The organism is Xanthomonas sp. NCPPB 1062 (assembly GCF_041481705.2).
Lineage (GTDB): Bacteria > Pseudomonadota > Gammaproteobacteria > Xanthomonadales > Xanthomonadaceae > Xanthomonas > Xanthomonas euvesicatoria.
Window position 1 is genome coordinate 2,621,299 of the sequence record NZ_CM192987.1, and the last position, 57,238, is coordinate 2,678,536.

Annotated in this window: 49 protein-coding genes and 1 tRNA gene (2 of these 50 running past the window's edge); 23 read left to right on the forward strand and 27 right to left on the reverse strand. The window is 65.5% G+C overall.

Annotated elements, in window-relative coordinates; genetic code table 11:
- Positions 1-335, forward strand: the 3' portion of a protein-coding gene (locus tag ACCQ16_RS11555) for a GNAT family N-acetyltransferase (RefSeq protein ID WP_071117386.1). 205 nt of this gene lie to the left of the window's left edge; 335 of the gene's 540 nt are visible here — the last part of the coding sequence; its start codon lies off the left edge, out of view; the stop codon is at positions 333-335.
- Positions 316-1,548: a TraB/GumN family protein gene (locus ACCQ16_RS11560; RefSeq protein WP_372379962.1), complete on the forward strand. Its 1,233-nt coding sequence runs from the start codon at positions 316-318 to the stop codon at positions 1,546-1,548. Before ACCQ16_RS11555 ends, ACCQ16_RS11560 begins: the two co-directional genes overlap by 20 nt.
- Positions 1,549-1,771: 223 nt before the next feature.
- On the opposite strand, the gene ACCQ16_RS11565 is transcribed toward ACCQ16_RS11560, so the two are convergent.
- From ACCQ16_RS11565 to ACCQ16_RS11610, 10 genes are all read right to left on the reverse strand, one after another.
- Complete coding sequence (locus ACCQ16_RS11565) at positions 1,772-2,668, reverse strand: endonuclease/exonuclease/phosphatase family protein (protein WP_031422945.1); 897 nt, start codon at positions 2,666-2,668, stop codon at positions 1,772-1,774.
- Between the two features lie 59 nt (positions 2,669-2,727).
- Positions 2,728-5,865 (reverse strand): discoidin domain-containing protein, encoded by a 3,138-nt coding sequence (locus ACCQ16_RS11570; RefSeq protein ID WP_277572726.1) that lies wholly within the window; start codon positions 5,863-5,865, stop codon positions 2,728-2,730.
- A 26-nt stretch (positions 5,866-5,891) separates the two neighbouring features.
- Positions 5,892-6,728, reverse strand: a complete 837-nt coding sequence (locus ACCQ16_RS11575; protein WP_011347671.1) for a carbohydrate ABC transporter permease — start codon at positions 6,726-6,728, stop codon at positions 5,892-5,894.
- Complete coding sequence (locus tag ACCQ16_RS11580) at positions 6,725-7,609, reverse strand: carbohydrate ABC transporter permease (protein ID WP_011347672.1); 885 nt, start codon at positions 7,607-7,609, stop codon at positions 6,725-6,727. Before ACCQ16_RS11580 ends, ACCQ16_RS11575 begins: the two co-directional genes overlap by 4 nt.
- Entirely contained in the window at positions 7,606-8,976 is a 1,371-nt protein-coding gene (locus ACCQ16_RS11585; protein WP_031422949.1) for a sugar ABC transporter substrate-binding protein, read from the reverse strand. Before ACCQ16_RS11585 ends, ACCQ16_RS11580 begins: the two co-directional genes overlap by 4 nt.
- Positions 8,977-8,979: 3 nt before the next feature.
- The gene (locus tag ACCQ16_RS11590; protein ID WP_041469659.1) at positions 8,980-10,599 is read right to left on the reverse strand and encodes a glucoamylase family protein; all 1,620 of its coding nucleotides are present in this window, start codon (positions 10,597-10,599) and stop codon (positions 8,980-8,982) included.
- A 103-nt stretch (positions 10,600-10,702) separates the two neighbouring features.
- The gene (locus tag ACCQ16_RS11595; RefSeq protein WP_372379964.1) at positions 10,703-13,681 is read right to left on the reverse strand and encodes a TonB-dependent receptor; all 2,979 of its coding nucleotides are present in this window, start codon (positions 13,679-13,681) and stop codon (positions 10,703-10,705) included.
- Positions 13,682-13,814: 133 nt separating this feature from the next.
- Positions 13,815-14,837, reverse strand: a complete 1,023-nt coding sequence (locus ACCQ16_RS11600; protein WP_014090320.1) for a LacI family DNA-binding transcriptional regulator — start codon at positions 14,835-14,837, stop codon at positions 13,815-13,817.
- 377 nt (positions 14,838-15,214) lie between these two features.
- Entirely contained in the window at positions 15,215-15,484 is a 270-nt protein-coding gene (locus ACCQ16_RS11605; RefSeq protein WP_008571805.1) for a BolA family protein, read from the reverse strand.
- Positions 15,481-15,780 carry a YciI family protein gene (locus ACCQ16_RS11610; RefSeq protein ID WP_029819551.1) on the reverse strand — a complete coding sequence of 100 codons (300 nt, stop codon included), beginning with the start codon at positions 15,778-15,780 and terminating at the stop codon, positions 15,481-15,483. The genes ACCQ16_RS11605 and ACCQ16_RS11610 overlap by 4 nt, the downstream gene beginning before the upstream one ends.
- 228 nt (positions 15,781-16,008) lie before the next feature.
- Between ACCQ16_RS11610 and ACCQ16_RS11615 the strand changes: the two genes are divergently transcribed.
- The 3 genes from ACCQ16_RS11615 to ACCQ16_RS11625 are packed head-to-tail and all read left to right on the forward strand — an operon-like array spanning position 16,009 to position 19,823.
- Entirely contained in the window at positions 16,009-17,037 is a 1,029-nt protein-coding gene (locus ACCQ16_RS11615; protein WP_184420162.1) for a segregation and condensation protein A, read from the forward strand.
- Positions 17,038-17,050: 13 nt separating this feature from the next.
- Entirely contained in the window at positions 17,051-18,187 is a 1,137-nt protein-coding gene (gene scpB / locus ACCQ16_RS11620; RefSeq protein WP_277569276.1) for an SMC-Scp complex subunit ScpB, read from the forward strand.
- Complete coding sequence (locus ACCQ16_RS11625) at positions 18,180-19,823, forward strand: pseudouridine synthase (protein WP_029819554.1); 1,644 nt, start codon at positions 18,180-18,182, stop codon at positions 19,821-19,823. Before scpB ends, ACCQ16_RS11625 begins: the two co-directional genes overlap by 8 nt.
- Before the next feature lie 340 nt (positions 19,824-20,163).
- Here the strand turns inward: ACCQ16_RS11625 and ACCQ16_RS11630 are convergent, their stop codons facing one another.
- Positions 20,164-20,601, reverse strand: coding sequence for a hypothetical protein (locus ACCQ16_RS11630; protein ID WP_003487019.1), 438 nt, complete (start codon positions 20,599-20,601; stop codon positions 20,164-20,166).
- 163 nt (positions 20,602-20,764) lie between these two features.
- Between ACCQ16_RS11630 and ACCQ16_RS11635 the strand changes: the two genes are divergently transcribed.
- Complete coding sequence (locus tag ACCQ16_RS11635) at positions 20,765-21,535, forward strand: glutaminyl-peptide cyclotransferase (protein ID WP_014090325.1); 771 nt, start codon at positions 20,765-20,767, stop codon at positions 21,533-21,535.
- A gap of 86 nt (positions 21,536-21,621) precedes the next feature.
- Here ACCQ16_RS11635 and ACCQ16_RS11640 read toward each other — a convergent pair whose 3' ends face one another.
- Both ACCQ16_RS11640 and ACCQ16_RS11645 read right to left on the reverse strand, forming a co-directional pair.
- Complete coding sequence (locus ACCQ16_RS11640; protein WP_277572725.1) at positions 21,622-22,422, reverse strand: amidohydrolase; 801 nt, start codon at positions 22,420-22,422, stop codon at positions 21,622-21,624.
- Positions 22,423-22,577: 155 nt separating this feature from the next.
- On the reverse strand, positions 22,578-23,726 hold the full coding sequence (locus ACCQ16_RS11645) for a pyridoxal phosphate-dependent aminotransferase (protein WP_029819558.1): 1,149 nt from the start codon (positions 23,724-23,726) through the stop codon (positions 22,578-22,580).
- A gap of 226 nt (positions 23,727-23,952) precedes the next feature.
- On the opposite strand from ACCQ16_RS11645, the gene ccmA reads away from it, so the two are divergent.
- From ccmA to ACCQ16_RS11700, 11 genes are all read left to right on the forward strand, one after another.
- A complete protein-coding gene (gene ccmA, locus ACCQ16_RS11650) occupies positions 23,953-24,597 on the forward strand; it encodes a heme ABC exporter ATP-binding protein CcmA (protein ID WP_008573812.1) in 645 nt (214 codons plus the stop codon).
- Positions 24,594-25,289, forward strand: a complete 696-nt coding sequence (gene ccmB, locus ACCQ16_RS11655; protein WP_008573811.1) for a heme exporter protein CcmB — start codon at positions 24,594-24,596, stop codon at positions 25,287-25,289. The genes ccmA and ccmB overlap by 4 nt, the downstream gene beginning before the upstream one ends.
- Before the next feature lie 94 nt (positions 25,290-25,383).
- On the forward strand, positions 25,384-26,136 hold the full coding sequence (gene ccmC / locus ACCQ16_RS11660; RefSeq protein WP_008573810.1) for a heme ABC transporter permease CcmC: 753 nt from the start codon (positions 25,384-25,386) through the stop codon (positions 26,134-26,136).
- Positions 26,133-26,303 carry a heme exporter protein CcmD gene (locus tag ACCQ16_RS11665; RefSeq protein ID WP_277572724.1) on the forward strand — a complete coding sequence of 57 codons (171 nt, stop codon included), beginning with the start codon at positions 26,133-26,135 and terminating at the stop codon, positions 26,301-26,303. The genes ccmC and ACCQ16_RS11665 overlap by 4 nt, the downstream gene beginning before the upstream one ends.
- The gene (gene ccmE, locus ACCQ16_RS11670) at positions 26,300-26,770 is read left to right on the forward strand and encodes a cytochrome c maturation protein CcmE (protein ID WP_011347685.1); all 471 of its coding nucleotides are present in this window, start codon (positions 26,300-26,302) and stop codon (positions 26,768-26,770) included. The genes ACCQ16_RS11665 and ccmE overlap by 4 nt, the downstream gene beginning before the upstream one ends.
- Positions 26,771-26,941: 171 nt before the next feature.
- Positions 26,942-28,879 (forward strand): heme lyase CcmF/NrfE family subunit, encoded by a 1,938-nt coding sequence (locus ACCQ16_RS11675; protein ID WP_277572723.1) that lies wholly within the window; start codon positions 26,942-26,944, stop codon positions 28,877-28,879.
- Positions 28,872-29,474, forward strand: coding sequence for a DsbE family thiol:disulfide interchange protein (locus ACCQ16_RS11680; RefSeq protein ID WP_008573806.1), 603 nt, complete (start codon positions 28,872-28,874; stop codon positions 29,472-29,474). The genes ACCQ16_RS11675 and ACCQ16_RS11680 overlap by 8 nt, the downstream gene beginning before the upstream one ends.
- A complete protein-coding gene (locus ACCQ16_RS11685) occupies positions 29,471-29,902 on the forward strand; it encodes a cytochrome c-type biogenesis protein (protein WP_277569273.1) in 432 nt (143 codons plus the stop codon). The genes ACCQ16_RS11680 and ACCQ16_RS11685 overlap by 4 nt, the downstream gene beginning before the upstream one ends.
- Positions 29,902-30,915, forward strand: a complete 1,014-nt coding sequence (locus tag ACCQ16_RS11690; RefSeq protein ID WP_277572722.1) for a tetratricopeptide repeat protein — start codon at positions 29,902-29,904, stop codon at positions 30,913-30,915. Before ACCQ16_RS11685 ends, ACCQ16_RS11690 begins: the two co-directional genes overlap by 1 nt.
- A 302-nt stretch (positions 30,916-31,217) precedes the next feature.
- Positions 31,218-32,420 carry a homoserine O-acetyltransferase MetX gene (metX, locus tag ACCQ16_RS11695; RefSeq protein WP_372379965.1) on the forward strand — a complete coding sequence of 401 codons (1,203 nt, stop codon included), beginning with the start codon at positions 31,218-31,220 and terminating at the stop codon, positions 32,418-32,420.
- A gap of 151 nt (positions 32,421-32,571) precedes the next feature.
- Complete coding sequence (locus tag ACCQ16_RS11700) at positions 32,572-33,186, forward strand: DUF1294 domain-containing protein (protein WP_008573802.1); 615 nt, start codon at positions 32,572-32,574, stop codon at positions 33,184-33,186.
- A 72-nt stretch (positions 33,187-33,258) separates the two neighbouring features.
- On the opposite strand, the gene cydC is transcribed toward ACCQ16_RS11700, so the two are convergent.
- Both cydC and cydD read right to left on the reverse strand, forming a co-directional pair.
- The gene (gene cydC, locus ACCQ16_RS11705) at positions 33,259-34,944 is read right to left on the reverse strand and encodes a thiol reductant ABC exporter subunit CydC (protein WP_122272975.1); all 1,686 of its coding nucleotides are present in this window, start codon (positions 34,942-34,944) and stop codon (positions 33,259-33,261) included.
- Entirely contained in the window at positions 34,941-36,677 is a 1,737-nt protein-coding gene (cydD, locus tag ACCQ16_RS11710) for a thiol reductant ABC exporter subunit CydD (protein ID WP_031422989.1), read from the reverse strand. Before cydD ends, cydC begins: the two co-directional genes overlap by 4 nt.
- Before the next feature lie 151 nt (positions 36,678-36,828).
- On the opposite strand from cydD, the gene ACCQ16_RS11715 reads away from it, so the two are divergent.
- From ACCQ16_RS11715 to ACCQ16_RS11735, 5 genes are all read left to right on the forward strand, one after another.
- Positions 36,829-38,451, forward strand: a complete 1,623-nt coding sequence (locus ACCQ16_RS11715; RefSeq protein WP_014090334.1) for a cytochrome ubiquinol oxidase subunit I — start codon at positions 36,829-36,831, stop codon at positions 38,449-38,451.
- Between the two features lie 16 nt (positions 38,452-38,467).
- Positions 38,468-39,619, forward strand: coding sequence for a cytochrome d ubiquinol oxidase subunit II (gene cydB / locus ACCQ16_RS11720; protein ID WP_122272978.1), 1,152 nt, complete (start codon positions 38,468-38,470; stop codon positions 39,617-39,619).
- An 88-nt stretch (positions 39,620-39,707) separates the two neighbouring features.
- Positions 39,708-39,818, forward strand: coding sequence for a cytochrome bd-I oxidase subunit CydX (cydX, locus tag ACCQ16_RS11725; protein ID WP_008573380.1), 111 nt, complete (start codon positions 39,708-39,710; stop codon positions 39,816-39,818).
- A gap of 59 nt (positions 39,819-39,877) precedes the next feature.
- Positions 39,878-39,954: transfer RNA gene (locus ACCQ16_RS11730), tRNA-Pro, on the forward strand.
- 83 nt (positions 39,955-40,037) lie between these two features.
- Entirely contained in the window at positions 40,038-41,303 is a 1,266-nt protein-coding gene (locus ACCQ16_RS11735) for a CynX/NimT family MFS transporter (protein ID WP_080721124.1), read from the forward strand.
- Here the strand turns inward: ACCQ16_RS11735 and ACCQ16_RS11740 are convergent.
- Positions 41,284-43,197, reverse strand: a complete 1,914-nt coding sequence (locus tag ACCQ16_RS11740; RefSeq protein WP_277572793.1) for a CocE/NonD family hydrolase — start codon at positions 43,195-43,197, stop codon at positions 41,284-41,286. The two genes, ACCQ16_RS11735 and ACCQ16_RS11740, sit on opposite strands and share 20 nt — an antisense overlap.
- Before the next feature lie 324 nt (positions 43,198-43,521).
- Here ACCQ16_RS11740 and ACCQ16_RS11745 point away from each other — a divergent pair, with 324 nt between their 5' ends.
- Positions 43,522-45,933, forward strand: coding sequence for a glycoside hydrolase family 95 protein (locus tag ACCQ16_RS11745; RefSeq protein WP_277572721.1), 2,412 nt, complete (start codon positions 43,522-43,524; stop codon positions 45,931-45,933).
- A gap of 100 nt (positions 45,934-46,033) precedes the next feature.
- On the opposite strand, the gene ACCQ16_RS11750 is transcribed toward ACCQ16_RS11745, so the two are convergent.
- From ACCQ16_RS11750 to ACCQ16_RS11800, 11 genes are all read right to left on the reverse strand, one after another.
- Entirely contained in the window at positions 46,034-47,278 is a 1,245-nt protein-coding gene (locus tag ACCQ16_RS11750; RefSeq protein WP_031423002.1) for a glutamate-5-semialdehyde dehydrogenase, read from the reverse strand.
- Positions 47,279-47,437: 159 nt separating this feature from the next.
- Positions 47,438-48,592, reverse strand: coding sequence for a glutamate 5-kinase (gene proB / locus ACCQ16_RS11755; RefSeq protein ID WP_031423004.1), 1,155 nt, complete (start codon positions 48,590-48,592; stop codon positions 47,438-47,440).
- A gap of 13 nt (positions 48,593-48,605) precedes the next feature.
- Complete coding sequence (locus tag ACCQ16_RS11760) at positions 48,606-48,866, reverse strand: YciI family protein (protein ID WP_011347701.1); 261 nt, start codon at positions 48,864-48,866, stop codon at positions 48,606-48,608.
- Complete coding sequence (locus tag ACCQ16_RS11765; protein WP_011347702.1) at positions 48,863-50,161, reverse strand: argininosuccinate lyase; 1,299 nt, start codon at positions 50,159-50,161, stop codon at positions 48,863-48,865. Before ACCQ16_RS11765 ends, ACCQ16_RS11760 begins: the two co-directional genes overlap by 4 nt.
- Positions 50,162-50,334: 173 nt before the next feature.
- The gene (gene argC, locus ACCQ16_RS11770; RefSeq protein ID WP_014090340.1) at positions 50,335-51,285 is read right to left on the reverse strand and encodes an N-acetyl-gamma-glutamyl-phosphate reductase; all 951 of its coding nucleotides are present in this window, start codon (positions 51,283-51,285) and stop codon (positions 50,335-50,337) included.
- Positions 51,282-51,893 (reverse strand): GNAT family N-acetyltransferase, encoded by a 612-nt coding sequence (locus tag ACCQ16_RS11775; RefSeq protein WP_011347703.1) that lies wholly within the window; start codon positions 51,891-51,893, stop codon positions 51,282-51,284. The genes argC and ACCQ16_RS11775 overlap by 4 nt, the downstream gene beginning before the upstream one ends.
- 5 nt (positions 51,894-51,898) lie before the next feature.
- Positions 51,899-53,242 (reverse strand): acetylglutamate kinase, encoded by a 1,344-nt coding sequence (locus tag ACCQ16_RS11780; protein ID WP_136732625.1) that lies wholly within the window; start codon positions 53,240-53,242, stop codon positions 51,899-51,901.
- Positions 53,243-53,286: 44 nt separating this feature from the next.
- The gene (locus tag ACCQ16_RS11785) at positions 53,287-54,387 is read right to left on the reverse strand and encodes an acetylornithine deacetylase (RefSeq protein WP_029819577.1); all 1,101 of its coding nucleotides are present in this window, start codon (positions 54,385-54,387) and stop codon (positions 53,287-53,289) included.
- 5 nt (positions 54,388-54,392) lie between these two features.
- Entirely contained in the window at positions 54,393-54,845 is a 453-nt protein-coding gene (locus tag ACCQ16_RS11790) for a GNAT family N-acetyltransferase (protein ID WP_029819578.1), read from the reverse strand.
- A gap of 243 nt (positions 54,846-55,088) precedes the next feature.
- Positions 55,089-56,327 carry an argininosuccinate synthase gene (locus ACCQ16_RS11795; protein WP_031423013.1) on the reverse strand — a complete coding sequence of 413 codons (1,239 nt, stop codon included), beginning with the start codon at positions 56,325-56,327 and terminating at the stop codon, positions 55,089-55,091.
- A 51-nt stretch (positions 56,328-56,378) separates the two neighbouring features.
- Positions 56,379-57,238: the 3' portion of an N-acetylornithine carbamoyltransferase gene (locus ACCQ16_RS11800; RefSeq protein ID WP_008573404.1), read on the reverse strand. 172 nt of this gene lie beyond the right edge of the window; only the last 860 of its 1,032 coding nucleotides appear in the window; the start codon falls outside the window, past its right edge; its stop codon occupies positions 56,379-56,381.

Sequence of the window (57,238 nt, forward strand, 5' to 3'; positions counted from 1 at the left end):
CCAGCGCATTTCGCGCGCGCGCCGGATATCGCTGGACGGTGGAGAACTCGATCTACCTGGCCAGCGCGATGCAGGGCCGCGGCATCGGCAAAGCCCTGCTGGGCGAGCTGATCGCGGTGTGCGAGCAGCGCGGCTTCCGCCAGATGATCGCGGTGATTGGCGATGCCGGCAATCTGGCATCGCGACACTTGCATGAACGTTTTGGATTTCGCACGGTCGGAGTCTTCAACGGAATTGGCCGCAAACACGGTCGCTGGCTGGACGGCGTGCAGATGCAACGCGCGCTCGGCTCCGGCGACACCGCCCCTCCTTCTGATGAAAAGCCCCATGACTGAGCAGCCCCCCCACGTTCTGGACGATGCGCTGTCCGGCCAGCCGCATCGCATCGTCGAACGCGACGGCGTGCGCTATACCTTGCTCGGCACCGCGCACGTGTCGCTGGCGAGCGTTGCCGCCGTGCAACGGGCGATCGGCAGCGGGCGTTACGACGCGGTAGCGGTGGAACTGGACGCGCAGCGCCTGCAGGCGCTCAGCGATCCCGACGCCCTCGCCCGCCTGGATCTAGTGCAGGTGATCCGCAAGGGCCGTGTGGCCTTGTTCGCCGCGAATCTGGCGCTTGCCGCGTACCAACGCCGCCTGGCCAAACAACTGGGCATCGAACCGGGCGCGGAATTGAAGGAGGCGGTGAACCTGGCACGCGCGCAGGGCTTGCCGGTGCATCTGATCGATCGCGAGGTTGGCCTGACCTTCAAACGTGCGTCCGGGCGGCTGGGGTTTTTCGGCAAGATAAAACTGGCCGGGGGATTGCTCGGCGGCCTGTTCGCTGCCGATGAGGTGGGCGAAGAAGAAATCGAAAAGCTCAAGCAAGGCGACATGCTCGAGGCAAGCTTCGGCGACTTCGCCAGCGAAAGTCCGGAGCTGTACGAGACGGTGATTGCCGAGCGCGACCAATACATGGCCACGCGTCTGCGCGAAGAAATCGGCGCAGAGCAGCGCGAGATCTTGGCGGTGGTTGGCGCTGGACATCTGGCCGGACTTGCGCGCCATCTGGAACAGGACACCGCCGCGCCCGGCCCGCTGCGCGAATCGCTGGAATACGTGCAGCAGCGCAAGCGTATTCCGTGGATCACGCTGGGCATCCTGGCGGTCATCATCACCGGCATCGGCATCGGGTTCTGGCGTGGCGGCCTGAGCATGGGCGCGGACCTGTTGATGCAGTGGGCCATGTATACCGGCGGCATGGCCGCGCTCGGCTGCTTGCTGGCCGGTAGCCACCCGTTGAGCATTCTCACCGCCGCGGTCGTCGCGCCGTTCAAGCCATTTCGCCTGAGCGTGCCGACCGGTGCATTCGCCGCGTTGGTCGAAGTGCATATGCGAAAGCCGGCCTACGGCGACTTTCTGTCATTGCGCGACGACGCGCAGACGCTGCGCGGCTGGTACTGCAACCGCGTCTCGCGGGTGGTGCTGACATTTCTGCTGACCAATTTCGGCAGCATGGCCGGTGTGTGGCTGGCCGGGGTGCAAATCTTCAACCGTCTGCACGGGTGAGTACAGCGGCACTGAAGCCGCCAGCTCCAGACCGTTCGTCGGAGCGCACCCGGGCCAATAGGCCTTACGGTAAATCCCCGTCGCGCCCGGGTGCGCTCCTACGGCATACGGGGGGGGTGGTGGATGCTCCGGCGCTGGCTGCAGGCGTACCCGGAGCCATGTAGAAACGCCCTGGGCGCGATGAGGCCTTCCCGGTAAATTACTGTCGCGCGCGGGTGCGCTCCTACGGCATCCGGTTGCTTGCCGGATGCTCCGGCGCAAGCTGCAGGCGTACCCACACACCATAGTGATCCGATGCCCAGCGGCCTTCGGCATAAGGCGCCTCGAACAGGATGCGGGCTTCGCGGGCCAGCAGGCGGTTCTGCTGGAAAAACACATGGTCGATGCGTGCAGGCCTGTCGAAGATGTGCATGTTCAAGGTGCTGACCGTGGCGTCGCTATTGCGATGCACGCTGCCGTAGCTGTCGCCGTAGCCCTTTCGTAGCGCTTGCAGATCGAGCGTATCGGCGGCGGTATTGAAATCGCCGGCGATCACCACCGGCGCCTGCGCGCTGTTGGAGGCGATGAAGTCCAGCAGATCGGCCACCTGGCGCGTGCGTATGCCGGCACCGCGTGCGTCGGCGCGTTCGTTGAGATGGGTGACGTAGATGTTGACCGGCTGGCCATCGACATCCACCTGCAGATGCGCGGCGACACGGTAATCGTCCAGCGGCTGCAGCAGGCGCTGGTGGGTGGCCAGCACTTTGCGGCGACTCAGCAACGCATTGCCGTAGCGTTTGGGTGCGCCGACCGGATCGACCGAGGCGAAGGTGTAGTCGTAACCGAGCTTGCGCGCGAGCCAGGCGGCCTGGTTTTCCACGCTGCCGCGGCGCTCGATCACTTCCTGCAACGCAATCACGTCCGGCGCCAGTCGCTTGAGTTCCCTGGCGATATAAGCGCGTCGTGCCGGCCAGTCTTCGCGATCGTGGTGCAGGTTGAGCGTGACCAGGGTCATTTCACGCGACGCTGTGGCGGATGACTGCACGGTGTTCGCTACTTGCTCACGATTGCCGCGCTGCACGGAGGGAACGCCCTGCCCGGCCTGCACGCCAGTGGAGAACAGCAGCAGTGCAACCCACATGAGCAGCCCTTCGGAACCTCGCCGTGCTGGCGCTGCCCGGGACGGCCGCCACGCCTGCCTCATTGCGTGGCGCGCTCGGCCCGCCGCACCGCGCTGGGCACATCGATTTGCACGTTGGCCGGCAGTTGCTGGATGCGCAGCTCGCCGTTTTGCCATTCAGCCGATTCGCCGTTGATCGTGGCCTTGCCCGGGGTGCCCTGATACGGCCACGGCAGCACCACACCGCCCGGCGGCAGGATCAGCCCGGGCTGCAGCTGCAGCACCAATTGCTTGTCGGTGCGTTGCAAAGTGTAGTTGAGGCGCCCGTACGGTGTACGCAGTTCGGCGATACCGATTCCCTTGCCTTCGAACCAGCGCGTCGGCGTGCCGGCCGCGATGACCAGGCTGGCATCGGATTCGCGGCCGTAGGCGAACATGTCCAGCACCGAGCGTACGAAGTCCGAGGCGACCCAGGCATGCGGCAGGTCGCCGACGAAGAACGGCGTGCGTGGCGTGCGCGAGACCACTTCGGCCCACTGGTTCCAGGGCTGTGGCGCGCGGTCCTTGAAGAAGAACGCGGTCGCGTCCCAGGCGCGGTCGCGCCAGCCCAGGCGCACGAATGCGGCCACGTTGCGCCACTCGTAGGGCGTGTAGTCCTTCCATTCGCGCTTGCCGTCGCGGCGGTCGGAGAATTCCTTCCAGTAACGCTCGAAGGTCTTGGTCAGCAGATCCTGCGGCAGGCGTTGCTGCTCGCCGCCTGGCGTCAACGCGATGGTGGTCGAGGTCGCATCGAAGTCGCCCAGTTCCGCCGAGCCCGGCAGGAAATCCAGGTTGTGCTGACGCACGGCCGCGCCCAGCGATGCCACCAGATCGCCACTGAATTGATCGCGTGCGGCGCTGAAGCGTGCCGCTTCCTCTGGCTTGTCCAGCGCCCCGGCCAGCATCGCCGCGTCCTTGTAACCGCGCAGTGCCCAGAAATTATCCCAGTACGAATGCACCGGCTTGGCCGAATAGCCTTCGTGGCTGATCGACACCGGCATCATTCCGTAGAAAGCCGGGTTGCGCATGAAGTTTTCTTCGGTACGCTCGCTGGCGCGCAGCGTTTCCATGTAGTCGTAGGCGCCGGTGACATGCGGCCACATCTTTTCCAGGAAGGCCTTGTCGCCGGTATAGCGGTAGTACTCGGCGATGTTGTAGATCAGCTCGCCGTGGCTGTCGTTCTCCGGCACCGGGTCGCTGCCGCGGTCGTCCACGCAGCACGGCACCATGCCATCGGCAAACTGGTATGGCGCGAACCAATCCACGTAGTCGCGCACCACGTCTTCGCGACCCAGCCGCAACAGTCCTTCGGAAATCATTGCGCCGTCGCGGATCCAGCTGCGCGAATACGAGCGTGTGCCCGGCTGCAGGCGTGGACCGATGCGTGAGATCAGCATATGCGCCAGCGCGGTGCGCAAGGTATCGACCACCGGCTTGCCTTCGGCCGGCACGCTGATGCGCACCCGATCGAGCTTGCTGCGCCATTGCTGCGCCACCTGCTGCTGCGCCTTGTCGGCATCGAAGCCAGCCGGCAGCTGCGCGGCGCCGGTTTGCGGAATGACCAGGGCCACTTCGCGGCGTTGGCCGGGCTCCAGCTTCCAGCGATACAGCAGTACACCCGATGCCAGGCCAGTTTCGTCCTTGACCTGGGTCACCGTCGGCGGCGTGGCCGCGGTGAGATGGCTGACGTCCATGCCGCTGTCGAAGGCGCTTGCAAAGCCGGCATCCGGCCGCTGTGCAGCGAACACCCGCGGCTTGCCGTTGACGCTGACCTGGCCACCATCCACTGCGAGTTGGTCGATGCGGCTGACGCCACCCAAGGTGTTGAGAAACTGCGCCGGCGGGTTGACCTGGAATGGCCGGACTGCCAGCGCCAGGGTGAACTCGCGCGCATCCTTGCCGGTGTTGTGCAGTTGGTAACGCGCGACCAGTTGCGCCTGATCGGGGGTGCCCTGCACGAAGGCGGTGACGCGCAGATTCATCAGGTCGTGGTGCCAATCCACGCTGGGAATCGGCAGGTAATCGTCCTGCAGGCTTTGCTCGCTGCTGACATCGGACCAGTGCAGCACCTTGCCGCCGGTAACCACGAACGGCTCGATGCTGAAACCGCCCTTGCCCACTTCCACCGCACCGTCCTCGCCGATCAGACCCTGTTCGGTGCCGCCATCCAGGCCCAGGATGGTCCAGTACGGCTGCTCGCCGGAGAAGCCGCGCGGATAGCTGCCGCGCGGCAGTTGCGCGGCCAGCGACTTGATGAAGTCATTGGGCGTTGCGGCGAATGCCAGCGGCTGCAGCTGCACTTCCTTGATGCCATAGCGCCAGTTGGGGCCGTCCTTGAGATCGAAACGCAGGTAGCGCGCTTCGGTATCGGGAAGCGCCAACCAATCGGTGCCGCCCGCGCCGGCAGTGACCGTGCGCAGGTCGCGCCAGCTCCGTCCGTCGCTGGAGGAGCGCACCACGTATTGCGAGGCCTGCAGACCCGGCACCCACTGCACCACGGCGCCGCCGAATTCGCGCACCTTGCCCAGATCCAGCGTGACCGTCTGTTGCTTGACCGCGCCGCTGAGCCAGAACGTGTCCGGCTTGCCATCGGCCAGGCGCTGTTCCAACGCAGGCGCGGTGTCGGTGATGGCCTTGGCCTGCAACGGCGAGGTGTCTTCGGGCGGCAGCGGCGTGAGCGTGAGCCGGTCGAAGCACACCGTGCCCTTGCCGCCGACCTTGTTGTAGATGGTGAACTCCACATCGGCGCTGCTGCGCAGTTGCTTGTCCTGACCTGGGCCCCAGGCCTTCTCGATGTTGCGCTTGCGGTAGTTGAACGTTGTCCAGTTCTTCGGGAAGTTGAAGCCCGGCCGGTTGACCCACCACACATTGTCGCCGCTTGCGTCGATCAGCTTGAGCTGCAGGTCGTTGGACGGCGACTCGCCGCGCACCGCGAACGACATCCGGTAATTGTCCGGATAGGTGATCGGCAAATTGCGACGGATGCCGACATAGCCGGACACGCCGTTGAAGTTGTAGTCCAGGCACAGCGCATGCCCGCCCGAGGGCGTGGCCACCGGGCGCAGCGAACCGCTAACCTGGTTGGACACCACCAGGCGCCAGGCACCGATGTCGTTGAAGCCGTCGAGCACGCGCTCCTGCGCCTGCGCCGCGCCCGCAGACGTGACGAAAGCGGCCATGGCACACAGTCGCAGGAACACTGGTTTCACCCCTTCACACTCCCCAGCAGAAGACCTTGGATGTAGTAACGCTGCAGCGCCAGGAACAATAGCAGCACCGGAATCACCGTCACCACTGCGCCAGCCATCATCAATTCCACATCCATGATGTGCTCGCGCGACAGCGCCGCCAGCGCCACCGGCAAGGTGTACTGCTCCTGGTCGGTCAGCACGATCAACGGCCACATGAAGTCGTTCCACGAACCCATGAAGGTGAAGATGGTCAAGGTGACCAGCACCGGCTTGAGCATCGGCAACACGATCTGGAAGAAGATGCGCATCTCGCTGGCACCGTCGATGCGCGCGGCCTCGATCAATTCATCCGGAATGCTGCGCGCGTACTGACGCACCAGGAAGATGCCGAACACCGTGGCCAGCGCCGGCACCACCACCCCGCCGATGTTGTTGACCAGGTGCAACTGCTTCATCAGCAGGAACAGCGGCAGCATCGCCACCTGCGCCGGGATCACCAGCGCGGCCATCAGGATCTTGAAGATGCGCTCGCGGCCGACGAACTGCAGCTTGGCGAACGCATAACCGGCCATGGTGTTGACCAGTAGCGAGCCGAGCGTGATCAGCCCGGACACCAGCAAGCTGTTGGCGAAGTTGCGCGCCATGCCGGTGCGCGCGAACAGCTCGTGGTAGTTGGCGGTGGTGAACGCCGACGGCAGCATCGGTGGCGGAAACCGGCTGGCCTCACCGGTGGGCATGAACGACACCGACAGCATCCATAGCAGCGGTGCCAGGCTGATCACCGCCAGCGCCAGCAGGCCGCCGTTGATCAGCACGGCATTCCAGCGCGACTCGCCGACATCACGACTCATATCAGGTCCTTCTTGCGGCCAAAGCGCAGCATCACGGTGGTCACCGCCAGAATGATGAGGAACAACAGGAACGCCACCGCCGACGCGCGGCCGAGGTTCCACCACTTGAAGCCTTCTTCGAACATGAAATACAGCACACTGACGGTGCTTTGCAGCGGGTCGCCGCGGGTCATCACGTAGGGTTCGGCGAACAGCTGGAAGTAGCCGGAAATAGTGATCACGCCCACGACCATCAGCACCGGGCCGAGCATCGGCAAGGTGATGTGCAGGAACTGCTTCCAGCGCGAAGCGCCATCGATGCGCGCGGCCTCGTACAAGTCCTGCGGGATCGCCTGCAGCCCGGCCAGGAAGATCACCATGTTGTAGCCGAAGTTCTTCCACACCGCGAACAGCATGATGGTGGGCATCGCCCAGCGCGGGTCGCCCAGCCAGTCGATCGGGGCGATGCCCAGATGGCTCAGGCCGAAGTTCACCAGGCCGTACTTGATATGGAACAGGTAGCGCCAGATTACCGCCACCGCTACCAGCGTGGTCACCACTGGCGCGAACAAGGCGGTGCGGAACAGCGCCTTGAAGCGCGAGGCCTTGGCGTTGAGCAGCAGGGCCGCGCCCAGCGACACACCGATCGACATCGGCACGCCCAGCAGCACGAAGTAGGTGGTGTTCCACAGCGACTTCCAGAACAGCGGCGTCTGCAGCAGGTCGATGTAGTTGCCCAGGCCGACGAAGCGCAGATGGCTGCTGTCGGCCAGTGCGTACAGGTCGAAGTCGGTCACGCTGAGCACCAGCGCGGCGAACACCGGCACGCCGAAGAACATGCCCAGCACCATGATCGACGGCGCGGCAAAGACCCAGCCGGCGACGGAATTACGCTTCATCATCGTGCGGCTCCCTGATCCGCTGCGGCGGCTGGCGCGGTGGTGCCTGCAGCCGCTGGCTTCACTGCCGGCGGAGCGGTGTCACCGGCCGGGCCGACATGCCCGCCCTCCTGCTCGAAGATCCAGCGGCGCTTGGCCAAGATTTCGTCCACGCGTTGATCCAGTTCCTGCACGGCGGCTTCGTGCGATTGCCCGCCGCGTACCACGCGCTCGGTGACCAGACGCATTTCCTGCACGATGCGCTCCCACTCCAGCACCTTCGGCGTGGCCTTGACCCGCTCCAGCTGGTCGCCGAAGGCATGCGCCAGTTCGTCGTTGGCCAGCGAAGGCAGCTTCCAGGTACTGCGACGCGGCGGCAGGTCGCCGATGATGGCGTGGAAACGCGCCTGCACCTGCGGCTGGGACAGGTATTCGATCAGCTTCCAGCTGGCGTCCTTGTGTTGCGAGGACTTGAAGATCACCAGGCTGGAACCGCCGGCGATGCCGGCACCCAAGCCAGTGGGCCCCGGCAACGGCGCGGTGCCCCACTTGCCTTCCATGCCCGGCGGCTGGCGCAGCTTGAACTCGCGCACGTTCCACGGGCCGGACAGATAGAAGGCGTAATAGCCGTTGAAGAATTCGTACCAGACATTGGAGACCTGGGTCTCTGAGACCTTGGGCGCCCAGCCCTGCTGATACATGTTGTCGTAGAAGCCCAGTGCCTTGCGGAAACCGGCGCCACGGAAGTTGCCGTAATTGTCGTGGTCGCGCAGCAGGCGGTCGTCCTGCTGCAGCGCGAACGACAATTGCTGCTCGAATTCGTTGAGCGGCATCAGGATGGCGTAGCGGTCGGGGCCAACCTTGCGCTTGATCGCGGCCATCACCTGTTCCATCTCGGCCCAGGTCTTGGGCATTTCGCTATAGCCGGCCTCGCGCAGCAGGTCCTTGCGGTAGAACAGCAGCCGCGTGTCCACATACCACGGCACGCCGTACAGCGTGCCATCGACCAGATTGGTGTCCCACACGCCAGGGAAATAGTCGGCCGGGTCGACAACGCTGGAGCGCGCCACGTACGGCTGCATCGGCTCCAACGTGTCCAGCAGCGCGAACTCCGGCAGCCAGGTGTTGCCGAGCTGGCACACATCCGGCAGGCCATCGGCGGCAAAGGCGGTCAACAGTTTTTCGTGTGCCGCCGTCATCGGGATGTTCTGCACATCCACGTGGATGGTGGGGTTCTGCTTTTCGAAATCGGCCACCAGCTCGGCGACCACTTCGGCCTCCTTGCCCATCGCCCAGAAGCGCACCGTGGTCTTGCCCGGATCGGAGCGTTCGCATCCCGTCGCACCTGCACACAGGGCGACGGCCAACATCAACAGTTTCAAAAGGCGCACGGATTACTCGGGTTTCTGGCGTTGCGAGGGGTCTTGCTGGGCCTGGGCGGCGGCGGCACGCGATTCGGCCATGCCCAGCGCGCGCGCGGCGGCCTTCTGCTCGTCCTTCTGCGGCGCCGGCTGCGGCTCGCCCTCCGGAGTGAGCCAGCCGCCGGTGAAGCCGGCGCGTTCCAGACCGGAGCGGATGTAGGGGTTCTTCTTCATCACGTTCCAGACGAATTCGTTCTGGTAGTTGGCGATCATCGTCAGGATCGGGCCCTGGTCGATGGCGATGTAGTCGCTGGCCACCCAGCCACGGTCCGGCACCATGCGCCCGGTCTTGATCGGGATGTCGTAGTTGAAACTGGGGTTGAACGAATCCAGGAACCCGTAGCTCGAATACAGGAAGTCGCCATAGCGCTTGTGCATCTCTTGGGTGGCAGGAATCACCACTTCCGGGGCGAACACGATCGAGGAGATCGCCGCAGTCGGGGCGATGGTGCCGTCGTCGAAATTCTCGCGCAGACCGGCGCCGCGCGAAGAGTAATGGCGGAACTGGCGCTGCTCGCCGCGGTATTCCTGGCTGGTGTTCTGCGGACCGTCGCTGGCGGTCAGGCCCCAGACGTTTTCGCCGTAGTCCTTCCACTTCATCGGGTTGTCGATGGCGTAGTCGCGCTGCGCCAACGTGGCGCGGCGGCTGTTGAGGAAGTAGTCGATGCCGCGTTCGCGCATGTACTGGTCCTGGATATCGCGGAAGTCGATCCAGACATGGCTGTATTGGTGGCCGAACAGCGGGCCGAACGACAGGTATTCCTGGCCCTGATACACGCCCCAGTCGTTGTTGTAGGTGCGGGTCCAGCTGGTCCAGGCGTCCGGGTCGACGCCATGCGTCGGCGAGCCCAGCGCGAGGATGTACAGCATCATCGCCTCGTTGTAGCCCATCCAGTCGTGGTTGATGAAGCCGCTCTCGGGGAACCAGCCCATCGAGATCAGCGGGGCGCGCTGTTGCAACCAGCGCCAGTCCACGCGCTTGTACAGCGTGTCGGCGATCTGGCGGATCTCCTTTTCGCGCGGGTCGTCGCCGTCGTAGTACGACTGGGTGAACAACACGCCCATCATCAGCAGTGCGGTGTCCACGCTCGACAGTTCAACCCAGCTGTCGTAGCGGTTGCCCTGCTGCATGTCCAGAAAATGGTAGTAGAAGCCCTTGTAGCCGGCCCGGCCGGTCTTCTGCGGACCCATCGGTGCGTCGCGGAAGAATTTCAGCGTGGTCAGGGTGCGGTCGATCGCCTGATTGCGACTGACCCACCCGTTCTCGATGCCGATCGGATAGGCGGTCAACGCGAATCCGACCGACGCAATGCTGGCAAACGGGCGCGACGGAAACCGATCCGGCGACAGGCCGTTGACCTCGTTGGTGGTGTCCCAGAAGAACTGGAATGTGCGGCGTTCGATGTCCGAAAACAGCGGCGGCAGCGGCGGCTTGACCGGCTTGGGCGGCAGTTGCGCCTCAACCAGGATGACTTTGACCGGTGCCTTCTTTTCGGCCACCTTGGGTTCCTCGGCTTGCTTGCACGACGCCAAGACCAGCGCGCCCAGCAAGAGTGGAATCGTCAACCATCGCGACGTGTTGCCCCTGTCCATCCGCCCCCCACTTGTGTAATCGATTACATCTGACACGCCAACCTACCCTATCCAGGCGCCGAGTTCGACCGCCCTGGCGTTGCGGCCAGGGCGGTCGAGCACCTCACCAGTTCAGGCCGAAGGCCAGACGGAAGGTACGCATCGGCGACGCCAGCACACCGGTCGGTGTGCCGTAAGCCGTGTTCAAGTCCTGCAATGTTCCGGTATCGCCGTTGAAGGTGGCGTAATTAACCCAGTTGAACACGTTGAGGATATCCGCACGCACATTGAATTTGACACCACCGCCGGTGTCCCACTCTTTATTGGCGGCAATGCTGAATTCCTTGTAGCCCAGCGTGCCATCCGGCTTGAACTGGATGATCTCGCACTGATCGTTGCCGGCCAGGCAATTCTGGCCATAGCGCGCGGTCTGGCTGGCCAGCGACAGCTTGCCGGACAGCTTGATCTCATACGGCAGCTCGTAGATGCCGGTGACCACCAGGCGGTTCTTGGGGATGCCGCCGGCCTCGCGCCAGCCATAGTCCTGGATGCGTTCGCGGTCCAACGCATAGTGCTCGCCGAACTGCCGGTTCTCCTTCGCATCGGAATAGGTGTAGGCCACGGTCAGGCCCCAGCCGGATTCTTCGTCGAAGGGCTTTTCCACCTGCAAGGCCAGCTGGTTGTTGCGAGTTTCCACGCCATTGGTGCCCAGCACGATGGCGCTATAGCCATTCGGGCCGTCGGTCGGCACGCCGGAGGTGGTGCCCGGCTGGAAGAACGAACCGTCCGGCAGGCGGTTGCCGCGCACGAAGGCGAAACCGTCATGGCTTTCGATGCGGCTCAGGGTGACATCGGTGAACCAGTCCTGGCCCCACAACGGCACCATGTTGCGCATGCCGATGCTGAATTGATCGGAGTACGGGGTCTTGAGGTTGTTGTCGATCAGGTAGACCTCACGTCCGCCACCGCCGGTGCTGTTGGCCGTAAGTGTGTTCAAGCCATCCTGACTGTTGTATGCCGGATTCCAGGCCGTGCACGGGTCGCCCAGGCAAGCGGGGTTGTTGGCGCTGGTGAAGTAGTAGCTATACGACTTGAAGGAGTTGTTGAGCTGCTCCAGTGCCAGGTAATCGAAGATGTTGCGGTCGTAGGCACGACCGGCGCCACCATAGATCACGTGGGCCTGATCGCCGAACAGGTCGTAGGACGCACCCAGGCGCGGCTGCCAGGCATTCTTGAATGCCTTGCGGTTGTTGCCGGTGCTGATGAAGTCGTTGATGTTGTAGTTGGCGTTGCGCAGGTTCGGCCAGTTCTGCAGCGCGCTGGCGACATCCGAGGGGGTCACGAAATCCAGGAATGCCGGGGTTTGCTCGTAGTCGTAGCGCACGCCCAGGTTCAAGGTCCAGTGCTCGTTGACCTCCCAGTCGTCCTGCAGGTAGATGCCGTACTGCTTGTTCTTGGACACCACCGAACCGCCACCTTCCACCAGCGGCGCACCGAAGCGCACGCGGTACGGCGTTTGCACGTCGGTGAGGATGTTGTAGTAGTACTGCGGGTTGGCCGGATTGAACTGGGTCGAATCCAGGTCGATGCTCTTGAACTTCACGCCCATCTTGACGGTGTGCGCGCCGTGCCATTCCAGGCTGTTCAAGGTCAGGTCGTCCTGGAAGGTCCAGCCCTTCTGCCCCTTGCGCTGGAAGCTGCTGCCGGCGCCCGCCGCCAGGATGTCGGTCTCGTTGCCGCGCACCGGCGCGTAGCTGAGGATGTAGCCATTGCCGTTGTTGATCGGCGCCTGGTTCCAGAACGCGCTTTCGTAGCTCAGGTTGGCTTCGTTGAGGAAGTTGGCCCCGCTGTACTGCCAGCGCAGGTTGGCGCGCTTTTCTTCCTGGCCGTTGATGCTGCCGTGCTCGTAGGTCGAGGTGCGGCCGACGTCGTTGAGCTCGTCTTCCTTGCGGTACTTGCCGGTCAGCTCGAACAGGTTGTTTTCGCCGATGGTCCAGTCGATCTTGCCGAAGTACAGGTCTTCCTTGAACGGCGTGCTGGAGGTCACCACCAGCGGCTGCAGCTGGGCCGGCAACTGGTCGACGCGGTCCGAATAGATCGAGCCGGGGATCACCACGTTCGGGGTGGTGTATTCCTTGGCTTCATAGGCGATGAAGAAGTGCGCCCTGTCCTTGAGGATCGGGCCGCTGAAGGTGGCGCCGTACTGGGTTTCTTCGAAGTCGTCGCGCACGCCGGCCTTCTTCTCCAGCGGGCTTTCCTCGCGCCAGCTGTCGTTGCTGGTGTCCCAGAAGAAGCTGCCGTGGAAATCGTTGGTGCCGGACTTGGACGAGGCCACGATGGCCGCGCCGCTGACCTGGTCGAACTCGGCCTTGTAATTGGAGGTGATGACCTTGTATTCGCCGATCGCCGACTGCGGGAACGGGTTGCCGCGGCTGGAATCCTGGCCGCTCACGCCGCCGGTGAGCACGTAGTTCTTCTGGCTCACGCCGTCGATGTAGACGTTGGTGCCTTCGGCCGAGGTGGCGCCGGTGCGTACCTTGGTGGTGCCGTTGGCCTCGCGGGTGAACTGCACGTTCGGCACGGTGTCGGCCAGTTCCAGGAAGTTGCGCGTGGCACGCGGCAGGTTCTGGATCTGCACGTTGGAAATGTAGGTGGCGTTCTCGGAGGTGCGCGTCTCCACCAGCACCGGCGGCGCCTTCACCTGCACCGCGTCCAGCGTGGTGGCGTTACCACCCGCGGCGGTGGCCGGCTCGCCGCCGACGCCCAGGTTCAAGGTCGCGGTCTGGCCGACCTGCACGGTGACGTTCTGCGAACTGGTCTGGCCATTGGCGGTGACATCGATGCGGTACGAACCCGGCGGCAGGCCGCCCACCGAATAGCCGCCATTGCTGACCTGCACGGTGCGGGTCAGGCCGGTGGCCAGATTGGTGGCGGTGACCTGCGCCTGGGCGGCAGGTGCGGCATCGACGGTGACCTGCCCGCGGATGGTCGCAGCGGTGCTCTGTGCGAAGGCCGGAGCGGCGCCGAGCAGCAGGCAGCTGGCAAGCGCGCAGCTGAGCAGCTTGCGCGCCGGACGGGCGGAATGGGGGTGGTGGTGGCGCATGGTCGTCCCTCCAGGGATCGGTACAGATTGTTGTTGTGGCAGTGCAGTGGTGCAGGAACAGCCGCTGCGGGGACAGCGGGAGCGGACAGGACGTCCGCGAAAAGGTCGGCCCGGAAACGCGTGGCCGGAAAGGTCAGTGAGCCGATTGGCCGGCACCGCAGGAGGCACGGATCACCAGCTCGGGCGTCAGCAACTGGCGGATGCCGTCGTCGCGGTCAGGCGTTTCGACCAGGCACATCAGCCGGGTCATCGCCTGCTCGCCCAGCCGGGCGATGCTCACCCGCATGGTGGTCAGCGCGGGATGGACAAAGCGGGCCAGCGGAATGTCGTCAAAACCCGCCAGCGCCACGTCGCCAGGCACCGACACATCGGCCTGGGCAAACGCGTACAGGCAGCCCAGCGCGGTCATGTCGTTGGCGGCGAACACCGCATCCGGCAGCGCGCCGGCCGCCAGCATCGCCAGCCCGGCGCGGTGGCCGGAGGCTTCGTCGAAGTCGCCCGGGTATTCCACGCCCTGCGCCTGCGCACCGAACGCAGCAAGCGCATCGCGGAAGCCGCGCAGGCGTTCGCGCGCATCGAAATTCAGCGCCGGGCCACCGATGAAGGCGATGCGGCGGTGCCCGGCCCGCAACAGGTGCTCGGTCATGGCCATGGCACCGGCGTGGTCGTCGATGCTCAGCACCGGATAGTCGGCACCGGGCAGGTGCGCATTGATCAACACCGTCGGCAACGACTGCGGCAGGTTGTCGGTGAGGAACCCCGGCTGCTCGGCGTAGGGCGAGAGCACCAGCAGGCCATCGACGCGCCCGCGCATCGAGCGCAGCGCTCTGCCCTGGGCTTCCGGGTCGCCGTGATAGCTGGACACCAGCAGGTGCTGGCCGGCCGCACGCGCCGCGCCGTCGATGCCACGGATCAATTCGGAAAAGAACTCGCCATACAAGTCCGGCAGCACCACGCCCAGGGTCTGCGAGCGCCGGCTGCTCAGGCTGCGCGCGGCCGCATGCGGGCTGTAGCGCAGCCGCTCGGCCACCTCCAGCACCTGCTGGCGCACCGGTCCGGCAACGTTGTCGTGCCCGTTGAGCGCACGCGACACCGTTGCGACGGAGACCTGCGCTTCCCGAGCGACATCTTTGATGGTGACCGCACCCTTGGCCATTCGTGTCGCCCTCCGCGACCGACTTCCCAAAACTGGCGCGGACTGTAAGCGTTTTCATACAGAGGCGTAAACCCCCATCTTCACATGCGTGAAAACGCTTACAGATCAATCAGCTGCGGGTGAGGAGCACGTGAAGCAACGTGCTGCGTCGCAACAAATATGCACCCATGCGTCCACATGCGAAGCAGGATGCAGGTCACGATTTGCTGGTCAATCCAGTCTTGCCAGGACCGCACGGACCGGCGCCTGCACCGGCACTCCCGCGGCCTTGCCGGCTGCACCCTGACGCTCGCTGCCGAGAAGGCAATCACCGCTGAGCCCGGCAGTTCTGATCACAGCAGACGGCCCGGTATGACCGCCGGCGTTCCCCGCGACGTTCAGCCAACCTCGCCCGGCGCGAAGGCCTCGATCGACAAGGCATGAATATCGGTCTGCATCATCTCGCCCACCGCGGCGTACACCGCGCGATGCCGTGCCAGTGGCGGCTTGCCGACAAATGCGGCGCTGACCACGCGCACATTGAAGTGCCCGCGCCCGTCGCGCGCACCGGCATGGCCGGCATGCCGCGCGCTGTCGTCGACGACGTCCAGTTCGGTGGGCGCCAGTGCCGCCTGCAACGCTGCGCGGATCTGCTCGACCCGGCTCATGGCAATACCCGGCGGAATGGGCGGACCTCGGTGCGCGTATACACGCCCGCTTCCACATAGGGGTCGGCATCGGCCCAGGCGCGCGCATCCTCCAGGGCGTCGAACTCGGCAATCACGACGCTGCCGCTGAAACCGGCCGGACCTGGATCTTCGGCGTCGATGGCCGGACACGGGCCCGCCACCAGCAACCGCCCAGCAGCCGCAAGCGCCTGCAGACGCGCCAGATGCGCCGGCCGCGCCTGCTGCCGTGCCGCCACTGCGTCGGCCCGGTCATATCCCTCGATTACGTACCACACACGCCACCTCGCCCAAGACTGGAAGATCACCGCACCGATTCTAGCCGCGTCGGCGCTGGACACCGCCCCCGCGCACGCATTACCCTTGGCACCACTGCACACGCAACCGGACGCAGCGGCCCGTCGGCCCAGGCGCAGCGCTCTTCCCGACGACCGATTCGCTGCCCACCGCCGGTCCGCGTAGACGACCTCCTCGCTGTTCCGTCGCCGCATGCCACGCGGCGGACGTTGTATGTGGATTTGTGGGATCGTGCCGGCACAGGCACGACATTGATCGCAATAACTCAAGGCAAAGCCCTGCAGGCGCGGCTTAAGACCGCCGCCGGCGACCGCAAGACCGATGTCGACCTGATGAATTCCGAACTCGCGCACGTCGCGACTCCGCCAGCCACGAGCGCGCCGCCACAGCAGCAGGAAATGCCGCTGGCGGTGGTGCATGGGCAACCGGTGCTGCAGATCCCGCAGGATCTTTATATCCCGCCGGATGCGCTGGAAGTCATCCTGGATGCCTTCGAAGGCCCGCTGGACCTGCTGCTGTATCTGATCCGCCGCCAGAACCTGGACATCCTGGACATCCCCGTCGCCGAGATCACCCGGCAATATGTGGACTACATCAATGTGATGCAGGAGCTGCGCTTCGAACTGGCAGCCGAATATCTGGTAATGGCGGCAATCCTGGCCGAGATCAAATCGCGCATGCTGTTGCCGCGCCCTCCCAGCCAGGATGGCGAAGAAGAAGATCCGCGCGCCGAGCTGGTACGCCGCCTGCAGGAATACGAACGCTTCAAGCAGGCCGCCGAGGATCTGGACACCCTGCCCCGCATGGGCCGCGACAGCGCGCCGGTGCAGGCGCATCTGCCCGAGCGCGCAGCGGTGAAGCTGCCGCCGCCGGTGGAGCTGAAAGAAATGCTGATGGCGCTGTACGACGTGCTCAAACGCGCCGAGCTGTTCACCGGCCATGCGATCAAGCGCGAGGCGCTGAGTGTGCGCCAGCGCATGGGCGATGTGCTCAGCCGCCTGGACGATGGCAAGTTCTACCGTTTCGAATCGCTGTTCACTGCCGAAGAAGGCAAGCTCGGCGTGCTGGTCACCTTCCTGGCGCTGCTCGAACTGGCCAAGGAGCAGTTGCTGGACATCGTGCAGGAAGCGCCGCTGGCGCCGATCTACGTGAAGTCGCTGGCGTTGGGCAATACCAATGCGCCGTTGCAATTCTCCAGCGAATTCGACGATAGCGATGCCGCCAACGAACCTATCTGAAGCCGATCACCGAATGGATCAAGCGCTGATCACCCGCATTATCGAAGCCGCCCTGTTGGCGAGCAGCCAGCCGCTGACGCTGGCGCAACTGCAGGGCCTGTTTCCGGAAGAAGAGCCGGCACCGCCCGGCAGCGTGGAGCGCGCGCTGGAACTGCTGCGCGAGGCCTGCGCCGAGCGCGGCGTGGAACTGGTCGAAGTGGCCTCCGGCTTCCGCTTCCAGGTCAAGGCCGATGTGCATGGCTGGGTCGCCCGGCTGTGGACCGAGCGCCGCACCAAGTACACCCGCGCCACGCTGGAGACCCTGGCGCTGATCGCCTACCGCCAGCCGATCACCCGCGGCGAGATCGAGCAGGTCCGCGGCGTGGCCGTCAGCAGCAACATCATCCAGGCGCTGGAAGAGCGCGAATGGATCCGCGTGGTGGGCCACCGCGACGTGCCCGGCAAGCCGGCCCTGTTCGGCACCACCAAGGGCTTTCTGGATTACTTCGGGCTCAAGCGATTGGACGAGCTGCCGCCATTGTCTGAGTTGAAGGACATCGCCGAGCTGGAACCGCAGCTGCCGCTGGACCGCGACGGGCAACTGGATGGCGCCGTGCCCGAGGCGGCAGCGATGGACGCGGCGCAGGATCAGGCCGATGCAGATCAGGCTGACGCCGAGGGCGGCGATACAGGTGCTGACGATGCGGATGCTGGCGGTACCGACGCGGATGTGGAAGCTGGCGCTGCGGCTGACGACAGCGGCACCGGCGCTTTGCAAGATAGTTTGGAAATGGACGAGGCCGACGCCGAGCGCGATACCGAAATTGAAAGTGACGCCGACGCCGACCAGCATGCACAGCAATCGCCTGACGATGCCGCAGTCGACCAGCAACACCACGGTCTCGATGAGGCGATCGACACCGAAGCGGTCGACGCAGTAAACGACCAGACACCGCAACACCCCGAGCATGGCTCGGCGCACGAGAAGAACACGCAGGACCCAGACGACGCCCGTGAGGGCGACCCCGACACCGCGCCGGGAACGCGCGCGGATGCAGTGAACGAAGACGAAGACAACGCCGTCGCGACGACGACCGTGGCTGTTGACGAAGCCGATTCCGACCCAGAGGCCGACCCGCAACGCGGCGGCCGGAGCCAGACACATGAGTGACACCCCCCGCAAGCTGTCGTTGAACAAGCTTTCTCTCAAGCGCGACAGCGCGCCCGAAGCGCCCAAGCTGGAAGAGCGCCTGCACAAGGTGCTGGCCCAGGCCGGCCTGGGTTCGCGCCGCGCGCTGGAACAGCGCATCGCCGACGGCCTGATCAAGGTCAATGGCGCCGTCGCGCAGACCGGCATGTCGGTGCGCAGCGGCGACAAGATCGAGTTGGACGGCCGCAGCTTCGTGGCCAGCGCGCTGACCGAGCCCTCGCGCGTGCTGATCTACAACAAGCCCGAAGGCGAAGTGACCACGCGCGAAGATCCCGAAGGCCGCCCGACCGTGTTCGAGTCGCTTCCGGTTTTGAAGGGCTCGCGCTGGATCGCCATTGGCCGCCTGGACATCAACACCACCGGCCTGCTGCTGCTCACCACCGACGGTGAGCTGGCCAACGCGATGATGCACCCCTCCTACGAGGTCGAGCGCGAATACGTGGTGCGCGTGCGTGCGCCGGAAGGCGAAGAAAAAGTCTCCGATGCCATCATCGAGCGCCTGTCGCGCGGCGTGCTGCTGGAAGACGGTGGCGCCAAATTCGACGAGATCGAACGCATCGGCGGTACCGACTCGCACGACTGGTTCCGCGTGGTGGTCAAGGAAGGCCGCAACCGCGAAGTGCGCCGCCTGTGGGAATCGCAGGGTTGCCAGGTCAGCCGCCTCAAGCGCAGCCGTTACGGCAAGATTTCGCTGCCGCGCGAGCTGCTGCGCGGGCACTCGGTGGAAGTGGCGCAGGACAAGGTCGACGCCTTGCGCGCCGAACTGAAACTGGAAGAAGGCGCGCCGTCGGCACTGACCCTGCAGCCTGTGATCGGTCAGCGCCGCGCCGCCAAGTCGACCGTGCACGTCTCGCGCGATGGCCGCAGCAATGCCTACGTCAACGGCCAGACCTCAGGCGCAGATGAAGGCCGCGAACTGCGGCGTTTCGACAACTTGCGCGAAGATCGCGGCCGTGGCGGTCGCGGCAAGCCCGGCGGTTTCAGGGGCGGCCTGACAGTGAGCGGCGAAGCGGCCGCCAAGCAATCGCAGCAGCGCCCGTTCAAGCAGCGCGGCCCGGCCAAGGGCGACCGCGGCGCGTTGCCAGACGGCAACCCGGCCGCGTTCCGCAGCTGGTATGTGCCCGATGGCGTGAGCACCGGCCCGAGCGGCCACCGCAATGCCGGCCCGAGCGGCCCGGGCACCGGCCAGGCACGCCCGTATGCCAAGAAAGGACCGGGTGGTGCGCGACCGGGCGCTGGCGGTCCAGGCGGCGCCCGCCCGGGTGGTCCGGGACGCGGCGCTGGCGGCGGACAGGGTCAGTCGCAGGGCCAGGGGCAACGCAAGCACCCGTATGGCCACCCGGGCAACGCACCGAGCTTCCCCTCCGATCACGCCAACCCGGGCTTCAGCCCGTACGGTGCCGCACGCCCTGCTGGTCGCCCGAGTGGTGGGCGACCGGGTCCGGGTGGTAATCGCGGCCCCGCGTCTGCCAACCGTGGCCCCGGCGGTCCCGGTGGCGGCGCTCGCGGCCCGGGTGGCGCACCGCGTGGCCCCGGCGGCCGTCCGCCGGGCGGCGGCAATCGTCGTCCTCCCGGCGGCGGTAATCGCGGTCGTTGAGCGTCAACCGATCCGCGTATAAAAAACGGCCCTGCAAAGGGCCGTTTTTATGTGGAGGACGGTATAGGACATCGACTGAAGCAGAGAAGCTGCCGCGTATCCGGTCGTGCAGTCGTTTAACGAAAGCCACCCCCCTTGCAGCGCCATCGCGATGCAGACACTGCACGCACCGCTTGAATGAGCGCGATCCGATGCTGCGACCTGGCTCGGCCCCACGACTGCGCGGCCTTCGGGTGGGCACGACCGTTGCTCGACATCGACACCTGCCACCTGTGCACTCCGGTGTTGGGCGCGCAGTGCACGCCCATCCGGGGACAGCTCGCTCAGCTTGTTACCGCTCTTACTTGCGACGCTCGATCACGAAGTTACCCACGTTGACACCCAGGTCCACGCCCTCGCCTGTGCCTGCCAGCGCAAGCGAGATATCGCCCTTGGTGACGACCTGTGCGGTACTGGACTTCACGACGCCCGCGTGCGCTTCGGCGGCGGCATACGTGCCGAACAGGTCGTTGAGGCTATAGGCACCGCTGAAGGTGCCGCGGCCGCCGACGATCTTGGATTTACCGACCGTCAGGCCACCGCCTTTGCTGGAGATCTTGACCGGAATGACCGCACCGTTATCGCACTTGATGGTGCCGGTACCGCTGGCGGTTTTGTAGAACACCGACCAGCCGGACAAGTTGAACGACAGCTGGCAATCGATGTTGCCGGCGGCCTGCGCCTGCGGAGCCAGCGTGGCGGCGCCAAGCAGCGCGATGAGCGAAAGTGACTTGATCATGTGAGCAGTGCCAGTGGTGGACGTGGCGCGAGACTAGCAGCGCCGATGTGGCAGCCGCGACAAGATTCCAGCGCGGCGCAGGCGTTTGTTCAGCGGGGTCTTAGCTAAGTCCGACAGGGCAACAGAGCTGCCGCCTGCGGCCGCGACATGGGATGATTGCCGCATGCCACGCACCGTCTACAGCCTGCTCGCCAGCGCACTGCTGCTGCCCGCCCTCGCCCACTGCGGCGAGGCGATTCCCACCCAGGGTTACACCGTCGTCAAGACCTATCCGCACGACACCGCTGCCTTTACCGAAGGCCTGTTCTATCTGGACGGGCATCTCTACGAGAGTACCGGCGAGCTGGGCCAGTCCAGCGTGCGCAAGGTCGATCTGGACAGCGGCAACGTCCTGCAGCAGGTCAATACGCCGCCGCCTTTCTATGGCGAAGGCATCGTGGCCTGGAAGGATCGCCTGATCCAGCTGACCTGGCGCAATCAGCGCGGCTTCGTCTACGACCTGGCCACGCTGGCACCGCGTACCCAATTCACCTATTCCGGCGAGGGCTGGGCGCTGACCAGCGATGATCGCCAGCTCTATATGAGCGACGGAACCGCCAACATCCGCCGGCTGGATCCGCAGAGCCTGAAACAGATCGGCAGCATCGAGGTCACCGCCCGCGGCAAGCCGCTGGACAACCTCAACGAGCTGGAATGGGTCAAGGGCCAGTTGCTGGCCAACGTGTGGCTGACCACCCGCATCGCACGCATCGACCCCGCCAACGGCAAGGTCATCGCCTGGATCGACCTCAAGGCACTGGTGCCAGACCCGGACACCTTGACCGACCCCACCAACGATGTCCTCAACGGCATCGCCTACGACGCCGAGCACGATCGCTTGTTCGTCACCGGAAAGCGCTGGCCGAAGATCTACGAGATCAAGCTGGCTCAGTAGCCGGGATTAGAGATTCGGGATTGGGGATTGGCGACAGCGGCCGGGCTTGCAACTGCCCGGCAGCAGCTTGTGCCGATCCCGGATCGCTAATCCTCAATCTCGAACCGATCTGCATCCAACATCGCGGGAAAACGGGCGCGGTGCTCGGCCAGCGCAGTTGCGCTGATGGTGGTGGTGACCACCTGCTCGCGTTCGCGGATTTCCACCTGCGGCTGGCCGAGGAAATCGATCACCGCGCTGTCGCCGGCGTAATGCAGCTGGTTGCCGTCCACGCCAATGCGGTTGACCGCCGCCACGAAACACAGGTTTTCGATCGCGCGGGCGCGCAGCAGCGTCTTCCAGGCATAGGCACGGGCGGACGGCCAGTTGGCGACGAACACTTGCAGATCAAAATCCAGCTGCCCGGGGCGTTCCACATCGAAGCGGTTGCGGCAGAACACCGGAAACCGCAGGTCGTAGCAGACCTGCGGATTGATCCGCCAACCCTTCCATTCCACCGTCAGCCGCTCGCGCCCGGCCGCGTAACGCAGATGCTCGTTGCCGAAGCGAAACAGGTGGCGCTTGTCGTAATACTGCAGCGATCCATCGGGCGTGGCCCAGAGCAGCCGGTTGAACACCCCGGCGTCGGTACGCACCTGCACGCTGCCGGTCACCGCTGCACCCAGGCGTGCGGCTTGCGCACGCACCCACGCCACGGTCGGCCCGTCCATCCCTTCGGCCTTGTCGATGGCGTCGTTGGAGAATCCGCTGGTGAAGGTTTCCGGCAGGATCACCAGATCGGTCTGCCCGGCCAGCGGCTCCAGCAGCGCAGCGTAATAGTCGCGGTTACCGGCCGGGTCATGCCAGCGGGTGTCGCCTTGGATCAGGGAGATGCGCAGGTCATGCATGGTGAGACTCGGGAAAGGAGAATCGGGAATGGAGAATCGGGAATCGAAAAGCGGTTTAATGAGGGCGTTATGTCATCGAGCCAGTGCGAATTTAGATCAAAAAGCGGCCGGCCGCTCTTACGATTCCCGAATCCCGAATCACGATTCCCGGCTCGTCAGAGCCTACGCAGGCGCTCGATCGCCGCATCCAGCGTCGCATCGTTCTTGGCAAAGCACAGCCGCGCCAGGCGCTGCCCTGCAGGCGCGTTCTGGTAGAACGGCGACAATGGGATCGCGGCCACGCCCTTCTCGATCGTCAGCCACTTCACGAATTCGGTATCGGGCAGATCGCTGATGGCTGAGTAGTCCACCAGCTGGAAGTAGCCGCCGGGGACAGGCAACGGCTTCAAGCGCGTGGTCAGCAGCCGTTCGCGGAAGCGGTCGCGCTTGGCTTGGTAGAACGCGCCCAGTTGCTCGTCGTGTTCGGGCTCGTCGCGGATCATCGCAGCAAAGGCGTGCTGGGCCGGGCCGAAGCTGGTGAAGGTGTTGTACTGGTGCACCTTGCGGAATTCGGCCGTGAGCGCCGGCGGTGCGATGGCGTAGCCGATCTTCCAGCCGGTGCAGTGGTAGGTCTTGCCGAAGCTGGAAATCACCAATGCGCGCTCGCGCAGTTCCGGCCAGCGCAGCACCGATTCGTGGCGGCGGCCGTCGAACACGATGTGTTCGTAGACCTCATCGGACAGCAAAAAGATGTCGGTGCCGCGCAACAGCTCAGTCAGCGTCTGCATGTCCTCGGCCGACAGCATCGCGCCAGACGGGTTGTGCGGCGAGTTGATCATCAACAGGCGCGTCTTGGGGGTGATCGCGGCGCGTAGCGCAGCCCAGTCGACCGCAAAGGTCTGCGGGTGCAGCGCCACATGCACGGCGCGTGCGCCGGCCAGATCGATCGCCGGCTCGTAGCAGTCGTAGGCCGGGTCCAGCACGATGACCTCTTCGCCGGCGCGCACCACCGCGTGGATGGCGTTGAAGATCGCCTCGGTAGCACCGCTGGTGACGGTGATCTCGGTGTCGGCATCGACCTGCGCGCCATAGCAGCGCTGTGCCTTGCCGGCGATGGCCTGGCGCAACGCGGCCACGCCGGTCATCGGTGGATACTGGTTGTGGCCGGCCGCCATGGCCTTGCTCAGTTCGTCGACCAGCCGCTGCGGCACCGCGAAATCGGGAAAGCCCTGGCCCAGATTGACCGCGCCGTGCTCGGCCGCCAGCTGCGACATGACGGTGAAGATGGTGGTGCCCACCTTGGGCAGCTTGGTCGTGAGGGGCATGGTGCCTGTCCGGACAAGAAACGGGGGACCGCGAGTGTACGCAAAGCCGCCAGCCGGTTGCGCCCGGACGCTGCAAAACAGCGTTCCCTGACACATCGCGGCGCCTGCGGCGATGCCGCAGGCGTCCCCGGCATGCCACCATCGTCGCTACAATGCGCGCCCGGTCCGGCGCGTGCCTGCCCCGGCCCTTCCCCATGCCGTCCTGCGACCCGAGCCTGCTGCACCGATGATCGAACCGCTGCACACCGCACCGCCGCTGCTGGCGGCGCACGCCCTGGCCTTCAGTCGCAACGAGGAGCCGGTGTTTGGCCCGCTCGATTTCCATGTCGATGCCGGCGAAGCGTTGCTGGTGCAAGGCGACAACGGCGCCGGCAAGACCACGTTGCTGCGCGTACTGGCTGGCCTGCTGCACGTGGAGCGCGGGCAGATCCAGATCGATGGCAAGACCGCCAAGCGCGGCGACCGCAGCCGCTTCATGGCCTACCTCGGCCACCTGCCCGGCCTGAAGGCCGACCTCAGCACGCTGGAAAACCTGCACTTCCTGTGCGGCCTGCATGGCCGTCGCGCCAAGCAGATGCCCGGCAGCGCGCTGGCGATCGTCGGCCTGGCCGGTTACGAAGATGCGCTGGTGCGGCAATTGTCGGCTGGCCAGCGCAAGCGGCTGGCGCTGGCACGGCTATGGCTGTCGCCGGCACCACTCTGGTTGCTGGATGAGCCGTACGCCAATCTGGATCTGGATGGCATCACCCTGGTTAACCGAATGATCTCCGCGCATCTGCGCGGCGGTGGCGCGGCGCTGGTCACCACGCACGGTGCGTATGCAGCGCCACCGGTGCGCACCCGCATGCTCACGCTGGAGGCTGCGGCATGAGCACGCATTCGCCGCAACCCTCGCTCTGGCAGGCGGCCCGCGCCCTGCTTGCCCGCGACCTGCACCTGCTGTGGCGACGCCGTAGCGATGCATTGCAGCCGGCACTGTTCGCATTGCTGATCGTGGTGTTGTTCGCGTTGGGACTGGGCGGACGCCCGGACCTGCTTGCGCAGGCCGCGCCGGCGGTGCTGTGGCTGTCGGTGTTGCTGGCTGGCCTGCTGTCGCTGGACGCCTTGTTCCGCAGCGATGTGGAAGACGGCTCGATGGAGCAGTGGCTGCTGGCACCGGTGCCGTTGGCCTGGTTGATCGCAGTGCGCGTGCTGCTGCATTGGGCGACCAGTGCGCTGCCGCTGATTGCCGTGACGCCGCTGCTGGGCGAATTGCTGCACCTGCCGCATGACCAATTACCGGTGCTGCTGGCATCGTTGGCGCTGGGAACGCCGCTCCTGAGCCTGCTCGGCGCTGTGGTTGCGGCACTGACGGTGACGATGAAGCGCTCTGGTATTCTCGTGGCGTTGCTGGCGTTGCCGCTGTACGTGCCGGTGCTGGTGTTTGGTGCCGGCAGCGTGGCGGCCAGCGGACAAGGGCAGGATGCGGTGGGTGCGTTGTTGTTGTTGGGCGCCGGACTGGTGATCGGCGTGGTCCTGGCACCGCTGGCTGCGGCGGCGGCGATCCGCATTTCGTTGAGTTGAGCACTGCACTCGATGCATTGTCGATAGCACGCCCCGCACAACGCGTTGTTGCTGTTTCGAGAGCCAATGCCATTCCAAAGGCTACTGCCATCGCATGAACGTCGTCGTCCGCTGGTTCCACCAACTCGCATCGCCCCCGATCTTCGACCGTTTTACTGCGCGCTGGGCGCCCTGGTGCTATGCGCTGGCCGCGTTGCTGCTGGGTGTGGGCATCTGGCAGGCCTTGTTTGCGGTGCCGGCGGATTACCAGCAAGGCGACAGCTTTCGTATTCTCTACATCCATGTGCCGAGCGCGTGGATGAGCCTGTTCGTGTTCGGGCTGATGGCGCTGTATGCGGCCATCGCGCTGATCTGGCGCATCAAGATCTGCGAGATCCTGGCGATGGCGTGCGCGCCGATCGGCGCTGCGTTTACCGTGATCACCTTGCTGACCGGCAGCATCTGGGGCAAACCGATGTGGGGCGCCTGGTGGGACTGGGACCCGCGCCTGACCACCGAATTGATCCTGCTGTTTCTGTATCTGGGCGTGATCGGCCTGTATCACGCTATCGACGACCGCCGTCAGGCGGCGCGCGCGGCGGCGTTGCTGGCCATCGTCGGGGTGGCGCTGCTGCCGGTGATCCGCTATTCGGTGGTGTGGTGGAATTCGCTGCATCAGGGCCAGAGCATCCGCCTGCTTGGGCCGTCCACGATCGACGCAAGCATGCTGCTGCCGCTGTGGTTGATGGTGATCGGCACCAAGTTCTGGTTTGTCGGGTCGCTGTTGACGCGCGCGCGCGCCGACAACCTGCGCCGCGAGGCGGGCAAGGCCTGGATCGTGCGCGATGCACAGGAGAGTGCGGCATGAGCTACCTGCCTTACGTCATCGCCGCCTATGCGGTGTTCGTGCTGGTGCTGCTGTGGGATCTGATCGCCGGCCGTTGGCAGGTACGTCGCGCCATGAAGACCGCCCAGGCGCGCCGTCTGCGCGAGCGCAAGCGCGCGGTGCCCAGCGACGCGGAGTTGATCCGGTGAACCCGCAACGTCGCCGCCGCCTGTGGCTGGTGCTGGCCTTGGTGCTGGCCGGCGGGCTGGCAACCACGCTGGTGGCCATGGCCTTGCAGCGCAACGTGGCCTACCTGTACACGCCTTCGGAAGTGCTGCGTGGCGATGCCGGCGCGCATTCGCGCTTCCGGCTTGGCGGCATGGTCGAAAAAGGCTCGTTCAAACGCGCCTCCGGTGCATTGGAAGCGCAATTCCGCGTCACCGATGGCGATGCGCAATTGCCCGTCAGTTACGACCGCATCCTGCCGGACCTGTTTCGCGAGGGGCAGGCAGTGGTGGCCACCGGCCGCATGCAGAACGGCATCTTCGTCGCCGAAGATGTGCTGGCCAAGCACGACGAAACCTATATGCCGAAGGAAGTCGCCGACAAGATGGGCAGCGCGCATCGCAAGCACGATGTGCCGACAGCTGCGGGCCAAGCTGGAGAGCTGCATTGATGGCGTGTGTCAGGAGATCGGCATTCCTGCAGACAGGTGGCTTGCGCGGCGGGTGCGTGGCCAACGATGTCGCCGTGCGTTGGCAAGCAGGTGCAACCGCTGCAGTAATGCGGACTCTGCAATGCACCTGCCGTCGTGGCACGGACCCACGCTTGACAACGCACCGACCCGATGCTTCCTGAACTCGGGACGTTCCTGCTGGTGCTGGCCCTGCTGGTGGCGCTGGTGCAGGCCGTGGTGCCGCTGGCAGGCGCACAACGCGGACGCAGCAGCTGGATGGCCGTGGCGCGACCGGCAGCGCTGGTGCAGCTGGCACTGATCGCATCGGCCTTTGCCGTGTTGACGCACGCCTTCTTGGTGCAGGATTTTTCGGTGCGCTACGTCGCCGAGAATTCCAACAGCCTGCTGCCGGTGATGTACCGCTATTCGGCGGTGTGGGGCGCGCACGAAGGCTCGCTGCTGCTGTGGACGCTGGTGCTGGCGTTGTGGACCGGCGCGGTGGCGATCTGGTCGCGGCAGCTGCCGGCGCATGTGATCGCGCGCGTGCTCGGCGTCATGGCGCTGGTGAGTATTGGGTTTCTGGCGTTCTTGCTGTTCACCTCCAACCCGTTTGCGCGGTTGTTTCCGGTGCCGCCGGAAGGTGGCGACCTCAATCCGCTGCTGCAGGATCCGGGGCTGATCGTCCATCCGCCGATGCTGTATTGCGGCTACGTCGGCTTTGCGGTGCCGTTCGCGTTCGCCATCGCCGCACTGCTGGAAGGCCGTATGGATGCGCGCTGGCTGCGCTGGACGCGGCCGTGGACCAATGTCGCCTGGTCGATGCTCACCGTGGGCATCGCGCTCGGTAGCTGGTGGGCGTATTACGAGCTGGGCTGGGGGGGCTGGTGGTTCTGGGACCCGGTGGAGAACGCCAGTTTCATGCCGTGGCTGGTGGGCACCGCACTGCTGCATTCGCAGGCGGTGACCGAAAAGCGCGGCAGCTTCGCCAGCTGGACCTTGTTGCTGGCAATCGCCGCCTTCGCGCTGTCGCTGCTGGGCACCTTCCTGGTGCGCTCGGGCGTGTTGACCAGCGTGCATTCGTTCGCCGCCGACCCGTCGCGCGGGCTGTTCATTCTGGTATTCCTGCTGGCCGTGGTCGGTGGTTCGTTGCTGCTGTATGCGCTGCGCGCGCCGCTTCTGTCGGTGGCGGACGATCCGCGTCGCGCATTCGCCGGCAGCTCGCGCGAAACCCTGCTGCTGTTGAACAACCTGCTGCTCACCTGCGCCTGCGCCATGGTGTTGCTGGGCACCTTGTACCCGCTGCTCGCCGATGCGTTGGGACTGGGCAAGTTGTCGGTCGGCCCGCCCTACTTCGGCACCTTGTTCGTGGTGCTGATGGCGCCGCTGGTGGCGCTGCTGCCGTTCGGCCCGCTCACCCGCTGGCAGCGCGAACAGGCCTCGCGGCCGGTGGCGATGCTGGCGCCGTGGGCAGGCCTGGCGCTGGCGGCCGGCGTGCTGGCCTGGTTGGTCGCGCCGCAGGGACAGTTGAAAGCCGCCTTCGGTGTCGCCGGTGCAGCCTGGGTGCTGCTGGGCACCGCGCGGTTCCTGTGGACGCGGCGGGCAGCCAAGGGGCGCAGATTCACCGCCGAGATGCTGGGCATGGTGCTGGCGCACCTGGGCGTTGCGGTGTTCCTGTCCGGTGCCCTGCTGGTGGAGGGATTGAGCCTGCAGCGCGAAGTGGCGCTGGCGCCCGGGCAACAGGTGCAGATCGGCCGCTATGCCCTGCATTTCGACGGGCTGGAAGAACTGCGCGGGCCCAATTACGTGGCCGACCGTGCCGACCTGCAGGTGCTCAAGGACGATGCGCCGGTGGGCGCGCTGCAGGCCGAAAAGCGCCGCTACGCCAGCGGTGGCCAGACATTGACCGAGGCGGCGATTCGTCCTGGCCCGTTTGGCGACCTGTATGTCGCCCTTGGCGAACCGCTGGGCAACCAGGCCTGGGCGGTGCGTGTCCACCTCAAACCGTTCGTCCGCTGGATCTGGCTGGGAGCGCTGCTGATGGCGCTTGGCGGCCTGGTGACCGCGGCCGACCGGCGTTTTCGTCGTTCTCCGGAGATCCAAGATGGTTGAGTCACGTTCGCCCCGCCTGCCCACTGCGGTTCTCGTGGGCGCCATCGTGCTGCTGCTCGCCCTGGCAGCGCTGCTGGTCTACGCGGTGGTGCGCTCCGGTCAGGACGATCGCGATGCCCTGCCCTCTGCGTTGATCGGCAAACCGGCGCCGGAATTCGCGCTGCCGCTGCTGCACGACCCGGCCATCGTGGTGCATGCGCGCGAATTGCGCGGCGCGCCGTACATCATCAACGTGTGGGGCAGCTGGTGCCCGGCCTGCCGCGAAGAACACCCGGTATTGAGCCGCTTCGCACTGACCAAGCGCGTACGCGTGATCGGCTACAACTGGAAGGACGAGCGCAACGATGCGCTGCGCTGGCTCGAACAACTCGGCAACCCGTATCTGCTGGTGGTCGCCGATCAGGATGGCCGCACCGCCATCGATTTCGGCATTGCTGCCGCGCCGGAAACCTTCTTGGTCGACGGGCGTGGCGTGGTGCGTTGGAAGTACAGCGGCATGCTGACCCAATCCATCATCGACACCCAGTTGATTCCGGCGCTGAGCAAGATCGAACGTTCGCCCACCGCCGCACCGGACCTGCACGCCAAACAATGACCCGCTGGCTGCTGACGCTAGTGTTACTGCCCTGGCTGGCATTCGCCCAGCCGGTCGGCGACCCGGCGCCGCTGCGCTATGCATCGGCCGAAGAGGAGGCGCGTTTTCACGCACTCACCGCCGAGTTGCGCTGCGTGCAATGCCAGAACCAGTCGCTGGCCGATTCCAACGCGCAGATTGCGCAGGACCTGCGCCGGGAGGTGCTGGCGCTGATGCACGAGGGCCGCAGCGATGCGCAGATCCGCCAGTTCCTGGTCGCGCGCTATGGCGAGTTCGTGCTGTATCGCCCGCGGGTGGAGTCGCGCACCTGGCTGCTATGGTTCGGTCCGCTGCTGGTGTTGCTGCTGGGCGCGGGCGCCGTTGTGCGGGTGGTACACAAACGCAGCGTGGCCGCGCCTGTCGTGCCTGCCGATGAGCAGGAGTGGTGATGGCCGGCTTTGTCGTCGCGGGGATCGTGATTGCGCTACTGGCCTTCGGCGTGGTGTTGCGCCCGCTGTGGCGCGAAGCGCGCGGCCTGGCCGCAAGCGTGGCAGTGTTGCTGCTGGCCGCGAGCACGGCGTTGTACTGGCTGGTCGGAGCGCCAGGCGCCATCACGCAGCCGACCGATCGCCTGGCCACGCCACGTTCGCTGGACGAAGCCATCGTGCAGCTGCGCGCGGCGCTGGCCAGTCACCCCGAACAGGCCGAGGGCTGGGTGTTGCTGGGGCGCTCACTGTCCAGCCAGCAGAAATTTGCCGAAGCGCGCGATGCCTTCGCACGCGCGGTCGCACTCCGTCCGGACGAAGCGGACGTGCTGGTCGCCGCGGCGCAGGCGCGCATGCTTGCCGACGACAGCGGCCGCCCGGACCCGGAAGCCATGCGCCTGCTCGAACACGCGCTGGCGGTGCAACCGGACCACCAACGCGCGCGCTGGTTCCTGGGGGTGGTGCAGCGCCAAGCCGGTGAGCCGGCCAAGGCCAGTGCGACATGGGAGCCGCTATTGCGTGTGGTCGATGCCTCCACCCGCCCCGGCCTGCTCGAACAGATCAATGCCGCCCGACAGGACGCCAGGCTCGAGCCGATCCAGGCACCGGCTGCGCCTACCGCCGCTGCAGCGAGTGGCAAACGCCTTCAGGTGCGCGTGACGCTGGATGCCGAATTCGCCAAGCGCGCCGGACTGCCCGGCGATACAAGCGTGTTCGTGATCGCGCGCGCGGCCGACACGCCAATGCCGGTGGCGGTGGAAAAACACGCGCTGCGCGAGCTTCCATTGACCATCACGCTGGACGATGGCGACAGCCCGATGCCGACCCGCACGCTGTCGTCGCTGGACAACGTACAGCTGCTGGCACGGCTGTCGCACAGCGGCAACGCCATGCGCCAGGCCGATGACGTGGAGAGCGCTCCGGTGACGGTCGCACTGCCTGCGGCCGCGCCGGTGGAACTGGTGATCGGCCGCTGATGGCTGACGCATTGCGCGTGATGGGCGAGGTCATCGACCTAACTGATGCGGGCAAACACTCGATCTTCGTGCAGCCATGCCGCTGTACTGAAGGTACATCACGCGTGCATCGACACAGATCGAGCGGCGTTTGCGATTGCCTGCTGAGCCGGATGTTCCGTTGTCTACATGCGCATGCAGACGAATGTACGCACCGCCGGCCAGCAGCCTAATCGCGTATCAAATGAGCGCCCCTCGCTTCGTGTATTTCCCATCCCACATGCCCCCCAGCACCCTCGCGCAGTGCCAGCTAGAATTGGCCCATGACTGAATTCATCCCTGCCGGCACGCTGTACCACGCCCTGCCCTCGCCGTTTCCGATGAAGCGCGGTGGCGTGCTGCATCAGGCACGCGTGGCATACGAGACCTGGGGCACGCTGGCCGCAGATCGCAGCAACGCGATCCTGATCGTCACCGGCCTGTCGCCCAATGCGCACGCGGCGGCAAACCAGGCCAACCCCGAGCCGGGCTGGTGGGAAGCGATGCTGGGCCCGGGCAAGCCGATCGATACCGCACGCTGGTTCGTGGTCTGCGTCAATTCCTTGGGCAGTTGCAAGGGCTCGACCGGGCCGGCCTCGGTGAACCCTGCAACCGGCGCGCCGTATCGGCTCACCTTTCCGGATTTGTCGATCGAAGACGTGGCCGATGCCGCAGCCGATGTGGTGCGCGCACTGGGTATCGCGCAACTGGCCTGCCTGATCGGCAACTCGATGGGCGGCATGACCGCGCTGGCGCTATTGCTGCGTCATCCCGGCATCGCGCGCAGCCATATCAATATCTCCGGCAGCGCGCAGGCATTGCCGTTTTCGATCGCGATCCGCTCGTTGCAACGCGAGGCGATCCGGCTGGATCCACACTGGAACGGCGGCCACTACGACGATGCCCGCTACCCGGAATCGGGCATGCGCATGGCGCGCAAGCTCGGCGTGATCACCTATCGCTCGGCGCTGGAATGGGACGGCCGTTTCGGCCGCGTGCGACTGGATTCCGAGCAGGCGGCAGATGATCCGTTCGGGCTGGAATTTCAGGTGGAAAGCTATCTGGAAGGCCACGCGCGCCGCTTCGTGCGCTTCTTCGACCCCAACTGCTATCTTTACCTGAGCCGCTCGATGGACTGGTTCGACCTGGCCGAGCATGTCGACGAGCAACCGGCTACCGAATCTGCCATCGACCACGCCCATGCAGATGCCCTGCCCGCCTCCGCCAAGCCGCAGACCGGCGTCTCGACCGCCGACACGGTGCTTGCCGGCCTGGCGCGTATCCGCGTCGCGCGTGCGCTGGCGATCGGTGCCAACACCGACATCCTGTTCCCGGTGCAGCAGCAGGAGCAGATTGCCGACGGCCTGCGTGCCGGCGGCGCCGATGCGCACTTCATCGGCCTGGATTCGCCGCAAGGCCATGACGCGTTCCTGGTCGATTTCGCCCGCTTCGGCCCAGCGGTCCGCGATTTTTTGCAGGACTGTTGAGTTCCTTGAACGTCGCTCTGCGCCGCCGGATCTCGGCCGATGCTGCTGGAAGATGACGACCGTCACCGCTGTTTTTTCCGGCTGGGCAGTTGATGCGTGATATGCGCGCAGATCGCACCGGCAAGCCACACCATCCAACAGAGCAACGCGAATGCGCTATCAGGGACGTCTCAGCGACTGGAATGATCACAAGGGCTTTGGCTTCGTCACGCCCCATGGTGGTGGCGACCGCGCATTCGTCCATATCAGCGCATTTGCACAGCAGACGCGTCGCCCGCGCGATGGGGAGATCATCACGTATGCAATCGAACGCGATGCGCACAAACGCCTGAATGCCACGCAAGTGCGGTGGGCAGACCGTACCACCGCCGCCAGGACCGAACAGCGTCGCAGCGGCTTGCCACGCAAGACGCTGGCTGCGGTGTCGATGCTCGCGTTGGCGGCGGCCACGCTGATGCACGTGGTACCGGTGATCGTCCCGCTCTGGTACGCGGCGGCCAGCCTGGTCACCCTGCTGATCTATGCGATGGACAAGTCGGCCGCGCAACGCAATCAATGGCGCATACCCGAATCCAGCTTGCACCTGCTGGCGCTGATCGGTGGTTGGCCAGGTGCATTGCTGGCGCAGGAAATCTACCGGCACAAGTGCAGCAAGGCGGCGTTTCAGCTGAGGTTCTGGCTCACGGTTGCGTTGAATGTCAGTGCACTGGTACTGGCAGTGACCGAGACCGATCTGATGGCCGCGCTTGCGGTGCTGTTTGATTGAACGCGATCAACAACGCGCGGCCAGGCGATCAACGCCCATCCTGTGACCACGTTCGAGGACCTCGGTGATCGGCTATGCGTTCTGGTCGAGCAACTCCAGCGTTCCCTCACGCATCCGGTAATGCCGTTGCACGACACCGGGCGGCAGCGCGTCGTGGGTGATCATCACCAGCGAGCGTTCGCCGAGTGCGGCGGCCAGGTCGACCAACAGCGCGTGGGCGGTATCCACGTCCAGACCATCGGTGGGTTCGTCGAGCAACAGGATCGGGGCATCGCGCAGCAGTGCCCGCGCGAGGGCGAGCCGGCGCGCCTGGCCGGCAGACAGCGTGGCGCCGTTTTCGCCAACCCAGGTGTCCAGACCGTCGTTCGCGCTGGCCCACGCGCCCAGGCGCACCTGTTGGAGCACCTGCCACAGTGCGGCATCATCGGCAGCGGCGTCGCCGATGAGCAGGTTGTCGCGCACGCTGCCGGCAAACACCGGCGCGTTCTGTGGCAGCCAGGCGATACGCTGGTGCCATTGCGCCTGTGCGAGGTGGCGCAGGTCGATGCCCGCGTAGCGCAGCTGCCCGGCCTGCGGATCCCACAGGCGCAGCAACAACGCCAACACTGTGCTTTTACCGCTGCCGCTATCGCCACTGATGGCAATGCGCTCGCCCGGCGCCAGGGTCAGATCGAGCGCGTGCAGCACCGGGCGCACGCTACCGGGCCAGGCAAACGACACCTGCTGCAATTGCAACGTGCCGGTGCGCGGCACGTCGATCGCGTGCGCCGGATCGCTCACCGATGGCGCTTGATCGACGATGGCCTGCAGGCGCCTGGCGGCAACGCGTGCGCTTTGCAGCGCCTGCAATGCCAGCCCTGCACCGGCCCAGACTTCCAGCAACGCCATGGTCAAAAACACCAACCCCGCAGCGAGCTCGGCGGCGATCAGCCCGCGTTCGGCCGCGCCAAGTGCCAGCCACAGCATGCTGGCCAGCCCCAGCCCGCCGCAGAGCGCATGCAGCAGGTTGCCTGTGATCAGCCGTCTGCGCTGGATGCGATCGCCGCCGGTGACGGCGGCGGCGGCGGCGTCACTGCGCTGCAGCCAGGCGCCCTGCGCGTCGACCGCAGCAAGGTCGGCCGCGCCCTCCAGGCCTTCGAAGGCCTGCGTGCGCAAGGCCGTGCGCTGCTGTGCACGCAACTGCTCGCGCTGCGCGCCGCCACGTGCCACCTGCCACGGCACCAGCCCGCCGATCAACATGCCAAGCACCAGCAACAAGCACGCAGCGGGGAGATAGATCAGCGCAGCGGCGGCGACACCACCTAACCAGATGCCGAGCAATGCGGCCAGCGGTGCCAACGCGCGCACGCTCAGGCCGTCGACCTCGCCGATGTCGGACATCAACCGCGCCAGCAGATCGCCGGTCCGGGTGGCCGACAATCGCCCGGGCGCCAGCGGCAAGGCGCGGCGAAAGAACCACACCCGCAGATCGCGGGCGATGCGCAAGGTGGCATCGTGCCCGATCAACTTTTCGCCGTAACGCGACACGATACGCGCGAAGGTCAAGGCGCGAATGCCGGCCGACGGCGAGAAAAAGTTGAAACCGGTCCCCATGCCGGCAACGCCTGCCAGCGCAGCGGCGGTCAGGAAGCTGCCGGACAAGCCCAGCAGGCCGACACCGGCAAGCATGGTGACCAGCACCAGCACTGCCGACAACAGCAGGCGCCAGGCATGCAGACGAAACACATCGCGCAAACGATCAGGCTGGGGGCGGCTCATGGTGCCTCCAGCGTGACCGGCACGCCGCGCAGATCGATCACCGTGTCGGCCCAACGCATCGCCGCAGCGCTATGCGTCGCCAGAACGACCGCACGGCCGCGCGCAAAGATGCCCAGCGTCCGCAGCAATTCCGCTTCGGTGTCCGGGTCCAGAAAGGCGGTGGGTTCGTCCAGCAGCAACACCTCCGGCTCGCGCAACAACAATCGCGCCAACGCCACGCGGCGGGCTTCGCCACCGGACAAACCAAAGCCACGCTCGCCGATCACGGTGTCCAGGCCGGCCGGCAAGTGCGCGGTAAAGCGCAGCACCTGCGCCGCCTCGGCCACCGCGTGCAGGCGCGCATCGCTGGCCTGCGGGTCGGCCAGGCGCAGGTTGTCGGCAATGCTGGCGTGAAACAGGTAGGGCCGCTGCGTGGCATATCCAATGCGCGCCCCCGGGCGCACGGCCACGCTGCCCGCCTCGGGTGCAAGCCAACCGGCGAGCCCTTCCAGCAGCGTGCTCTTGCCGCTGCCGCTGGCACCGATCACCGCAACGCGCTGGCCGGGCTCCAGCGTCAGTGCGAACTCCTGGACCACCACCTGCGGCGCGCCGGCAGGACGCAGCGCCAATCCACGTGCCTGCAACAAGGGCGCATGCGCTTGCGCCGGCTCCAGGGCACGTGCGGGTAGCACTGCGGTGTGCGCGGCGGCATCCGGCTGGAAACCCTGCAGCAAGCGCTCGGCTTCGGCCACGGCAGCCAAGGCGTTCGCGCGGTCATGGTAATGCGCGGCCAAGCGCCGCAGCGGTGCGAAGAATTCCGGCGCCAGCAAGAGGCAGAACATGCCGGCACCCAGCGACGGCATACCGTGCAGATGGAGCATGCCCAGATAGCTCAAGCCGAAGTACAGCGCTACGATCGCAACGCTGACGGAGGCAAAAAACTCCAGCACTGTGGAGGACAGGAATGCGATGCGCAACACCTTCAGCGAGCGCTCGCGCACGCCCTCGGCAGCGGCGGCAATGCCCTGCAATTCAGCCTGGCCGCGGCCATACACGCGAAGCAATCCCAGGCCCTTGAGGCGATCGGCAAAATGCCCGCCCATGCGCGCCAGTTCGCCGAGTTGTTCGCGCCCTGCGGCCTCGGCGCCCCAGCCCACCAGCATCATGAAGAACGGAATCAGCGGCGCGGTGAGCAGCAACACCAGCCCGACCACCCAATCGACCGAAAACACCGCGATCAGAATCAGCGGCGGCACCAGCACCATTTCGATGCGAGCGAGCTGGTAGCCGACGAAATAGCCTTCCAGCGCATCGGTATGCGCCAGGCTCAACTCGCCCAGTTCGCCACTGCGTTGCCGGCGCAACCATAGCGGCCCGTGCTGCACCAGGCGTTGCGCAATGCGCGCGCGCAGTTCGCGCTTGGCCACGTCGGCCACATCGCCGGTCAACGATTGCGCCCAGGCATTGAGTAGCGCGCGCCCGATCAGCGCAACCAGCAACCCCGCGCCCACGTTGCGCAATTGCGCCATTGCCAGGTGCTGCACCAGTACCGCCTGTACCAGCCAGGCGATCGCAGCCGATTGCACAAGCAGCAACGCACCCGACAACGCCACCGCCACGCCGGCGAGCCGCCGCGCGCGCGTGGCCGATGCGGCCAGCGCATCCAGCCAGTGGCCGCGTTGACGGCGCTGGGCGGGCGTTTCGCTGGCTTGCACGCTGGGCTGGCTCACGTCGCTCTTCTGAAGACTGCGCATTGCACGCGATTGTAAGTCGCCGCCTCCCGGTCGGGGATGGACAGTGTGACGCACCTGTTCAGGACCGCATTGATTTGGATCAACGCGGCCGGCGCGATGGCGGCAGATGATCGCCACATTCCTTACCGACCCTCAACCAGGCCCACCCGCCATGATCGACTCGACAGTTGTCGAACTGTCGCGGCTGCAGTTCGCAGTCACCGCGATGTACCACTTCATCTTTCCACCGCTCACCATGGGTCTGTCGTTCCTGCTGGGCATCATGGAAAGCGTCTACGTCATGACCGGCAAGCAGATCTGGCGGCGCATGACCATGTTCTGGGGTGTGCTGTTCGGCATCAACTTCGCCATGGGTGTCGGCACCGGCATCGTGATGGAATTCGAGTTCGGCATGAACTGGTCGTACTACAGCCATTACGTGGGCGACATCTTCGGTGCGCCGCTGGCAATCGAGGGACTGATGGCGTTCTTTCTGGAAGCCACCTTCTTGGGCCTGTTCTTTCTTGGCTGGAATCGCCTGAGCAAGGTACAGCACCTGATCACCACCTGGCTGGTGGCGCTGGGCAGCAACTTCTCCGCGTTATGGATCCTGATCGCCAACGGCTGGATGCAGAATCCGGCCGGCGCGGTGTTCAACCCCGACACCATGCGCATGGAGGTGGTGGATTTCGTGGCAGTGCTGTTCAACCCGGTGGCGCAGGCCAAGTTCGTGCATACGGTGAGTGCCGGCTACGTGCTGGGCGCGGTGTTCGTGATGTCGATCAGTGCGTTTTATCTCTTGCGGGGCAAGCATATTGAAATGGCACGGCGTTCGTTTGCGGTGGCTGCAGCGTTCGGCCTGCTGTCGTCGCTGTCGGTGGTGGTGCTGGGCGATGAGAGCGGCTACGCCGCCAGCGAACACCAGAAGATGAAACTGGCCGCCATCGAAGCGATGTGGGAAACCGAAGCCGCACCGGCCGACTTCACTGCGTTCGGCATTCCGAACCAGACCACCCATCGCAACGATTACGCCATCAAGATTCCGTACCTGATGGGCTTGATCGCCACGCGTTCGCTGGATGAGCCAATTCCAGGTATTCTCGAACTGGTCGGCCGTGCCGAACACCGCATCCGCGGCGGTCAGATCGCCTACGGCGCACTGCAACGCATCCGCGCCGACAAGAACGACGCCCAAGCACGCAAGGTTTTCGATGCGCACTGGCAGGACCTGGGCCACGGCCTGCTGCTCAAGCGCTATCGCGACGATATCGGCAACGCCACGCCGGAGCAGATTGCCCAGGCCGCGATGGACACCGTACCGCGCGTGCTGCCGCTGTTCTGGACCTTCCGCATCATGGCCGCCATCGGCATGTATCTCATCGCGTTTTTCGCTGTCGCCTTCTGGTTTGCCTGCAAGCACAACTTCCAGGAAAAACGCTGGTTCCTGAGCTTGGCCCTGTGGACGTTGCCGCTGCCGTGGATCGCGATCGAATGCGGTTGGTTCGTTGCCGAATACGGCCGCCAGCCGTGGGCGGTGGAAGGGGTGCTGCCCACGTTCTACGCCGCCTCGGGGCTGGACCTTTACGAGATCGTGATGACGCTGGTGGGCTTCACCGCGCTGTACACGACGTTGTTGGTGATTGCGATCAAGTTGTCGCTGAAGACCATCAACAAGGGACCGGAGGTGTTGTTCCCACCGATGCCGCCCAACGCATTGCCCGCCGCCCTGCAGGACCATGCCCCGTCGCGTCACGCACCGCTGAGTTCCGGTGCCGTGGCCGGCAGTGCACCGTAAGCAAAGGAGAGACATCATGGATTTCGTATTGCTCGATTACACGACCCTGCGCGTGATCTGGTGGCTGCTGCTCGGCGTGCTGCTGTCCGGCTACGCGGTGATGGGCGGCTTCGATCTGGGCGTGGGCGCGCTGCTGCCGTTCGTCGCCAGCAACGATGCCGAACGCCGGCTGGTGATCAACACCGTCGGCCCGGTCTGGGAAGGCAACCAGGTGTGGTTGATCCTGGGCGGCGGCGCGATCTTTGCCGCGTTTCCGCCGTTGTATGCAGTGAGCTTCTCCGGGTTCTATCTGGCGATGTTCCTGATCCTGTTCGCGCTGGTCCTGCGCCCGGTCGGTTTCAAGTTCCGCGGCAAACTGGTGAGTCCGCGCTGGCGCAGCACTTGGGACTGGGCGTTGTTCGTCGGCGGCTTCATTCCGGCGCTGATCATGGGCGTGGCGGTCGGCAACGTGCTGCTGGGTGTGCCGTTCCACTTCGACGACAGCATGCGCACGTTCTACACCGGCAACCTGCTCGGGTTGCTGACGCCGTTCGCATTGCTCGCCGGCTTGCTCAGCGTGGCGATGCTGCTCGCGCATGGCGCCGCGATGCTGGTGCTCAAGACCGATGGACCGGTGGCCGAGCGCGCGGCACGTTTCGGCGGCATCGCCGCGCTGTGTGCGCTGGCACTGTTTGCAGCAGGCGGCGCATGGGTGGCGCTGGGTCTGCCCGGCTATGCGGTGACCTCGGTGCTGGCCACCGATGCGGCCACCAACCCGCTCGGCAAGACCGCTGCGCTCACCGCCGCGGGCGGCTGGTTGCACAACTACAGCAGCATGCCGGCCACATTGATGGCGCCGCTGGTGGGCCTGGTCGGGCTTGCGATGAGCGCGGTGTGCTTACGCCTGCGGCGCGGCGGCCTGGCCTTCATCGCCTCCGGCAGCGCCATCGTCGGCATCGTGTTCACGGTGGGCTTTGCGTTGTTCCCGTTCCTGCTGCCCTCTTCCAGCGCGCCAAGCGCGAGCCTGACGGTGTGGGATGCATCCAGTAGCCGTCTGACGTTGTGGATCATGTTGCTGGCCACTGCCGTGTTCATGCCGATCGTGCTGGCGTACACCAGTTGGGTGTATCGCGTGCTCAAGGGCAAGGTCACCGACGATGCGGTCACGGCCAATCCCAACGCGTACTGAGCGCCGCGGCAGCGATCGCAGTGCCTGCGCTGCTGTTGCCGCACCGCGCACCGCCATCATCCTGTTCAACGATTCGAGGAGCACACCAATGTGGTATTTCGCATGGATACTTGGCACCGGCCTGGCGGCATTGGCCGCGGTGCTCAACGGCATGTGGTTCGAAGCACGCGAGCCCGAGCGTGGCGAGCCGCCTCAGTAAAATAATTTCATCAGATGCTTGCCGATTCCCCATTCCCTATGTAACATACGCGGCTCCTTCGGGGTGTAGCTCAGTCTGGTAGAGCGCTACGTTCGGGACGTAGAGGTCGCAGGTTCGAATCCTGTCTCCCCGACCAGTTTCAAAACACAAACCGGCCTTGTGCCGGTTTTGTGTTTTCAGGCGTCGTTGCACGCACGTGCGCGACGCGGATGGTCTGTCATGTCTGTTGTCACTGCCGCGTCTTCTTCGTCCGCCCAGTTGCGTGGTCGCGGCCTGGTGCTGGCCGCGATCCTGCTGTCCGCATTCAACTTGCGCACCGCGGTGACGTCGCTGACGCCGCTGCTGGAACGCATTGCCGACGAGTACGCCTTCGGCGCGCCCACCATGGGTGCGCTCGGCATGTTGCCGACCGCAGCGTTCGCACTCACCGGCGTGGCAACGCCCGCATTGCTGCGCCGTTTCGGCTTGCTGCGCGTGGCGCTGTTGTCGATGGCGCTGGCCACGCTGGGGTTGGTGCTGCGCCCGCTGCTGCCGGGCACCGCCGGGTTGCTGGTCGGCTCGCTGGTGGCATTGGCCGGTATGGGCATGGGTAACGTGGTGCTGCCGCCGCTGGTGAAGCGTTACTTCGGCGACCGCGTGGGCCGGGTGAGCACGCTGTACATCACCGTGCTGCAGGTCGGCACGCTGCTGCCGGCCCTGCTGGCAGTGCCGGTGGCCGATGCGCTGGGTTGGCGCAGTTCGATGGTGGCGTGGGTGCTGCCGGCCCTGCTGGCAACGGCGGCGTGGGCCCTGGTGCACGCCAACCATCGGCGCATCCGCGCCACCGGCCCGGCACCGGTCACACCCACGCCCGAAGCCGAAGGCCGCGTCGCGCGTACGGCGCTGGGTTGGAGCATGGCGGTGACCTTCGGCATGACCTCGCTGGTGACCTATTCCATGTTCACCTGGCTGCCGACGCTGCTGCGCGAAGCCGGTGCATCGCCTGCGTTCGGCGGCACCATGGTGGCGTTGTTCGCGGCATTGGGCATGGTCGGCGCGCTGACCATGCCGGCGCTGGCGGTGCGCATGCGCAATCCGTTTCCGATCGTGCTGCTATGCGCAGCCTGCCACCTGGTCGCGTTCGCCGGGCTGTGGTGGGCGCCGCTGGCCGCACCGGTCCTGTGGGTGACCCTGCTCGGCCTGGGGCCGAGCACCTTTCCGCTGGCGTTGGTGTTGGTGAATCAGCGCAGCCGCACGGCGGCCGGTTCGGCCGCGCTGTCCGGTTTCTCGCAGGGCGTGGGCTATGCGGTGAGCTGCCTGGGGCCGTTCCTGTTCGGCTGGCTGCACGCGCACAGCGGCGGCTGGACCTCCCCGTTCGTGTTCCTGGTCATCTGCCTGCTGGTGCAGCTGGCCGCCGCCTGGGTAGCCTGCCGCCCGCAGTTGCTGGAAGATGCGTGGACGCCGCCGGCACGCGGCGCCCGCGCGCTCAACGTACCGGCAGACTGATGTAGCTGGGCTGCTCGGGGGACACGTACACCCGCTGCGTGGCCTTCTGATAATCGCCGGGCTTGGCGAAGAAGATATTGGGCACGTAGGTCTGCGGGTTGCGGTCGTACAGCGGGAACAGGCTGGACTGCACCTGCACCATCACCCGGTGGCCCGGCTGGAAGGTGTGGTTGGCGGTTGGCAGGCCGAACTGGAATGCCAGCGGCTGATTGGAGGCCAAGGGTTTGGGCGTGCTGAAGCTCTCGCGGTAGCGGCCGCGGAAGATCGCCAGCGACACCGGCAACTCGTAGCCGCCCATCTTCGGGTTCGACGCCATCTCCTCCGGATACACATCAATCAGCTTCACCACCCAATCGCTGTCGCTGCCGCTGGTGGAGGCCTGCAGATGCACTTCGGGGGCACCGGCGATCTGCAGCGGCTCGGTCAGCGGCTCGGTGACGAAGGTCAGCACGTCAGGGCGGCCATCGACAAAGCGCTGGTCGTGCACCAACCAGGTGGTCCACATCGCGCGGTCGGCAAAATCCACCGGGCGCGGCACGAACGGCACCGGCTTGGCGGGGTCGGACACGTACTCTTCAAAGCCCGCCTGCCCGGCCACCGGTTGCTGGAACGACAACTTGCCGCCGGCCTGCAGATACAGCGGCCTGCTGGACGAGGCGCAGCCCTTGTCGCAACTGCGCGGCCATGCCTTGAGGCGGTCCCAATGGTTTTCGCCGGTGTTGTAGATGAACACCGGCGGCGTGTCTGCCTTGGGCGCGCCATCGACCAGGTACTGGTCCAGGAACGGGCGCAGCACCTCGGAACGGAACTGGCGCGCGGTATCGCCTTCGAAATTCAGCGCGCCCAAGGCACTGCCGTCGTAGTTCACCTGACTGTGGCGCCACGGGCCCATCACCAGGTAGTTGAGCGTATTGCGCTGGTCGCGCGGCTCCATCGCCGCGTAGCTGTGGATCGCCCCCCACATGTCTTCCTGATCCCACAGGCCTTGCAGCCACATCGTGGGCACCTTCAGCGGCGTGCGCGCCATTACCTTGTCGAGCGCCTGCTCCTGCCAGAACGCGTCATAGGCGGCGTGTTCGGTGAGCTTGTGCCACCACGGCAATTGCTCCAGACCTGCGGCCTTGGCGAAGTCGCCGGCCGAGCCGGCCTGCAGGAAGTTGCTGTAATCGTCGTGCCCCTGACGCGCGATGCCGGCGCCCTTGCCGCGCTTGCTGAGCTGGCCGGTGAAGTAATCGAAATTCACCTGGCGGAACGCGCCGTAATTGAACCAGTCGTCGCCCATCCAGCCGTCGATCATCGGGCTTTCCGGCACCGCCACCTTCAACGCCGGATGCGGGTTGGTCAGTGCCATCACCACGGTGAAGCCTTCGTAGGACGAGCCGATCATGCCGACCTTGCCATTGGATTCCTTGACGTTCTTCACCAGCCAGTCGATGGTGTCCCAGGCATCGGTGGCATGGTCGACCTCGCTGGGATTGAGCGGCCCACGCAGCGGGCGCGTCATCACGTAATCGCCTTCGGAACCGTATTTGCCGCGCACGTCCTGAAACACACGGATGTAGCCGCCTTCCACGAAGACGTCGTCGCCGGCAGACAGCAGGTCCTTTATATGCGGCGAGGCCAGCCGTTCGGTGCGGCCACTGGCGTCGTAAGGCGTGCGTGTCAGCATGATCGGTGCGTTCCTGGCTCCCTTCGGCAGCACGATCACCGTGTGCAGCTTGACCCCATCGCGCATCGGAATCATCACCTCGCGCTTGATGTAGTCGTTGTTCGCATCGGCAGCCACGAACGGCTTGCCGGTGATGTCCGGCGTCATCGGCGAGGTTTGCGTCATCGCGGTGCCGGTGGCGGCGGCAATGGCGGTGGCTAGCAGGCAGGCGGCAAGGCGGCGCATGGAATCTCCGGCAGCAACGGTGGGCAGGATGAACAACTGCAGCAGCGTAGACACAGACAACTGGCTTGCGGGAGTGTCGAAGGTACCGGGTCGGCCACGCTGCGGCGCGCACGTGCTGCCGATTGGCGGCAAGGCAGCGCCTTGGTGCTGTCCTGAAATGACCATGCCGTGCGTTGCATCCCTTGCACGCCAGACTTCGATCGGTGCGCGCAGGCCACCCCCAAGCCAAGCAAACGTCATTGGCAGACCGGCAAAATCGCACGCTTCCGCAGGCGCGGCAGATGCTTTACAACGTTTGATCCCACGATTGCAGCGACCGCTCGTATGCGCGATATCCCCTCACACGCCTGCGCTGACCCACACCGCCGCCGTCTGCTTACCCACCTCGGTGCGGCCGCGCTGTTGCCGTTGCTCGGCCGTGCAGGCGGTAGCGACGCGACCACGCCACCGGTACGCCCCACCCGTTCGCCGTTGCTGCCGCCCGAGCAGGCGCTGCGCCTGCCCTATGCGGCACCTGCCGCCGATGCGCAGCTGTTGCGTGAAGGACTGCCGATCGGCAATGGCCGGCTCGGTGCGCTCTGCGGCGGGGCTCCTGCCTGCGAGACGCTGTTCGTTTCCGAAGGCAGCCTCTGGTCGGGCGGCAGCAACGCAGCGCTGCAGGACGATGGCCAGTTTGCGTATACCAAGGAAGATTTCGGCAGCTTCATGCTGCTGGCCAAACTGTTCGTGGAACTGGAAGGGCATGCGCAGGCGCAGGTGTCCGATTACCAGCGCGAACTGGACATGAGCAACGGCTGCGTACGCGTGCGCTATCGCATCGGCGAGACGCGTTATACGCGCACGCTGTTCGCAAGCCACCCGGATGCGGCCATCGTGTTGCGCCTGGATTGCGAAGGCGCAGGCAGCCACCGTGGCCGCATTCGCCTGATCGATACGCATGCCGGCGCCGGTCGCGCCGACGGCGACGCTGGGCTGCGCTTCGCCGGCCAGCTCGATAACGGCCTGCGCTATGCCGCAGCGCTGCGCGTGCACAGCGACGATGGCAGTCTCGAAACAGGCGACGGCCTCCTGCAGTTTCGTGACTGCCGTGGCCTGACCATCGTGTTGTGCGGCGACACCGATTACGCCGCCGATGGCGCACGCGGCTGGCGCGACCCCACGCGCGACCCGCTTGCGCGGGCGCGCCACCGCGCACAGGCCGCCGCTTCAGTGCCTGCGGCGCTGTTGCTGGATACCCATGTCGCCGATCACCGTGCGCTGTTCGACACGTTGCAGGTGGAGCTTGGCCAGTCCAGCGATGCGCAGCGCGGCCTGGAAACCTGGCAGCGAATCCAGGCCCGCGCCGCGGCACCTGCGCTCCCCGACCCGGAACTGGAAGTGGCCTATCTGCAATTTGGCCGCTATCTCACCATCGCCGCCTCGCGCGATGGATTGCCCACCAACCTGCAGGGTTTGTGGCTGGAAAACAACGAGCCGCCCTGGATGAGCGATTACCACAGCGACGTCAATCTGCAGATGAACTACTGGCTGGCGGACCCGTCCGGCTTGGGCAACTGCGTCGATGCGCTGACACGCTATTGCCTGGCGCAGTTGCCGTCCTGGACACGCATCACCCAGACCCATTTCAACGACCCGCGCAATCGTTTTCGCAATACCTCCGGCAAGATCGCCGGCTGGACCGTGGCCATTTCCACCAATCCGTTCGGCGGCAACGGCTGGTACTGGCACCCGGCAGGCAACGCATGGTTATGCGACAGCCTGTGGCAGCACTACGAGTTCACGCAGAACCGGGGCCAGCTCACGCGCATCTATCCGCTGCTCAAGGGCGCCTGCGAATTCTGGCAGGCGCGCTTGATCGCGATGGAGGTCACCGATGCAGACGGGCACACGCGACAGTGCCTGGTCGACGACCATGACTGGTCGCCCGAGCACGGCCCGGAAAATGCGCGTGGTATTGCCTACGCGCAGGAACTGGTGTGGACGTTGTTTGGGCAATACCGCCAGGCCAGCGCCCTGCTTGGCCGCGACGCGGCCTATGCCGCGACCGTCGCCACGCTGCAGCAGCGTCTGTACCTGCCGGAAATCAGCCCGCTAAGCGGCCAATTGCAGGAATGGATGTCCCCCACCGACCTGGGTGAAGCCCATCACCGGCACCTGTCGCCGCTGATGGGTTTATTCCCCGGCCATCGCCTGCATCCGGATCTGGGGCCGCCCGCGCAGGTGGAAGCAGCGCGCAAGCTGTTGGAAGCGCGCGGCATGCAGAGCTTTGGCTGGGCCTGCGCGTGGCGGGCGCTGTGCTGGGCAAGACTGGGCGATGCAGAGCGTGCTTATGCGCTGGTGCTGACCAATCTGAAACCCTCGATCGGTCACAGCAATGGCACCGCGCCGAATCTGTTCGATATCTACGATCTCAGCCAGCACGGCGACCCCACCCTTGGCGGGGTGTTCCAGATCGATGCCAACTTCGGCACCCCGGCCGCAATGCTGGAAATGCTGCTGTATTCGCGCCCTGGCCAGATCACGCTGCTGCCCGCACTGCCCAAGGCCTGGGCCGCGCAAGGCCGCGTTACCGGCCTGGGCGCACGCGGCGGATTCACGGTGGATATGGCGTGGCGCAACGGCGTGCCGACGCAGGTCAGCGTGCGCAGTGTCGGCGGCACCCGCACCCGCATTGCCTGGGGCGCCCAGGCGCACGACATTACGCTTGCACGCGGCCAAGTGCGGCGCGTGCTGTGAGCCGGCCCCGCAGGCCGGCAGCGCCTGCAGCATGACGCCGTTGCAGGCGGCGTCTGCGTGGCGGCCGTTGATGGGTGTTCGCTAGGGGTGCCCAGCGTTCCTAATGCCGCACCTGGCCTTCGCCACGCACCACGAAGCGCTCCACCGTCAGCGCTTCCAGGCCCATGGGGCCATAGGAATGCAGGCGTGTGGTGGAGATGCCGATCTCCGCGCCCAGGCCCAATTCACCGCCATCGGAAAAGCGCGAGGAGGCGTTCACCATCACCACCGCAGAGCGTAGCGACTGCACGAATCGCTCGGCGTTGTCGGCATCCTGCGTGGCGATGACTTCGGTGTGGTCCGAGCCATACTGGCGGATGTGCGCCAGCGCCGTGTCCAGATCCGGCACCACGCGGATGGCCAGAATCAGATCCAGGAATTCCGCGGCATAGTCGTCGTCGCTGGCAGCAGCGATGTCCGGCAGCACCGCCTGCGTCGCCGCATCGCCACGCAGTTCCACCTTGCGTTCGCGCAATGCCTGCGCGGCAAGCGGCAAGAAGCGCTCGGCGATGCCAGCATGCACCAGCAAGGTCTCCAGCGAATTACAGGCCGACGGCCGCGTCGCCTTGCCATCGATCAGCAGGCGCAGCGCAAGCTCCATATCGGCGGATGCATCCACAAACAGGTGGCACACCCCCTTGTAGTGCTTGATCACCGGCACGCGCGCGTGCTCGGCGACAAACCGGATCAGGCCTTCGCCACCGCGCGGAATCGCCAGATCGACGATGTCGCTGAGCTGCAGCAGTTCCAGCATGGTCTCGCGGCGCAGATCCTCGACCAGGGTCAGCGCCGCGTCCGGCACATTGGCCTCGCGCAAGGCCCGCTGCAGTGCGCGCGCAATGGCGGTATTGGAATGGATCGCCTCCGAGCCACCGCGCAGGATCACGCCATTGCCGGCCTTGATGCACAGTGCCGCAGCGTCGGCCGTGACGTTGGGCCGCGCCTCGTAGATCATCGCGATCACGCCCAGCGGCACACGCACCTTCTGCACGCGAATCCCGTTGGGGCGCACATCTTCGCGGGTGATCCGACCCACCGGGTCGGGCAGCTGCGCCACCTCGCGCAGTGCGGCCGCGATGCCGGCCAGGCGCTTGTCGTCCAGCGCCAGCCGATCGAGCATGGCACTGCCGGTGCCCTTGGCACGCGCGGCCTCCAGATCGCGCGCATTGGCGGCCAGAATCGCCGCGGCATCGGCTTCCAGCGCGGCCGCCATCGCGTCCAGCAAGGCATGCTTGGCCGGTGCAGACAATTGCGACACCACCTGCGCGGCATCACGGCATTGCAGAGCGAGCGTTTTGATGGTCATTTGGGAGCCGGGATTGGGGAGTCGGGATTAGGGATTGGCAAAAGCGGGCGACACGGTTTTATCACTACCAGGGGTCAGTCGCTGGGACGAAGAGGCAGAGGTCTAGGGACGCAGTGCACACGCTGTTGCGAATCCCAAATCCCAAATCTCGAATCCCGGCTACAACAGCACCAGATCATCGCGATGCACCACGTTTTCGCCGTAACTGTAGCCGAGCACGTTCTCGATCTCGCGCGAGTGGCGGCCTGCAATACGACGGATATCCAGGGCCGAATACTGGCTGACGCCGCGTGCCAGACACTGGTCGCCCGCGGTGTCGCGCAGACGAATCTCCACCATGTCGCCGCGACGGAAATCGCCCTGCGCGCCGGCCACGCCGCCTGGCAACAGCGAGGCGCCCTTGCCGGTCAGGGCCGCTGCGGCGCCGTCGTCGATGAGGATCGCGCCCGCTTCCACCGGTGCGTGCCGCAGCCAGTATTTTCGCGCAGCGATGCGCGTGCGCGCGGCGTGGATGCGCGTGCCACGCAGGCGGTCCTGCGCCAGGGCGCGCACCACCTCGCCACTTCGGCCGTTGAATAGATAGGTTTCGATGCCGGCCGCACCGGCCTTTGCTGCGGCTTCCAATTTGGTGCGCATGCCGCCGGTCCCCACGTTGCTGCCGCTGCCGCCGGCCATCGCCAGGACTTCAGGGGTGAGCTCGGGCACATCGTCGAGCGGGCGCGCCAACGGGTTGCTGCGTGGGTCGGCGCTATACAACCCATCGATGTCGGTGGCGATGAACAACGCGTCGGCATCGACCAGCGCAGCCACGATCGCGGCCAGGTTGTCGTTATCGCCCAGCTTCAACTCATCCACCGAGACGGTGTCGTTTTCGTTGATCACCGGTAGCGCGCCCAGCCGCAGCAACTCGCCCAAGGTGGCACGCGCGTTGAGATAACGGCGACGGTTGCGCAGGTCGTCATGCGTGAGCAGTACCTGCGCCACCGGCCGCTCGAAAAAGCGCTGCCATAACGCAATCAGCTGCGCCTGGCCCAAGGCGGCCAGTGCCTGCCGCGCCGCGATCGGTGCGCCGACATCCGCCGCTTTGGGCAGGATGGCGCGACCAGCGGCCACCGCGCCCGACGAGACGATCACCAGCTCGCGCCCGGCTGCCAGATTGGCGGAAACGAACTGCGCCAGACCCAGCGCGAAGCGCGGGGACAGGCCACCGCCATCGGCGGCGAGCAGGCTGCTGCCGACCTTGAGCACCGCACGGCGCCACGGCGGCAGCGCCTGCTCGGTAAACGGCGACAACGTGCTGGCAGGCGTGCTCATGGCAATGGCGTCCTCAGTGCGTGTTCCACTCATACACGGTCAGTGCAGAGGCATCGCGCAGCACCAGCGGGTCGCGCGCAACGATCTGCTGCGCCTCTTGAAGCGTGGCCACGTTGACCAGCACATACGCGCCACCGCTGCGATCGCTGAAGCCGCCGGTCAGCTCGAGCTGCCCGGCGGCGCGCAATGCATCGAGAAAGTCCAGATGCGGCTGCACCACATCGGCGGGAAACCCCGGCTTGCGCAGCGCAAGCACCAGATAGCGGGTCGTCATGCGCGCAGCGCCTGCCAGCGCGCCTGCAGCACATCCAGTTGCAGGTCGGCTGCCGCACCGGGCGACACGCGCGCAGCCAGGCTGCCTTCCGGCGTGCGTCCCTGCCCTGCGGTCTCGGCGGCCTGCGCTGCGGCCTTGTAGGCCTCGCGGAACGGCACGCCGGCTACCGCGGCTTCCACTGCCACATCGGTGGCATACATGCCCGAATCGATGGCTGCGCGCAGTTTGTCCGGGCGCCACTCCAGATTGGCCAGCAAGGCCGGCAGCAGTTCCAGCGCTGCAAGTCCGCGGCCAAAGCCGTGCACGATCGCGCCCTTGCTGCTCTGCAGGTCGCGGTGATAACCCGACGGCAGCGACAGCAGCTGTTCGATCTCGGTGCGCGCTGCCGCCACGCTGGCATGCGTTGCGCGCATCAGCTCGATCACGTCCGGGTTGCGCTTGTTCGGCATGATCGAACTGCCGGTGGTGTATTGGGCCGGCAAGGCGACAAACGCGAATTCGCCGCTGGTGAACAGCGACAGATCCCAGGCGATGCGGCGCAGATCCAGCGTGGCGCTGCCGAGCGCTTCGAGCGCGGCCAGTTCGTACTTGCCGCGCGAAAGCTGGGCGTAGATCGGCGAGACCAACAGGCGTGCAAACCCCAGTTCGGCGGTGGTATGCGCACGATCCAGCGGCAGATTCACGCCATAGCCTGCAGCGGTGCCGAGCGGGTTGCTGTCGACCAAACGGACGGTGTCGTCGGCGCGCACGGCGTTGTCGATGAACGCTTCCGCCCAGCCCGCCCACCACATCCCGGCCGAGGACACCACCGCCCGTTGGATGTGCGTATAACCGGGCACCGGCAGCCCGGCCTCGGCCTGTGCGCGGTCCAACGCCACCTTGGCGATCTCCGCGCTGAGCGTGGCAACGCGCTGCAATTTGTCCTTCAGCCACAGCCGCGTGGCGACCAGGATTTGGTCGTTGCGGCTACGCCCGGTGTGGATCTTGCGGCCTGCATCGCCCAGACGCTCGGTCAATCGCGCTTCGATGGCGGAGTGGCAATCTTCGTATTGCGCATCGAGCACGAAGGCGCCGCTGCGAAAATCGGCGGCCAGCAGGTCGAGCTGTTCGCTCAAGCCGCCCAGCTCCTGCAACGACAAGATGCCGATGTGCTGCAGCCCCTGCGCATGCGCCTTGCTGGCAGCGATGTCGTACAGGAAGAATTCGCGATCCAGGATCACATCGTCGCCGGCCAGGAAACTCTGGATCTTGGCGTCAACGGCAACGCCAGGTTTTTGCCACAACAGATTGGTCATCGGAAAGCGTCTCGAGTAAGTCGTCCAGTTTCGATCCCCGCACATGGATGCGCGGGCTGTTGCGAGGAACTCGCTTCGTTGAATCCCCGCACATGGATGTGCAGGCTGTTGCGAGTGACTCGCTTCGTTGAATCCCTGCACATGGATGTGCAGGCTGTTGCGAGGGACTCGCATCAACGAATTGCCATCAACTCGTCCCAGCCCAGCGCAAGGTTGAGGTTTTGCATCGCCTGCGTTGCCGCACCCTTGAGCAGATTGTCCAGGGTCGCCACCACCACCACGCGCTTGTTGCCGGGCGCCAGCGTTACTCCGCCAATCTGCACATCGTGCTTGCCGGCGATGCGGCTCACCCAGGGCGCCTCGTCGACGATTTCGATCAACGGCTCGTCGGCATAACGCTGCGTATAACGCGCCTGGATCTGCTCGCGCGTCAGCGGCTGCTGCAGCCACAGGTTGACGGTCATGGTGATGCCGCGGAAATGCGGCGCCACGTGCGGCATGAACTCCACCGGCACGCCAAGCTGCGCAGACACCTCGCGCTCGTGCATGTGGTTGGTCAGCGCATACGGCATCACGTTATTGGAGAGCAACGCAGGATTGTTCTTGTCCGAAGGCGTGGTACCCGCGCCCGAATACCCGGAGACACCGAAACACTGCGGTGGCCCGGCCAGCTGGTCGAGCAGTGGCGCGATGGTCAGCTGCATCGCGGTGGCATAACAGCCCGGGTTGCTGATACGTTTTTGCCCGGCGTAACTGCCGCGCGTCAACTCAGGCAAGCCGTAGTACCAGGCCGGATCGAAGCGATAGTCGGCCGAAAGATCGATCACCAGCGTCTGTGGCGCTGCCGCGTCGATCGCGGCGACAAAGGGCTCTGCCTTGCCATTGGGCAGCGCCAGGATCACCACGTCGGCCGCCTTGGCGGCCACCGCGTCGGCATCCAGGTTCTCGTAGCGCAGCTGGCCCTGGTAGGCATCGTTATGCTCGGCCACGGGCTGCCCGGCCAGCTCGCGCGAGGACACGAAGCTCAAGTGCAGCTGCGGATGCGCCGCCACCAGTTTGATCAATTCCGAGCCGGTATGCCCGCGGGCGCCGACAATGCCGATGGTCTTTTGTTCAACAGTCATGCGTTTGCTTCCAGGCGGAACTGCAGGTGGCGTTTGACCCCGGCCCATTCCGTATCGATGATGGAAAACACCACGGTATCGCGCGGCGTACCGTCGGCGTGGCGGGCGTGGTTGCGCAGCACGCCGTCCTGTTTTGCGCCTAGCCGCGCGATCGCCGCGCGCGAGGTATGGTTGAACCAGCTGGTCTCGAACACCACGCTCAGGCACCCCAATGTTTCGAAGGCGTATTGCAGCAGCATCAGCTTGGTTTCGGTGTTGACGCCGCTGCGCTGCACGCGTGGTGCGTACCAGGTGTAGCCGATCGACAGCCTGGGCACTGCGGCATCCAGCGCGTAGTAGCGCGTGCAACCGACGATGTCGCCGGCCGCATCGCGCACCGCATATGGCAACGCCGCGCCATCGGCGCAGGCGGCCAGGGCCGCAGCGATATACGCCTCGACCTGCTCCGGTGCGGGCACGCTGGTGTACCACAGCCGCGATAGCGCGCCGTCGCCCACCACCTCACGCAACCCATCGGCATGCGCTGTCTGCAGCGGCTCCAGGCTCGCATGCCGTCCACGCATGTTCGGCTGCTCGCGCCAACGTGCTGGCAAGGTGACGACGCTCATCGCAGTCAGCCCAGCAAGGTCGGCTGACGCGTCGCGCAGTGCGCAACGCAATGCTGGATCTGCTCGAAGTTTTCCAGCCCGTACCAGAACACCTTCCACTTCTCCTGCTTGATGCAACCGTCGGATTCGGCGTAGTAAAAGATATTGACCTGGTTGTTATGGCGCGAGCGCCAGAACAGCTGCGGGGTCTCTTCGCGCATCACATTCCATACCGCCCGGCCAAGACCTTCGCCCTGCGCATCGTCGAGCACGGCGAACTTGTCCAGATAGGTCAGCCTGCCCGCACCGAACTGGCCTTCGTCGGTCAGGATCACCGCCGCGCGGTAGTTTTCGCTGACATACGCGCGCAGCAACGTGGTGGTCTCGAAATACTCCGGCACCAGCGTGCGGCCGAAGCTGGATTCGATCAGCGACTTCAGGCGAGGCAGATTCAGTTCGTCCCAGGAGGTGGCGCGCAGCACGCGCTCGCCGCGCCGCACCAGCGTGCCCGAGCCCTTGTGGGTGAACAGCTCCTTGGCCAGGTCCGACGGCCGGGTGATCGACACCGACGATTCCAGCGGCAGGCGATCGAGCAAGTCCTTGATCTGCTCGATCTTCACCCGCATGCCGCCGTTGATCCACGGCTGCTGCATCAGGTGGTCGAACTCGGTAGACAGGTTGATCGAATCGATCAACTTGCCATCGGCATCCAGCAGGCCGCCGGTGCCGGTGAGAAAGATGATCTTGTACGGCTGCAGCTCCTGCACCAACTCGTTGGCGGCAAAATCCGCATTGACGTTGAGGATCTGCCCGCTGGGCGTTTCGCCCAGGCTGGTGATCACCGGGATGGAGCCGGCCTGCAGACTGGCTTCGATCGGCGCCAGATTCACCGCCTTGACCTCACCGACCAGGCCGTAGGTGTCGCGATCCAGATACTCGGCCTCGAACACGCCACCGGTGATCGAGGTCGCACGCGCGCCGTTTTGCTGCAGCGCTTCCACCAGTTTCAGGTTGGAGGCCTGGAACACCTTGCGCACGATCGCCAAGGCTTCGGGCGAGGTCACGCGCAGTCCGTTGACGGTGTGCTTTTCGATGCCGGCGGCGGCCAGCTCTGCATCCAGCTGCGGGCCGGCGCCATGCAGCACGATCGGGGTCAGCCCCACTTCCTGCAGGAACGACAACGACGAGGTCAGCGCGTCCAGATCGTCGCGCAATACTGCGCCCCCCACCTTGACCACCGCAAAGCGCTTGGCATCGAGCTGCGAAAACCGCTTGAGGTATTGGCTGATTTCCTTCGCGCTGGCCATGCTGGAGAGCAGGCGCACGATGGTCTGGCGGGTTTGTTTGTGGGGTTGTGCGGAAGGGGACATTGCCGTGTTCGAAAGAGGAAAGGGAGCGCCAGGCGCGTGTCGGTTCAATGCGAACCGTTGATGATGCGATGGACCGACTCGGCGTAACCCTGCAACTGCGCCAGCGTCACGAATTCGTCGGCGGTGTGCGCCTGGGCGATGTCGCCCGGACCATACACCAGCGCGGTATAGCCGCCGGCCGAAAACAGCGAGGCCTCGGTCCAGAAGTCCACTGCGTTGCCGATCGGCAGGTCCAGCGCATCGGCCACATCGCGTGCGGCCAGGCGGCGTTCTTCCGCGCGTGCGATGTCGCCCGACGGCAGGCTCGGCCCGCGGAAGGTTTCTTCGAAATGCGCTGCCGCCGGTTCGGCGAAGCCGGCAAAGCTTGCCAGCAGTCCATCCACGTCCATCGACGGCAACGGACGAAAGCCGAAGCGCACTTCGGCTGCCGGCGCGATCATGTTGGCCTTGATGCCCCCCTCGACGCGGCCGATGTTGAAGCGCAATCCGGTCAACCCGCCGAAGCGCGCATGCGCCAGCGATTGCACATGGTCCAAGGCATTTGCGCCCCAGCGCATTGCCTGATGGAGCGCGCTGGCCGAGGGGTCCTGCTTGCCCGATGCATGCCCTGCGCGCCCGGCAAACCGCATCAGCACCGAACTGATGCCACGATGCGCCAGCACCGCTTCGCCCATGGTCGGCTCGGCCACCAGGACAGCTTCGTACGGCACGCCGCGCGCCAGGAACGCGGCGATGCAGCGCGGATCATTGGCCTCTTCGTCCGAAGAAAACAGGAACGCGGCATCGCCGTCACCGGCATTGGCCGCGGCAACCAGCGCCGCCGCCGCGCCCTTGATGTCGCACACGCCCAGGCCTACCACGCGGTCGTCCAGGCGCCGCATCGCGTGCGGGTCGGCGCTCCAGTGCGGCGAATCCGGCACGGTATCCAGATGCACGTTGAACAGGTACTTCGGCGTGCCGCGCACCGCGTACAAGCTCACCGCCCCTGCACCGTGATCGACCACCTCGACCTGGAACCCCGGCAGCTGCGCGCACAGATAATCGAAGATGCCGCCTTGCGCGGCAATCGCACGCGGCGGATTGCGGGTGTCGAATGCCACCAGCGCCTGCAGGTGGTCGAGCGTGGAGGTGAGCAGGTCAGTCATGTGGGTCAGGCAGCCGTGGTGGTGGTGCGGTAGAGATCGGGATAGGCGATTTCCATCAACGCCTGCGGCCGTGCCGGCGCGGCGAAGCCGTGCTGTGCGTACAGCGCATGCGCATCGGAGGTGGCGAGCATGAAGCGGCGAAGACCTTGCAGATGCGGATGGGCCATCACTGCTGCCACCAGTTGCTTGCCATAGCCGCGCCCACGGTATGCATCGAGCACGAACACATCGGCGAGATAGCCGAAGGTGGCACCGTCGGTGATCACGCGCGCGAACGCCACCTGCCCGACGCCCGCACAATAACCGCCGAAACACAGCGAGCCGGCGATCGCCCGCTGCACCGTGTCCAGCGGGATGCCCAGGCACCAATAGGCCTGCTCGCTGAGGAAGCGATGGATCAACGGCAGATCGAGTTCCTGCTTGTCGGTACTGATGCGTAATGCGGGCATGGGTTCCATCGCAGTGGCCCTCTTCTCCCACCGGGAGAAGGTGCCCCGAAGGGGCGGATGAGGGGCGCCTCACGAAACTTCGCGAAGCAACCAGGTCGAACGCGTCGCCACGCGCCCAGATGGAGAACGATGGACGCAATGCTGCAGTAGTTCCCCATGACTGGCACGTGGCGACGCGTTCGTCATGATCAATCTTGGAGGTTTCTGCGGCACCCCCCAAGCCCCTCTCCCCGGGGGGAGAGGGGCTTTTGCTCAGCGGTTGACCTGCGCGTACAGCGTCGAGCTCATCCCGAACAGCTTGATGAAGCCTTCCGCTTCTTCCACGCCCCAGTCGGCCGATTGCGCGTAGGTCGCACCCTTGGTGTTGAGCAGGTGCGGCGAGCGTACCGCCACCGCATCGACGCGGCCGCCGCGGGTTTCCAGCGTCACCTCGCCATTGACCTTGGACTGCGAGGACTTCAGGAACGCCTCGATATCGCTCTTGAGCGGGTCGTGATAGAAGCCTTCGTACACCAGCTCCACCCATTTGCGCGCCACGTCCGGCTTGAAGCGATTCTGCTGCTTGGTCAGCACCGCATCTTCCAGTGCACGGTGCGCGGTGAGCAGCGAAATCAGGCCCGGCGCTTCGAACACGATGCGGCCCTTCAACCCGATCACGGTGTCACCGGTATAGACGCCGCGGCCCACGCCGTATTGCGCAAACAAGGTGTTGAGCTTGGCCAGGATCTTGGCACCCGGCAGCGGCTTGCCGTCCAGTTCCACCGCTTCGCCTTCGACGAACTTCAGCGTCACCGTCAACGCTTCGCTCGGCCAGGCACTGCGCGGCGCGCACCAGCCGCGCGCGCCCTCGCCCGGCGCTTCCCAACGATCGATCTCGCCGCCAGACATGGTCAGGCCCAGCAGGTTCTCGTTGATGGTGTAGGCCTGCTGTTTGGCACGCACGCCGAAACCACGCGCTTCCAGATACTTCTGCTCATAGGCGCGGGTCTGGGTGTGCTCTTTCTGGATCTCGCGGATCGGCGCCACGATCTGGTAGTCGCCCAGCGCCTTCACTGCCAGGTCGAAACGCACCTGATCGTTGCCCATGCCGGTGCAACCATGCGCAATGATGCGCGTGCCCAATTCTTCGGCACGCTTGAGCGCAGCATCCACGATCAGGTAACGGTCGGACACCAGCAACGGGTACTGGCCCTGGTACCCCTCGCCCGCCCACACGAACGGCTTGACGAAGCCTTCCCAGATCGCCGGGCCACCGTCCACGGTGACGTGGCTGGCCGCGCCCAATTCGGCGGCGCGCTTCTCGATGAACTCACGCTCTTCGGCATCCACACCACCGGTGTCGGCAAACACGGTGTGCACCGCATAGCCGCGCTCCTGCAGATACGGAATGCAGAAGCTGGTGTCCAGACCACCGGAAAACGCGAGAACGATGTCTTTGGTGCCGGGAGTCGGGATTCGGGATTCGGGATTGGTGGAAGCAGCGCTCATCATTGTTCCTTAGTACGTAAATGTGGGGGCCAAGGGTGTTGCTGTTGCGATTCTCTAATCCCGATTCCCGATTCCCGCTTGCGAAGCAAGCGCCGCCATGATCGCCTTCTGCACATGCAGGCGATTTTCGGCTTCATCGATGGCAATGCAGTTGGGCGAATCCATCACCGCATCGGTCGCCTTGACGTTGCGGCGCAGCGGCAGGCAGTGCGAGAACACGCCGTTGTTGGTCAGCGCCATCTTGCGTTCGTCGACGATGAAATGCTGGTACTGGTCGCGGATCGGCTTTTCAGGCTCCCAGTTGCCGAAGAATGGCAACGCACCCCAGCTCTTGGCGTAGACGACATCGGCGCCGGCGTAGGCGCTGTCGATATCGTGGCTCACCTGCAGCGAGCCACCGCTTTCGGCTACGTTTTGCGCGGCCCAGTCCATGTAGCGCTGATCCAGGATGTAGTCCGGCGTCGGGCACAGTAGGGTCACGTCCATGCCCATGCGCGTGGCGATGGTCAGCGCCGAGTTGGCCACCGCTGTGTTCAGCGGCTTGGGGTGGTAGGTCCAGGTCAGCACGTACTTCTTGCCACGCAGATCCTGGGTACCGAAGTGTTCCTGCAGCGCCAGCGCATGCGCCAGCTCCTGGCATGGGTGGGTGATGGTTTCCATGTTGATCACCGGCACCGGCGAATACTTGGCAAAGCTCTTGAGTACCTGGTCTTCGCGGTCCTTGGACCAGTCCACGAACTTCGGAAACGCGCGCACGCCGATCAGGTCGACATAACGCCCCAGCACGCGCGCCACTTCGGCGATGTGCTCTTCGGTGTCGCCGTCCATGACCGTCCCCAGATTGAACTCGATCGGCCACGCATCCTTGCCCGGCTGCAAGACCACCGCATGCCCGCCCAACTGAAATGCGCCCA

Excerpts from the sequence above, each read along its gene's own strand:
- ACCQ16_RS11635 (WP_014090325.1), top strand. The coding sequence starts at position 20,765 with ATGCCACGCACCGTCTACAGCCTGCTCGCCAGCGCACTGCTGCTGCCC.
- scpB (WP_277569276.1), top strand. The coding sequence starts at position 17,051 with ATGGATCAAGCGCTGATCACCCGCATTATCGAAGCCGCCCTGTTGGCG.
- ACCQ16_RS11630 (WP_003487019.1), bottom strand. The coding sequence starts at position 20,601 with ATGATCAAGTCACTTTCGCTCATCGCGCTGCTTGGCGCCGCCACGCTG.
- ACCQ16_RS11595 (WP_372379964.1), bottom strand. The coding sequence starts at position 13,681 with ATGCGCCACCACCACCCCCATTCCGCCCGTCCGGCGCGCAAGCTGCTC.
- ACCQ16_RS11580 (WP_011347672.1), bottom strand. The coding sequence starts at position 7,609 with ATGATGAAGCGTAATTCCGTCGCCGGCTGGGTCTTTGCCGCGCCGTCG.
- ACCQ16_RS11775 (WP_011347703.1), bottom strand. The coding sequence starts at position 51,893 with ATGAGCGTCGTCACCTTGCCAGCACGTTGGCGCGAGCAGCCGAACATG.
- ACCQ16_RS11715 (WP_014090334.1), top strand. The coding sequence starts at position 36,829 with ATGATCGACTCGACAGTTGTCGAACTGTCGCGGCTGCAGTTCGCAGTC.
- ACCQ16_RS11605 (WP_008571805.1), bottom strand. The coding sequence starts at position 15,484 with ATGAGCCGGGTCGAGCAGATCCGCGCAGCGTTGCAGGCGGCACTGGCG.
- ACCQ16_RS11640 (WP_277572725.1), bottom strand. The coding sequence starts at position 22,422 with ATGCATGACCTGCGCATCTCCCTGATCCAAGGCGACACCCGCTGGCAT.
- cydX (WP_008573380.1), top strand. The coding sequence starts at position 39,708 with ATGTGGTATTTCGCATGGATACTTGGCACCGGCCTGGCGGCATTGGCC.
- ACCQ16_RS11560 (WP_372379962.1), top strand. The coding sequence starts at position 316 with ATGAAAAGCCCCATGACTGAGCAGCCCCCCCACGTTCTGGACGATGCG.
- ACCQ16_RS11795 (WP_031423013.1), bottom strand. The coding sequence starts at position 56,327 with ATGATGAGCGCTGCTTCCACCAATCCCGAATCCCGAATCCCGACTCCC.
- ACCQ16_RS11750 (WP_031423002.1), bottom strand. The coding sequence starts at position 47,278 with ATGACCATCAAAACGCTCGCTCTGCAATGCCGTGATGCCGCGCAGGTG.
- ACCQ16_RS11680 (WP_008573806.1), top strand. The coding sequence starts at position 28,872 with ATGGTTGAGTCACGTTCGCCCCGCCTGCCCACTGCGGTTCTCGTGGGC.
- ACCQ16_RS11575 (WP_011347671.1), bottom strand. The coding sequence starts at position 6,728 with ATGAGTCGTGATGTCGGCGAGTCGCGCTGGAATGCCGTGCTGATCAAC.
- argC (WP_014090340.1), bottom strand. The coding sequence starts at position 51,285 with ATGACTGTTGAACAAAAGACCATCGGCATTGTCGGCGCCCGCGGGCAT.
- cydD (WP_031422989.1), bottom strand. The coding sequence starts at position 36,677 with ATGCGCAGTCTTCAGAAGAGCGACGTGAGCCAGCCCAGCGTGCAAGCC.
- cydC (WP_122272975.1), bottom strand. The coding sequence starts at position 34,944 with ATGAGCCGCCCCCAGCCTGATCGTTTGCGCGATGTGTTTCGTCTGCAT.
- metX (WP_372379965.1), top strand. The coding sequence starts at position 31,218 with ATGACTGAATTCATCCCTGCCGGCACGCTGTACCACGCCCTGCCCTCG.
- ACCQ16_RS11690 (WP_277572722.1), top strand. The coding sequence starts at position 29,902 with ATGGCCGGCTTTGTCGTCGCGGGGATCGTGATTGCGCTACTGGCCTTC.
- ACCQ16_RS11685 (WP_277569273.1), top strand. The coding sequence starts at position 29,471 with ATGACCCGCTGGCTGCTGACGCTAGTGTTACTGCCCTGGCTGGCATTC.
- ACCQ16_RS11765 (WP_011347702.1), bottom strand. The coding sequence starts at position 50,161 with ATGACCAATCTGTTGTGGCAAAAACCTGGCGTTGCCGTTGACGCCAAG.
- ACCQ16_RS11645 (WP_029819558.1), bottom strand. The coding sequence starts at position 23,726 with ATGCCCCTCACGACCAAGCTGCCCAAGGTGGGCACCACCATCTTCACC.
- ACCQ16_RS11780 (WP_136732625.1), bottom strand. The coding sequence starts at position 53,242 with ATGTCCCCTTCCGCACAACCCCACAAACAAACCCGCCAGACCATCGTG.
- ccmB (WP_008573811.1), top strand. The coding sequence starts at position 24,594 with ATGAGCACGCATTCGCCGCAACCCTCGCTCTGGCAGGCGGCCCGCGCC.
- ACCQ16_RS11735 (WP_080721124.1), top strand. The coding sequence starts at position 40,038 with ATGTCTGTTGTCACTGCCGCGTCTTCTTCGTCCGCCCAGTTGCGTGGT.
- cydB (WP_122272978.1), top strand. The coding sequence starts at position 38,468 with ATGGATTTCGTATTGCTCGATTACACGACCCTGCGCGTGATCTGGTGG.
- ACCQ16_RS11590 (WP_041469659.1), bottom strand. The coding sequence starts at position 10,599 with ATGGACAGGGGCAACACGTCGCGATGGTTGACGATTCCACTCTTGCTG.
- proB (WP_031423004.1), bottom strand. The coding sequence starts at position 48,592 with ATGAGCACGCCTGCCAGCACGTTGTCGCCGTTTACCGAGCAGGCGCTG.
- ACCQ16_RS11700 (WP_008573802.1), top strand. The coding sequence starts at position 32,572 with ATGCGCTATCAGGGACGTCTCAGCGACTGGAATGATCACAAGGGCTTT.
- ccmA (WP_008573812.1), top strand. The coding sequence starts at position 23,953 with ATGATCGAACCGCTGCACACCGCACCGCCGCTGCTGGCGGCGCACGCC.
- ACCQ16_RS11570 (WP_277572726.1), bottom strand. The coding sequence starts at position 5,865 with ATGGCCGCTTTCGTCACGTCTGCGGGCGCGGCGCAGGCGCAGGAGCGC.
- ACCQ16_RS11675 (WP_277572723.1), top strand. The coding sequence starts at position 26,942 with ATGCTTCCTGAACTCGGGACGTTCCTGCTGGTGCTGGCCCTGCTGGTG.
- ACCQ16_RS11740 (WP_277572793.1), bottom strand. The coding sequence starts at position 43,197 with ATGCGCCGCCTTGCCGCCTGCCTGCTAGCCACCGCCATTGCCGCCGCC.
- ACCQ16_RS11565 (WP_031422945.1), bottom strand. The coding sequence starts at position 2,668 with ATGTGGGTTGCACTGCTGCTGTTCTCCACTGGCGTGCAGGCCGGGCAG.
- ACCQ16_RS11625 (WP_029819554.1), top strand. The coding sequence starts at position 18,180 with ATGAGTGACACCCCCCGCAAGCTGTCGTTGAACAAGCTTTCTCTCAAG.
- ACCQ16_RS11760 (WP_011347701.1), bottom strand. The coding sequence starts at position 48,866 with ATGACGACCCGCTATCTGGTGCTTGCGCTGCGCAAGCCGGGGTTTCCC.
- ACCQ16_RS11790 (WP_029819578.1), bottom strand. The coding sequence starts at position 54,845 with ATGGAACCCATGCCCGCATTACGCATCAGTACCGACAAGCAGGAACTC.
- ACCQ16_RS11745 (WP_277572721.1), top strand. The coding sequence starts at position 43,522 with ATGCGCGATATCCCCTCACACGCCTGCGCTGACCCACACCGCCGCCGT.
- ccmC (WP_008573810.1), top strand. The coding sequence starts at position 25,384 with ATGAACGTCGTCGTCCGCTGGTTCCACCAACTCGCATCGCCCCCGATC.
- ACCQ16_RS11600 (WP_014090320.1), bottom strand. The coding sequence starts at position 14,837 with ATGGCCAAGGGTGCGGTCACCATCAAAGATGTCGCTCGGGAAGCGCAG.
- ACCQ16_RS11785 (WP_029819577.1), bottom strand. The coding sequence starts at position 54,387 with ATGACTGACCTGCTCACCTCCACGCTCGACCACCTGCAGGCGCTGGTG.
- ACCQ16_RS11665 (WP_277572724.1), top strand. The coding sequence starts at position 26,133 with ATGAGCTACCTGCCTTACGTCATCGCCGCCTATGCGGTGTTCGTGCTG.